The 57671-nt window shown below is 41.3% G+C and carries 52 protein-coding genes and 1 riboswitch (2 of these 53 cut by a window edge); of the genes, 38 read left to right on the forward strand and 14 right to left on the reverse strand.

What is annotated here, in order from left to right; genetic code table 11:
* Window positions 1–705 carry the 3' end of an MDR family MFS transporter gene (locus ACSBOP_RS09870; protein ID WP_442604435.1) on the forward strand. It extends 777 nt beyond the left edge of the window, so only the last 705 of its 1482 coding nucleotides appear in the window; its start codon lies beyond the left edge, outside the window; the stop codon is at window positions 703–705.
* 100 nt (window positions 706–805) lie between these two features.
* On the opposite strand, the gene clpP is transcribed toward ACSBOP_RS09870, so the two are convergent.
* Window positions 806–1390, reverse strand: a complete 585-nt coding sequence (gene clpP, locus ACSBOP_RS09875; RefSeq protein WP_442604237.1) for an ATP-dependent Clp endopeptidase proteolytic subunit ClpP — start codon at window positions 1388–1390, stop codon at window positions 806–808.
* Window positions 1391–1479: 89 nt separating this feature from the next.
* On the reverse strand, window positions 1480–2268 hold the full coding sequence (locus tag ACSBOP_RS09880) for an alpha/beta fold hydrolase (RefSeq protein WP_442604238.1): 789 nt from the start codon (window positions 2266–2268) through the stop codon (window positions 1480–1482).
* A 115-nt stretch (window positions 2269–2383) separates the two neighbouring features.
* Here ACSBOP_RS09880 and ACSBOP_RS09885 point away from each other — a divergent pair, with 115 nt between their 5' ends.
* The 4 genes from ACSBOP_RS09885 (at window position 2384) to ACSBOP_RS09900 (ending at window position 6238) form a co-directional block, all read left to right on the forward strand.
* Complete coding sequence (locus tag ACSBOP_RS09885) at window positions 2384–3328, forward strand: helix-turn-helix transcriptional regulator (protein WP_442604239.1); 945 nt, start codon at window positions 2384–2386, stop codon at window positions 3326–3328.
* A gap of 86 nt (window positions 3329–3414) precedes the next feature.
* Complete coding sequence (locus ACSBOP_RS09890; RefSeq protein WP_442604240.1) at window positions 3415–4137, forward strand: RNA polymerase sigma factor; 723 nt, start codon at window positions 3415–3417, stop codon at window positions 4135–4137.
* 42 nt (window positions 4138–4179) lie between these two features.
* Complete coding sequence (locus ACSBOP_RS09895) at window positions 4180–5451, forward strand: MFS transporter (protein ID WP_442604241.1); 1272 nt, start codon at window positions 4180–4182, stop codon at window positions 5449–5451.
* A 184-nt stretch (window positions 5452–5635) separates the two neighbouring features.
* Complete coding sequence (locus tag ACSBOP_RS09900; RefSeq protein WP_442604242.1) at window positions 5636–6238, forward strand: nitroreductase family protein; 603 nt, start codon at window positions 5636–5638, stop codon at window positions 6236–6238.
* Between the two features lie 95 nt (window positions 6239–6333).
* Here the strand turns inward: ACSBOP_RS09900 and mgtA are convergent, their stop codons facing one another.
* Window positions 6334–8931, reverse strand: a complete 2598-nt coding sequence (gene mgtA, locus ACSBOP_RS09905; protein ID WP_442604243.1) for a magnesium-translocating P-type ATPase — start codon at window positions 8929–8931, stop codon at window positions 6334–6336.
* Between the two features lie 329 nt (window positions 8932–9260).
* A riboswitch (M-box (ykoK) riboswitch) is annotated at window positions 9261–9434 on the reverse strand.
* Between the two features lie 89 nt (window positions 9435–9523).
* Window positions 9524–10612, reverse strand: a complete 1089-nt coding sequence (gene nagZ, locus ACSBOP_RS09910) for a beta-N-acetylhexosaminidase (protein ID WP_442604244.1) — start codon at window positions 10610–10612, stop codon at window positions 9524–9526.
* 302 nt (window positions 10613–10914) lie between these two features.
* On the opposite strand from nagZ, the gene ACSBOP_RS09915 reads away from it, so the two are divergent.
* A complete protein-coding gene (locus tag ACSBOP_RS09915; RefSeq protein WP_442604245.1) occupies window positions 10915–11751 on the forward strand; it encodes a M15 family metallopeptidase in 837 nt (278 codons plus the stop codon).
* Window positions 11752–11776: 25 nt separating this feature from the next.
* Here ACSBOP_RS09915 and ACSBOP_RS09920 read toward each other — a convergent pair whose 3' ends face one another.
* Window positions 11777–12484 carry an ArsR/SmtB family transcription factor gene (locus tag ACSBOP_RS09920; RefSeq protein ID WP_442604246.1) on the reverse strand — a complete coding sequence of 236 codons (708 nt, stop codon included), beginning with the start codon at window positions 12482–12484 and terminating at the stop codon, window positions 11777–11779.
* 94 nt (window positions 12485–12578) lie between these two features.
* Here ACSBOP_RS09920 and ACSBOP_RS09925 point away from each other — a divergent pair, with 94 nt between their 5' ends.
* From ACSBOP_RS09925 to ACSBOP_RS09965, 9 genes are all read left to right on the forward strand, one after another.
* A complete protein-coding gene (locus tag ACSBOP_RS09925) occupies window positions 12579–13199 on the forward strand; it encodes a flavin reductase family protein (protein WP_442604247.1) in 621 nt (206 codons plus the stop codon).
* A 424-nt stretch (window positions 13200–13623) separates the two neighbouring features.
* Window positions 13624–14631 carry a 2-oxoacid:acceptor oxidoreductase family protein gene (locus tag ACSBOP_RS09930; protein WP_442604248.1) on the forward strand — a complete coding sequence of 336 codons (1008 nt, stop codon included), beginning with the start codon at window positions 13624–13626 and terminating at the stop codon, window positions 14629–14631.
* A gap of 36 nt (window positions 14632–14667) precedes the next feature.
* Entirely contained in the window at window positions 14668–16962 is a 2295-nt protein-coding gene (locus tag ACSBOP_RS09935) for a thiamine pyrophosphate-dependent enzyme (protein ID WP_442604436.1), read from the forward strand.
* Window positions 16963–16977: 15 nt separating this feature from the next.
* Entirely contained in the window at window positions 16978–17265 is a 288-nt protein-coding gene (locus ACSBOP_RS09940; RefSeq protein ID WP_442604249.1) for a hypothetical protein, read from the forward strand.
* Between the two features lie 170 nt (window positions 17266–17435).
* A complete protein-coding gene (locus tag ACSBOP_RS09945; protein WP_442604250.1) occupies window positions 17436–18458 on the forward strand; it encodes a homoserine dehydrogenase in 1023 nt (340 codons plus the stop codon).
* A gap of 340 nt (window positions 18459–18798) precedes the next feature.
* Window positions 18799–19725, forward strand: coding sequence for an NAD(P)/FAD-dependent oxidoreductase (locus tag ACSBOP_RS09950; RefSeq protein ID WP_442604251.1), 927 nt, complete (start codon window positions 18799–18801; stop codon window positions 19723–19725).
* 449 nt (window positions 19726–20174) lie between these two features.
* Window positions 20175–20933 (forward strand): energy-coupling factor transporter transmembrane component T family protein, encoded by a 759-nt coding sequence (locus tag ACSBOP_RS09955; protein ID WP_442604252.1) that lies wholly within the window; start codon window positions 20175–20177, stop codon window positions 20931–20933.
* 33 nt (window positions 20934–20966) lie between these two features.
* Window positions 20967–21554 (forward strand): ECF transporter S component, encoded by a 588-nt coding sequence (locus tag ACSBOP_RS09960; RefSeq protein ID WP_442604253.1) that lies wholly within the window; start codon window positions 20967–20969, stop codon window positions 21552–21554.
* Between the two features lie 2 nt (window positions 21555–21556).
* Window positions 21557–23044, forward strand: coding sequence for an ABC transporter ATP-binding protein (locus ACSBOP_RS09965; RefSeq protein WP_442604254.1), 1488 nt, complete (start codon window positions 21557–21559; stop codon window positions 23042–23044).
* Window positions 23045–23158: 114 nt separating this feature from the next.
* Here the strand turns inward: ACSBOP_RS09965 and ACSBOP_RS09970 are convergent, their stop codons facing one another.
* Both ACSBOP_RS09970 and ACSBOP_RS09975 read right to left on the reverse strand, forming a co-directional pair.
* On the reverse strand, window positions 23159–24553 hold the full coding sequence (locus ACSBOP_RS09970; RefSeq protein ID WP_442604255.1) for a sensor histidine kinase: 1395 nt from the start codon (window positions 24551–24553) through the stop codon (window positions 23159–23161).
* Entirely contained in the window at window positions 24550–25248 is a 699-nt protein-coding gene (locus tag ACSBOP_RS09975) for a response regulator transcription factor (RefSeq protein ID WP_442604256.1), read from the reverse strand. The genes ACSBOP_RS09970 and ACSBOP_RS09975 overlap by 4 nt, the downstream gene beginning before the upstream one ends.
* Before the next feature lie 146 nt (window positions 25249–25394).
* On the opposite strand from ACSBOP_RS09975, the gene ACSBOP_RS09980 reads away from it, so the two are divergent.
* The 3 genes from ACSBOP_RS09980 (at window position 25395) to ACSBOP_RS09990 (ending at window position 29587) form a co-directional block, all read left to right on the forward strand.
* A complete protein-coding gene (locus ACSBOP_RS09980; protein WP_442604257.1) occupies window positions 25395–26147 on the forward strand; it encodes an ABC transporter ATP-binding protein in 753 nt (250 codons plus the stop codon).
* Window positions 26144–28708 carry an FtsX-like permease family protein gene (locus ACSBOP_RS09985; RefSeq protein ID WP_442604258.1) on the forward strand — a complete coding sequence of 855 codons (2565 nt, stop codon included), beginning with the start codon at window positions 26144–26146 and terminating at the stop codon, window positions 28706–28708. Before ACSBOP_RS09980 ends, ACSBOP_RS09985 begins: the two co-directional genes overlap by 4 nt.
* A 210-nt stretch (window positions 28709–28918) precedes the next feature.
* Window positions 28919–29587, forward strand: coding sequence for a helix-turn-helix transcriptional regulator (locus ACSBOP_RS09990; RefSeq protein ID WP_442604259.1), 669 nt, complete (start codon window positions 28919–28921; stop codon window positions 29585–29587).
* A 46-nt stretch (window positions 29588–29633) separates the two neighbouring features.
* On the opposite strand, the gene ACSBOP_RS09995 is transcribed toward ACSBOP_RS09990, so the two are convergent.
* Window positions 29634–30488, reverse strand: coding sequence for a GNAT family N-acetyltransferase (locus ACSBOP_RS09995; RefSeq protein WP_442604260.1), 855 nt, complete (start codon window positions 30486–30488; stop codon window positions 29634–29636).
* A 261-nt stretch (window positions 30489–30749) separates the two neighbouring features.
* Here ACSBOP_RS09995 and ACSBOP_RS10000 point away from each other — a divergent pair, with 261 nt between their 5' ends.
* From ACSBOP_RS10000 to ACSBOP_RS10035, 8 genes are all read left to right on the forward strand, one after another.
* Window positions 30750–31682: a tyrosine-type recombinase/integrase gene (locus ACSBOP_RS10000; protein WP_442604261.1), complete on the forward strand. Its 933-nt coding sequence runs from the start codon at window positions 30750–30752 to the stop codon at window positions 31680–31682.
* Between the two features lie 189 nt (window positions 31683–31871).
* A complete protein-coding gene (locus tag ACSBOP_RS10005) occupies window positions 31872–32981 on the forward strand; it encodes an efflux RND transporter periplasmic adaptor subunit (protein WP_442604262.1) in 1110 nt (369 codons plus the stop codon).
* Entirely contained in the window at window positions 32978–33682 is a 705-nt protein-coding gene (locus ACSBOP_RS10010) for an ABC transporter ATP-binding protein (protein ID WP_442604263.1), read from the forward strand. The genes ACSBOP_RS10005 and ACSBOP_RS10010 overlap by 4 nt, the downstream gene beginning before the upstream one ends.
* Window positions 33679–34869, forward strand: a complete 1191-nt coding sequence (locus ACSBOP_RS10015) for an ABC transporter permease (RefSeq protein WP_442604264.1) — start codon at window positions 33679–33681, stop codon at window positions 34867–34869. Before ACSBOP_RS10010 ends, ACSBOP_RS10015 begins: the two co-directional genes overlap by 4 nt.
* 33 nt (window positions 34870–34902) lie before the next feature.
* Window positions 34903–37101, forward strand: coding sequence for a hypothetical protein (locus ACSBOP_RS10020; RefSeq protein ID WP_442604265.1), 2199 nt, complete (start codon window positions 34903–34905; stop codon window positions 37099–37101).
* Between the two features lie 172 nt (window positions 37102–37273).
* Window positions 37274–38461: an MDR family MFS transporter gene (locus tag ACSBOP_RS10025; RefSeq protein ID WP_442604437.1), complete on the forward strand. Its 1188-nt coding sequence runs from the start codon at window positions 37274–37276 to the stop codon at window positions 38459–38461.
* A 336-nt stretch (window positions 38462–38797) separates the two neighbouring features.
* Window positions 38798–38992 carry a hypothetical protein gene (locus ACSBOP_RS10030; protein ID WP_442604266.1) on the forward strand — a complete coding sequence of 65 codons (195 nt, stop codon included), beginning with the start codon at window positions 38798–38800 and terminating at the stop codon, window positions 38990–38992.
* A 142-nt stretch (window positions 38993–39134) separates the two neighbouring features.
* On the forward strand, window positions 39135–40169 hold the full coding sequence (locus ACSBOP_RS10035; protein WP_442604267.1) for an LCP family protein: 1035 nt from the start codon (window positions 39135–39137) through the stop codon (window positions 40167–40169).
* Here ACSBOP_RS10035 and ACSBOP_RS10040 read toward each other — a convergent pair.
* Window positions 40158–40526 carry a helix-turn-helix domain-containing protein gene (locus ACSBOP_RS10040; RefSeq protein WP_442604438.1) on the reverse strand — a complete coding sequence of 123 codons (369 nt, stop codon included), beginning with the start codon at window positions 40524–40526 and terminating at the stop codon, window positions 40158–40160. The genes ACSBOP_RS10035 and ACSBOP_RS10040 overlap by 12 nt on opposite strands.
* Window positions 40527–40682: 156 nt before the next feature.
* On the opposite strand from ACSBOP_RS10040, the gene ACSBOP_RS10045 reads away from it, so the two are divergent.
* Genes ACSBOP_RS10045 through ACSBOP_RS10070 form a run of 6 tightly spaced genes read left to right on the forward strand, consistent with a single transcriptional unit; the run spans window position 40683 to window position 46924 of the window.
* The gene (locus ACSBOP_RS10045) at window positions 40683–42164 is read left to right on the forward strand and encodes a class I adenylate-forming enzyme family protein (protein ID WP_442604268.1); all 1482 of its coding nucleotides are present in this window, start codon (window positions 40683–40685) and stop codon (window positions 42162–42164) included.
* Between the two features lie 15 nt (window positions 42165–42179).
* On the forward strand, window positions 42180–43115 hold the full coding sequence (locus tag ACSBOP_RS10050; protein ID WP_442604269.1) for an amidohydrolase family protein: 936 nt from the start codon (window positions 42180–42182) through the stop codon (window positions 43113–43115).
* Complete coding sequence (locus ACSBOP_RS10055; RefSeq protein ID WP_442604270.1) at window positions 43099–43383, forward strand: acyl carrier protein; 285 nt, start codon at window positions 43099–43101, stop codon at window positions 43381–43383. Before ACSBOP_RS10050 ends, ACSBOP_RS10055 begins: the two co-directional genes overlap by 17 nt.
* The gene (locus ACSBOP_RS10060) at window positions 43380–43814 is read left to right on the forward strand and encodes a GNAT family N-acetyltransferase (protein WP_442604271.1); all 435 of its coding nucleotides are present in this window, start codon (window positions 43380–43382) and stop codon (window positions 43812–43814) included. The genes ACSBOP_RS10055 and ACSBOP_RS10060 overlap by 4 nt, the downstream gene beginning before the upstream one ends.
* Before the next feature lie 18 nt (window positions 43815–43832).
* Window positions 43833–45149, forward strand: coding sequence for an alpha/beta fold hydrolase (locus tag ACSBOP_RS10065; protein WP_442604272.1), 1317 nt, complete (start codon window positions 43833–43835; stop codon window positions 45147–45149).
* Window positions 45146–46924, forward strand: coding sequence for a hypothetical protein (locus ACSBOP_RS10070; RefSeq protein WP_442604273.1), 1779 nt, complete (start codon window positions 45146–45148; stop codon window positions 46922–46924). Before ACSBOP_RS10065 ends, ACSBOP_RS10070 begins: the two co-directional genes overlap by 4 nt.
* A 77-nt stretch (window positions 46925–47001) precedes the next feature.
* Here the strand turns inward: ACSBOP_RS10070 and gcvT are convergent, their stop codons facing one another.
* From gcvT to ACSBOP_RS10095, 5 genes are read right to left on the reverse strand one after another with little or no spacing between them, the layout of a single operon-like run.
* Window positions 47002–48120 (reverse strand): glycine cleavage system aminomethyltransferase GcvT, encoded by a 1119-nt coding sequence (gcvT, locus tag ACSBOP_RS10075; RefSeq protein ID WP_442604274.1) that lies wholly within the window; start codon window positions 48118–48120, stop codon window positions 47002–47004.
* The gene (locus ACSBOP_RS10080; RefSeq protein ID WP_442604275.1) at window positions 48110–48814 is read right to left on the reverse strand and encodes a WbqC family protein; all 705 of its coding nucleotides are present in this window, start codon (window positions 48812–48814) and stop codon (window positions 48110–48112) included. The genes gcvT and ACSBOP_RS10080 overlap by 11 nt, the downstream gene beginning before the upstream one ends.
* Window positions 48811–49971 (reverse strand): glycosyltransferase family 4 protein, encoded by a 1161-nt coding sequence (locus ACSBOP_RS10085; RefSeq protein ID WP_442604276.1) that lies wholly within the window; start codon window positions 49969–49971, stop codon window positions 48811–48813. The genes ACSBOP_RS10080 and ACSBOP_RS10085 overlap by 4 nt, the downstream gene beginning before the upstream one ends.
* Before the next feature lie 16 nt (window positions 49972–49987).
* On the reverse strand, window positions 49988–50923 hold the full coding sequence (locus ACSBOP_RS10090) for an AAC(3) family N-acetyltransferase (RefSeq protein WP_442604277.1): 936 nt from the start codon (window positions 50921–50923) through the stop codon (window positions 49988–49990).
* Window positions 50907–51206, reverse strand: coding sequence for an acyl carrier protein (locus ACSBOP_RS10095; RefSeq protein WP_442604278.1), 300 nt, complete (start codon window positions 51204–51206; stop codon window positions 50907–50909). Before ACSBOP_RS10095 ends, ACSBOP_RS10090 begins: the two co-directional genes overlap by 17 nt.
* A gap of 247 nt (window positions 51207–51453) precedes the next feature.
* Between ACSBOP_RS10095 and ACSBOP_RS10100 the strand changes: the two genes are divergently transcribed.
* The 6 genes in view from ACSBOP_RS10100 to ACSBOP_RS10125 are tightly spaced (at most 30 nt apart) and all read left to right on the forward strand, a layout consistent with a single transcriptional unit that may run on beyond the window.
* A complete protein-coding gene (locus tag ACSBOP_RS10100; RefSeq protein ID WP_442604279.1) occupies window positions 51454–52224 on the forward strand; it encodes a YveK family protein in 771 nt (256 codons plus the stop codon).
* Window positions 52205–52891, forward strand: coding sequence for a CpsD/CapB family tyrosine-protein kinase (locus tag ACSBOP_RS10105; RefSeq protein WP_442604280.1), 687 nt, complete (start codon window positions 52205–52207; stop codon window positions 52889–52891). The genes ACSBOP_RS10100 and ACSBOP_RS10105 overlap by 20 nt, the downstream gene beginning before the upstream one ends.
* A 9-nt stretch (window positions 52892–52900) precedes the next feature.
* Window positions 52901–54739 (forward strand): polysaccharide biosynthesis protein, encoded by a 1839-nt coding sequence (locus tag ACSBOP_RS10110; RefSeq protein WP_442604281.1) that lies wholly within the window; start codon window positions 52901–52903, stop codon window positions 54737–54739.
* A 2-nt stretch (window positions 54740–54741) separates the two neighbouring features.
* Window positions 54742–55764, forward strand: a complete 1023-nt coding sequence (locus ACSBOP_RS10115) for a Gfo/Idh/MocA family protein (protein ID WP_442604282.1) — start codon at window positions 54742–54744, stop codon at window positions 55762–55764.
* Window positions 55765–56907 (forward strand): DegT/DnrJ/EryC1/StrS family aminotransferase, encoded by a 1143-nt coding sequence (locus ACSBOP_RS10120; protein ID WP_442604283.1) that lies wholly within the window; start codon window positions 55765–55767, stop codon window positions 56905–56907. It begins immediately after the preceding gene.
* 30 nt (window positions 56908–56937) lie between these two features.
* On the forward strand, window positions 56938–57671 hold the 5' portion of the coding sequence (locus ACSBOP_RS10125) for a nucleotide sugar dehydrogenase (RefSeq protein ID WP_442604439.1). 586 nt of this gene lie beyond the right edge of the window; the window shows 734 of its 1320 coding nt (coding positions 1–734); it begins with the start codon at window positions 56938–56940; the stop codon falls past the right edge of the window.

The raw sequence follows: 57671 nt of genomic DNA on the forward strand, positions 1-57671 counted from the left end.
GGAGCGGGCTTTATCGTAGCTGCGGTATACATTCCAATCTTCATTCAAGGTGTAACAGGCGGTAGTGCAACGAACTCAGGTCTCATTTTATTGCCAATGATGTTAGGGACGACAGTCTCTGCTCAACTAGGTGGATTCTTATCGACCAAAATGAGTTATCGTAATATTATGATCATCTTTACGTTGATCTTCATTACAGGAATGGTTTTGCTAAGTACGATTACGCAAGATACGTCGCGTACCACGATTACGATGTTTATGATCGTTTTGGGTCTTGGAACAGGAGCATCATTCTCCGTGCTTGGTATGGCGGGTATCCATCATTTTGACGCTGCACAGCGCGGCGCCGCGAACTCGACAATTGCGTTCGTACGTTCCTTCGGGATGACCGTTGGGATTACGATCTATGGAATTATTCAACGGAATGCTTTCACAACGAAGATGACTGATGCATTTGGAGGTGGGAATGGAGCACCTGGTAATCTAGGTGGAGACCCGCGAGAAATGCTGGACCCTGTGAAAAGATCCGAAATTCCATCCTTTGTTCTGGATAAAATAACTAGCGCACTTTCAAGTTCAATCGCGCAGACTTTCATGTGGGCAATCGTTCCTGCGGTCCTAACTTTCGTCTTTGCATTCTGGATGAGTAATGATCGCATGATCATACCTTCTAGGGGTCCAAAGCAGGCGAGTGGAGCGAAGTAATATTTTATATGATTAAATAATAGCGATAGCCGGTATTCCTTCATCTGAAATAGAAGGAAACCGGCTATTGTTCGTATATAGATGGGGGATGAGTGTAAACTTATAAACTTGTGATTACTTTATCGATAATCCCATATTCAACTGCTTCTGCAGCGGACATAAAGTAATCCCGATCCATATCTTGGTTCACTTTCTCAATCGGTTGACCTGTTCGTTCAGCGGTAATGTTGTTAAGACGCTCTCTGATGTTAAGGATGCGTTTGGCACTGATGGCGATATCACTGGCTTGACCTTGTACACCACCATGCGGCTGATGGATCATAATTTCACTGTTCGGTAAAGCCAAACGCTTACCTTTTTCACCTGCAAGTAGAAGGATCGCCGCGAAAGAAGCAGCCATTCCCGTACAAATGGTATGTACTGGTGGTTTAACGAACTGCATTGTATCATAGATGGCAAAGCCCGCAGAGGTTGATCCGCCAGGACTGTTGATATACAGCGAAATTTCTTTCTCCGGATCTTCAGCAGCCAAGAAAAGTAACTGAGCCGTAATGCTATTTGCAACCTGATCGTCAATGGCTGAGCCGAGGAACACGACTCTGTCTTTCAGTAAGCGGGAGTAAATATCATAGGATCGCTCCCCGCGGCTGGATTGTTCAATTACATAAGGCATATAGGTACTCATGGTTATGACCTCCGTTAAAGTGAAATTTGCTTTACACTCGGTAAACGAGTGGCATCTTTCAAAAGATACGGATGTCATTTGGAAAAGGCTCACAGCTCGTCAAGGAATTTTTTGACGACCTGATAATAGCCCTCAGGGTCATCGGAATGAACACCGTGACCACAATTTTCAAATACTGCAAGTTTTGTATTAGGTCTTTTTGACACCATGTGCTCTGCGTGATTTAATTTTAGAACAAAGCTATTTTGACCTTGAATAAGCAGGGCTGGACATGAAGAGGCTAGCCAGTCATCCCACCAATTGCCATTCAGGTTTAATTGTGATACGCGCATTCCCTTGAGATCTGAGCGGAAACCCCAACCAAGTTCATCTTCAAATACACTTTCTGAAAAATAATCAATCGCTCTAATCCCAACTTGTTCAAGTGATTCTCTAAGTTCTTGTAAGGAAGCTGAACGCGCAGGCAGCTTCTCTGCAAAGGATAAGTTATGTTCAATTTCCACACCGATGTCTTCTACAATGACAGCTTGAACATACTCCGGATATTGCGACGCGAATTGATACGCATTTGCTCCGCCTAAAGAATGACCCAAGATCGTTACAGGTTGCCCGCCTAATTCGGTGCGAATCAAGTTGAGCACGTCTGAAAGGTAGCCTTCTCTTGAGTAATCTAATTCAGGTGAATGATTACTCCATCCATGACCACGTTGATCTAATCCAATTACCCGCCAATCCTTGGACAACTTAGATGCTAGCTCGGAAAAGGTTCTGGCATCATTCATATGGCCGTGTAGCAGAAGTAATACATTCTGACATTTTCCTCCAAAATCGAGATAAGAGAGTGTCATATCGCCTGATTTGAAATATTTCCTTTGCATGTTAGTTCCTCCTCTAATTTTTAAAGATTCAATTGCTTTATGTTTCAACAATAGCAGATAATAGTGACAACTATTGTCACTATTAAAAATCATTTTTAAAAGTAGGAGAGAAGCAATGTCCAAATCTAAAAGACTGATGGAACTTATGATGGTCGTGAATCAAAAGCGTAAGTTTACGGTCAAAGAACTTTCGGATGAATTCGGTGTTTCCAAAAGGACGATATTAAGGGATCTACAAGAGCTGGGAGAGCTAGGGGTGCCTTTGTATTCTGAAGTGGGTCCTCATGGCGGTTACGGGTTGTTAAAGGAAAGGATTCTGCCTCCGATTGCTTTCACTGAGGAAGAAGCGGTTGCGATATTTTTTTCCATCCATGCCTTACGGCACTATTCCTCTTTGCCCTTTAAATCGGAATCCATCTCTGCACTGAGGAAGTTTTATCATTATTTGCCTCAAGATATGAGGATTCGAATTGATCAAATGAAGGCCCGTGTTGATTTTGTAACCCCTACTCGAAATGCCCAATCTCCTTACCTTCCAATCTTGCTCGATGCAGCTGTACGTCAAAAGGTGTTACTCATCGATTATGAATCTGGCGTGAAACGATCAAGTCGAGAGATACAACCCATTGGTATCTACACCAGAAGCGGGCTATGGTACTGTCGGGCATACTCTTATCAAGGGGAAGATATTCGTGTGTTCCGCTGTGATCGAATCTCTTCAGTAACGCATTCAGAACGACAACCAATGGATTTGGGGGACAATCACCTTGAAAATAGAGGTTCGAATAGTCAAACGGAGAGTCCGTCTGTCCCTATTTTTGCGGAACTGACTAAGAATGGGGTTGAGGCGTGCGAAGCTGATCCCGGGTCTGTTCCCATGCTTCATATAAGAGAGGATGGTACGGGCTGGCTTAAAGGTCATATTCCGAAACATGACATGTTGTACTTTGCAAAATTTTTAATACACTTAGGAAAAGAAGTAATATTGAAAGATTCAGCAGAGATATTGAATTGTATGAAAAAGCAGCTCACGGATCTTATGGTCCATTATGGGGATTAAGATGTATAATGAATCACGTATCTTTCTAATGCTTTTATTCGTTTACGTATTAAGGATCAATCTGAACGTGTAAAGGAGAATGATGGATGGGAGAGCAATTAAAGAATGGAGATTTGAAGCAGCTGCAGATTGTCGTGAACCGCTATTGTTTATCTTTGACAGGTTCCAAATGGGATGCAGAGGATCTTGCGCAGGAAACATGGCTGAAGGCAGTCGGAACGTTAGAAGGTAACGGGCATATGAATGTCGAGGCACTTCTCATGCGGATTGCTAAGAATACATGGATTGATCAAGTTCGCCGAAAAATAACTTATGAGAAAATCATGAAGCAGGAACATTCGCGTTTAAGCTCTGAAGAATTCGCTCATACAGCTTTGCATGATCATACATGGTATGAGATCGAGCAAGCGCTTGAATCTATAATTAAACATTTATCTCCTTTGCAGCGTGCCGTTTTCTTCTTAAGAGATGTGTTTGGTTACTCCAGTGCGGAGGCAGCTCACATGCTGCACACAACTGAAGGCGCGATTAAAGCCTCCTTGCATCGTGCGCGGCTGGCCCTTGAGAAAGTTCGATACGAGCTTGAGCAGGATGACTCTATTTTACCGGAAAAAGAGCGTACACGGGCATTGCTGCAATCCCTTGCAACGGCGTACCAACAAGGGGATATCGTCCATCTTGTCCAATTGCTGCAAATCGACGGCATGACGCCTGCAGTCGTGATTGGAATCGCTCAGAATCAGATTAGAAGTAAGTCTAGCCGCGAACACAAGCAGCATCGCACATCATCGATCCAGATGGTGGCGTAGTCCAACTATAATATTCTTATTATTCAAAAAAGGAGAAGCTTGATGCAGACAGAGATCGTAGAAAGTAGTAAACCGCAACCGTCTTATTTTCAAAATCTAATCATGCCCATCACTCAGTCTCGTCCATTTCGATTGCTGTGGATCGGTAAGATGCTCAATATGCTGGGGAGTTCGATCACGATGGTCATTCTCCCTATCATGGTGTTATCTCTTACAGGATCGACCATGGCAATGGGGACGACAGTAGCGATCTCGATGTTGATGAAAGTGATTATGCTTCCATTCACAGGAGTTATTGTGGATCGCTTGGATCGCATGAAAATAGTGATGGTTACGGATTTGATCGGATTTATCCTGTTATTTGGAATGATGATCGTATACATATTGGATGTACTGACCATAGAGATGATATACGTATTTGTTGCTTTATTCGGCATCACAGATGCGTTGTCTGGTCCAGCATCCTCAGCGATTCGAGCCAAGATATACACGCCCGAAATTCGCAATGCAGCCATTTCTTTATCACAAGTTAGTGGTCAAGGAATCCGATTATTAGGTCCTACACTTGGCGGAGTGATCCTGACAGTCATGTCAGCGGGAGTGGGGCTAGGCATTGATGGTTTAACGTTCGTCGCGTCATTTATTTGTATCTATCTCTTAAGAAATTTAATGAAGATGAGTAGTGCGGAGCTTCCTAAATCCAAGTCTTATGATTTTAAAAAGGATTGGGTAGAAGGCGTCGCTGTTCTTAAATCGCACACTTGGTTATGGTTTACGATCATTGCATTCGCGTTTATTAATATTTGTTTCGGTGGCGTCCAGCGTGTGTTGATCCCATGGTTATTTAACGTACATCATCACTTAGAACCCGTATATTATGGACTCGCGATGACATTTGCAGGCGTGGGAGGCTTACTCGCCGCATTCGTATTTGGTTCGAAGGCGAAGTGGCGTTATCGCGGGATTATCGCTTATGGGGGTGTCATGCTATCTGGATTGGTGCTATTCGCCATACCGTTCGTGAGTTGGATACCATTGTTGATGGGGTTAATGGTGCTTGAAGGATTTGGTATCATGATCTTCGGTTTAATATGGGAGACAAGTTTGCAAGAACTGGTACCAGAAGAGGCTTTTGGAAGGGTCGTTAGCTTAGACATGTTCGGCTCCTTTGCGCTTCTGCCACTTGGTTATTTGGGTGCGGGTTGGCTTGCTGAAGCAATAGGTGGTCTCGCAACAACTTCAATCCTTGCTGGGGTAGGCGTTGTGATTGTAGCGATTGCATTCATGTTCCCAGGAGTACGTAAGTTTGATTGAATGGTTTGTTTGGAAAAAGGGAAAAATGCCAATGATCTTCTTGTAGAGATCGTTGGCTTTTTATTTTGGTGTTGACAACATAAGAAATGAGATGCATAATAAAAGAAAGGTAAGAACAAAAAGTAAGTCGCTATTCATAGTCGAGTTAATTAAAGAATTTAACTAATATCGGAGGTCATTTATCATGAGCAGCAACACATTCTTATCCGCAGTAAAAGAAAGACGTACGTATTATGCAATTGGTAAGGAAGAGATCGTATCCCAAGAGCAAATCCAAGCAATCGTGAATGATGCAGTGAAACATACACCATCTTCATTTAATTCTCAAAGTGCAAGAGTCGTAGTACTTTTCGGTGAGCAATCCGATAAACTTTGGAACATGACGCGTGAAACATTAAGAAAGATCGTTCCAGCAGAGAACTTTGGTCCTACAAATGATAAAATGGATGGCTTCTCCAGCGGCTATGGCACTGTATTGTTCTTCGAAGATCAAGCAGTAATCGACTATCTGCAAACTAACTTTGCAGCGTATGCAGATAACTTCCCAATCTGGTCTAACCAATCTTCAGGAATGCTGCAATTCGTAATCTGGACAGCTCTTGAAAGTGAAGGCTTAGGTGCTTCTTTACAGCACTACAATCCACTAATTGATGACGAAGTAAAAGCTACTTGGGATCTACCAAGCACTTGGAAGTTGATGGCTCAAATGCCATTTGGTAAACCAACTGCGGAGCCAGGCGAGAAAACATTCAATCCACTTGAAGACCGCGTGAAGTTTTTTAAATAAGTAAGACAAGGCAAGGGCTCTACAAATCCGAAAGGAAAGTAGAGCCCTTTTTTTGGTAAATAGATTTGTTTACATAACATTAATTATGTTTTAACTTATAGCCACTCATTAAATTTGCGAATGTACCATTTTTTAATAAATTGAGTAAGAAAACAGTATCCTAACAGAATGACAACCAACCAAGGGAAGTAGGCTAGAGGCAATGGCTCCAACCCAACGCTTGCTCCGAAAGCACTAAAAGGGATGAAGATTCCTGCTACCATAATAAAGCTGGTTAACACGATTACTGGCATACTAGCTCTGCTTTGGAAAAAGGGAATTTTCTCCGTACGAATCATATGCACGATTAATGTTTGTGACAACAGACCTTCAATAAACCATCCAGATTGAAATAAGGATTGACTTCCAACGGTATTTGCTGCGAAGACAAAATACATCAAGAAGTAGGTTGCATAATCGAAAATGGAGCTGATCGGTCCAATAAACAGCATGAATCTTCCGACAGATTTTGCATCCCATTTGCGTGGCTGCTTTAAAAACTCTTTATCCATTCGATCCCACGGAATTGATAATTGCGAAATATCATAAAATAAATTTTGCATGAGAAGATGGATAGGGAGCATAGGGAGAAACGGTAGGAATAAGCTAGAGCCTAACACACTAAACACATTTCCGAAGTTCGAGCTAGCTGTCATTTTGATATATTTAATAATATTTCCGAATGTTAAGCGACCTTCAATAACACCGGCTTCCAAGACCATTAAATTCTTCTCAAGCAAGATAATATCTGCTGATTCCTTGGCAATATCTACGGCTGTATCCACGGAAATCCCCACATCTGCTGCACGTAGTGAAGCTGCATCATTAATGCCGTCACCCATAAACCCGACTGTATGACCTTTGGATTGCAAGGCTTTCACAATTCTAGATTTTTGCAAAGGATTTAGCTTGGCGAATACAGTCGTTTGTTCAGCTAGATCAGCCAATTGGCTATCATTCAATTGGTCAATCTCGCTACCCAGCACAATGTGGTCTACGGAAAGTCCTACATCCATGCAAACTTTCCGTGTAACCGCGGCGTTATCACCGGTAAGCACTTTTATTGCGATTCCGTTTTCGGTCAGAGCATGTATCGCAGATTTAGCTGTTTCCTTGGGTGGATCAATGAATCCAACAAAGCCAATTAGAGTGAGATTCACTTCATCATGTTTGCTGTATGGCTCATTGTGTGGTGTAAGCTTTTTGACTGCAACTGCGATGACGCGATGTCCATCATTGTTCATATCGTGCACTTTTTGCTGCACCTGTTGTGCGATATGTGGTGTAAGTTCCTTGCGTTCCTTCTTATCCAAGACATGGGAGCAGCAACCAAGAATTTCTTCCATCGCACCTTTGCAAATTAAAACGTGATGGTGGTTGATTTTCTCTAGCACAACAGACATTCTGCGGCGATTAAAGTCAAAAGGGATCTCATCCACTTTGGCATAGTTCTTTTCGACACCGAGAACTTCTGTTAGTTCAACATGCTTCAATACGGCAACATCTAATAAATTTTTGAGACCAGTCTGATGATAGCTATTGAGATAGGCATATTCGAGTACTTTCAAATCTTCATTCCCATTGATGTCCATATATGTTTCTAGAATGATTTTATCTTCCGTCAGCGTGCCTGTTTTATCTGTGCACAATATATTCATGGCTCCAAAATTTTGAATTGCATTAAGTCGTTTAACGACTACTTTTTTACGGGCCATGACAGATGCGCCTTTTGCAAGATTCGTTGTCACGATAACAGGGAGCATTTCAGGCGTTAGACCAACTGCAATCGATAGACCAAACAGCAGGGCATCCCACCAATCACCTTTCGTAAAGCCATTAATGAAGAAAATAATAGGTACCATAATAAGCATGAAGCGGATTAGGACGAAGGTAACGCTGCTAACACCTTTATCAAAGCTCGTTAGCGGACGCGTACCCGTCAATGTTTTGGCCATAGAACCAAAGTAAGTTGAAGCACCAGTGGATACGACAATAGCAGTAGCGGTGCCACTTACGACATTCGTACCCATGTAACACATGTTTCCAAGCTCTAGCGGATTGGTATGATAAGGACGTTGGGTTTTATTGGTCTTGGATTTGAAATTGGAATCCTGTTTTTCAATGGGGAGAGACTCGCCTGTAAGAGAGGATTCACTGATAAACAAATCTTTCGAGCTCAGCAGTCTGACATCAGCAGGAACCAAATCTCCTGCGGAAAGGTGTATGATGTCACCTGGGACAAGGAGTTCCATGTCGATTTCTTGTTTTATTCCATTTCGTGTTACGGTGGCTGTCGTTCCTACCATCGCTTTTAGTTTCTCGACCGTTCGAATCGAACGATATTCTTGGGTAAATGTGATCAGCACACTGACTACAATCATCGTGCTGATAACGATCACCCCTTTGGTATCCTCTGTAAGAATAGAGAATAGGTCTAGGGCAATTAGAATGAGTATGAATGGGTTTTTGAAGCAAAAGAGCAGTTGCACATACCATGCTGGCGGTTTGTCGTGTGCAATTTGATTTTTTCCGTATTGCTCCAGTCTTTCTTCCCATTCGGGTTCCTGTAACCCGTTGTGTGATGAATTTAATTCCTCCAATAAATCTTCAGTCAGACAAAAAGATGCATCAATCAAACGATTTGTAATTGTCATAGTTCATTCCTCCACCTTCGAAATTGGACACAAAAAAACTCTCCCTGAAGGAGAGCCAATGGCTTCGGAACTCGATTTGATTCAATCATCCTAAATTGCCATACTGAATAAGCCTGATTTTTACCTATAATGGACAAATCGGGTTATGCAAGCTGTATAGGTGATCGAGGAAAACGAGTTCCTGCTCTTCACAGGACAAATTCGTGTATTTTGATAAAACAACCTACTCGGACTACTGTCCATGTGAATAATCACCCCTTTCAGCATTAAAAAATCCCTCTAGGTTCTCCTAGAAGGATTGTGAATAAGCGCGTGAAAAAAACACTTAAACGGGTTCCCCCTAGTCGAGTTTTAGCACTACACAACGTAAAGAAATGGAGAATCTCTTAGCCACCTTATGAAAAGCCTTAATCCGGCAATCCCTGTTCTACCCATTGGCATCTTTCGATGTTTCCGGGCAGTGGCCTGTGTTTGTATAGGAGCCTCACCTAACGAGGTCGTTTACTATTTACATTGAAATACTACACCCGTCTGCATCTTCATGTCAATGGGCGTATGAGACTGCTATTGTTTACATAACATTAGTTATGTATTATTTCAAATACTTCGTCAATAAGTCTTGAATGGATTGATTCATTGTCTCAACAGAAACAGATGTGGTGGGGGAGTTCTGCATGTTGTATTTGTCCTTCATTTTCAAGACGCGAGCGACACTGTGATTCAATTGTTCAGTCGTGATCTCACCGTTTTCAACGGCTCTTTTGAGTGAATGAAGAACTCTTGTCTGATTATCATACTCATGGCATACCATGACGAGGTCAGTACCCGCTTGAATCGCCATAACAGCTGCATCTCCAATCTCATGTTGCGAGGTAATTGCAGCCATGGTCAAGTCATCTGAGACGATAACGCCTTGGAAGTTCAAGTCTTTACGAAGTAAGTCAGTGATGACCGGTTTGGATAAAGAAGCGGGATTCTTAGCGTCAATTTTGGAGATGAGAATATGGGAAACCATTACGGCATCCGCGCCATTATTAATGGCATTAATGAAAGGGACGAATTCAAATTTTTTTAATCGCTGGATATCATGATCCACAACGGGCAAACCGACATGTGAATCGATGTATGTATCACCATGCCCAGGAAAGTGTTTTACGACAGATACAACACCTTCGGATTGAATACCTCTCATCGTTTGTAGACCGAGCTGACTTACGAGATTCGGTGTATTACCATATGCACGTACACCGATTATTGGATTTTGTGGATTGCTATTAATATCGAGAACAGGTGCATAGTTCACGTTGAGACCGATAGATTTCACTTTATCTGCCAATCTTTTACCAAATTCATAGGCGAATATTTCGTTATTTACGCGTCCAATTACGCTATTATTCGGAAGTCCAAGATAGGAATCGGGTAGGCGAGTTACTTTGCCCCCTTCTTCATCGATACTCATGATTAATGGGATTTTGTTTGATGAGTTGGCCTGTTTGAGATCATTCACAAGCTTAAGGGCTTGCGACTGGTCTTGAATATTTCTTTTAAATAATACGAATCCACTGACCTTGTACTTTTCAATTAATGTCTGTGTATGATCGTCACCTGTCCAATGATCTGCACCTACAAGCACAAGCTGACCGATTTTCTCGTCAAGAGTAAGCTGAGAGACTTGCTGCATAATGGGATCATCCATTGATTGTGGTGACAGAGTTTTAGGGCCGGAGACTGGAGCAGAAGTGCTTAATATTGCTGTATCAGGTGATGTTATCGGACTTTGCGTTTGATTATTAGTTAGGGAGCAGGCGGTTAGACTGACAAGTAGGGCAATGCACAAGAAGGCAGAGCACGTTCGAAACCTTGTAATCATACGGGATCACAATCCTTTCTTCATACCTGTTATTGTATCTTTTTTGTTACATTTCATACTTTTGGAAGTGATAATATAGGTGAAAAAGAGATAATTTTACTTAGGAGGATAATATGAAAAAGAAAATAGCGCTTACCGCTCTCATTCTTGTTTGTGCTGTATCAATCGTGGGTTGTGGTGATGGTAAACAAGCTGTGAATGAACCCAAGGAGACAAAAGGACCTATAGAAACAAAAGAACCTGTGGAAACAAAAGGGCCTGTAGAGACAAAAGCAGTGGAGAGCGCTAAACAAAGCCCTTCTCCTCAACCTAGTGGTAGTCCAGAGGCAAGTAAACCTCCTGTAAAGGGGGATACGAAAGAGGCGGCTGATCCACAAGCGATCACCGTTCTTGTGAATAAACAATTCGCTTTACCTGACAATTACGAGCCAAAAGATTTGGTCTATCCAAGTGTTCCCTTTACATTTAACGAAAAAATAGAGAAGCGTATGATGCGAAAAGAAGCAGCAGGTGCATTAGAGCAAATGTTTGCAGGAGCGAAGAAAGATGGAATTTCTTTAGCAGGTGTATCTGCTTATCGCTCCCACAAAACGCAAGTTACGTTATTCAATAATTATGTGAAAAAAGACGGAGAAGCGAAAGCAAAGACGTATAGCGCAGTTCCTGGTCATAGTGAACATGAGACTGGACTTGCGATTGATGTGTCAGGTAGTGATGGAAAATGTGCGGCTGAGAATTGCTTCGGGGATACGAAAGAAGCCAAATGGTTGGCTGTTCATGCGCATGAATATGGATTCATTATCCGTTATCCCAAGGGAAAAGAATCAATTACAGGTTACCAATACGAGCCATGGCATCTGCGATATGTAGGTAAGAAATTAGCTGCTGACGTAGCGAAAAATGGTAAAACTTTGGAAGAAGTTCTTCAAGCCGTACCAGTTGCCAAATAAGGGAGAGACGATTGAAACAGTGGGGTTAGTTACTTGCCTCATCATGAAAAACAATGGAAAAAGTGTTCTTAAACCCAATTTTACCTTGTGGCGTGACTTGAATAGCTCTAGTCTTGGGCATCCGCTCAATCCAATTCAGTTCTAGTAACCTTTCAAGAATCGCATTTCCTAACGCTCCCGCGAGGTGATAACGGCGTTCACTCCAATCTAGGCACTGTAAACAGTAGGCGCGGCGCTTTGTTTTGACTTGAGCTAGATCGATGTTCAAGTCTGCAAAGAAGGCTTCGCCTTTTTTTGTTACGTGATAACTTTTTTCTTCTTCTTCTTCAATAATCTTCTGATTGCACAAAGCCTCTGTTAGTTGTACCCCCAGATATCCTGCAAGATGATCATAACACGTTCGAGCCTGGCGTATAGCCTGATCTTCTGCTGCTTGTCGGAATGATTTGATCTGAACGGGTGGTGCTATAGACAGGAGAGACTCCATGACTTGAGCAACTTCTGGATTCTGTATACCGTAATAACGATGTCTACCTTGTTGCTGGACAGATACAGCTTGCGCTTCGACCATTTTGGCTAGATGAAAGCTTGCCGTTTGCGGCTTTATTCGTGCATTTGCAGCAAGTTCACTTGCCGTATGCAGTCTCCCATCCATTAATACAGATAATATGACTGCTCGAGACGGTTCGCTTATTAGTGCAGCAATTAATGCTACATTTGAGTTAACAGCCATGAATTAATCCTCCTTGTAATCCATATTTCGATGAACATGGAAGTGTTTCTATTTTACAATAAATCGGAATTGATGAACAAGAGGAGAAGTGAACATGAATCAGACAAGACAAGCGGATCGCACAGTTGTTATTCAACCTAAAATTTTGTATTACGGTAATCCAGTGATTTTACTCAGTACCCTTAATGAAGATGGAACTACGAATATTTCGCCATTATCGTCCTCGTGGGCTTTAGGGGATAATATCATTCTTGGTTTGGGTCTTGGTGGCAAAGCTTTTGAGAATATCAAACGTCACCCAGAATGTGTAATCAATATACCTAGCCCAGATTTGTGGCAGAATGTAGAGCAAATCTCACCCTATACAGGTACAAATCCCGTACCAGATTATAAGCTTGAGATGGGCTATACCTACTGTAAAGACAAGCTTCAAGGTAGTGGGTTAACATCACTGGATTCGATTACGATAAAACCTACACGCATCTCGGAATGTCCGATTCAGATTGAAGCATTGGTAAAAGAAGTTCGTATTCCGGAGTACGCACCTTTTTTTGCAATCATAGAAACCCAGGTGTTACAAGTTCATGCGCATGCTACAATTTTGCGTGAGAACAATCATATTGATCCTTCCAAATGGAGTCCACTGATCTATAATTTCAGACATTATTATGGTCTTGGAGATGCGCTAGGGAAAAATAGAAGAGCTGAAAATTGAGACTGACTTTTAATTTGTTTACATAACATTTGTTATGTTATACATATGCGAAGCAGCTTTACTCAACACCATTTAAACCATGTCTGAAAGAGGAACTCGGACTTAGAAAAAATGTTAATTTTACCCATGATTGACCGTGAAATATGCTATGATAAGAGGGTAGTACACCTCATGGAATTACGCTCTGCGACATTTTCCACAGCATAGATACCTCCAAGTCTGTAAAATTCATAAGATACCCATTAAGCTGCATACGGGGTAGTAATCCATATTCTGGGTCGAATAAAGTCTGAAATTGTGGGTTTTCCACACTTTATCTTCCAAAATTTATGATAACCAAGAGGACTTTACGAATATACTTAGAATATGTGTAATATCTGCGCTAATTCGCTGATGCAGTTTTTATCTCGAAAGGAGTCAACACATGGTTACTTTACCCAAAATGAATGAGCTTGGATTTTTTGAAATCAGATTGGAATCCATCGGAGGCCTTGGTGCCAATTTGGCTGGTAAAATGCTCGCAGAGGCGGGAGTGGTTGGTGCTGGTCTAAATGGGGTAAGTTTCTCCTCTTATGGTTCAGAGAAAAAAGGGTCTGCAGTCAAAGCTTATATTCGATTCTGCGATGCGTCCACGAACATCCGTGATACATCACCAATTGAACGGCCGCATGTGGTTGGCATATTCCACGAATCGTTATCAAAAACAGTCAATGTCGTTAGCGGAATTTATGAAGATAGCCTTGTCCTGATCAATTCAACTAAAACACCTGAACAACTCAAAGAAAAATTAAAAATGCATGGGGGTACCGTCGCAGTCGTTGATGCCATCGGTATCGCACTCGAAGAGAAGAATAGAGTCAATATGGCGATGCTTGGCGCACTATTCCGGTTGTGTGACTTCCTAGATCCCGATATGATGCGTGGCATTATTCGTAAATCACTAGAGAAAAAGTATCCGCAAGCTGTACAACCAGCGATTCGTACATTCGATCGTGGATACAGCGAAGTGACGTTCCAAACGTTCGAGCTTCTAGAAGGTGAAGAAATGCCTGCTTTTGTGCGCCAGGATACACCGATCCTAGGTTATGCAACGCAACCGATGGGCGGCGTTATCACAAATCCAGGAAATAGCATTTTGAAGGATTTGAGCATTTCTCGTGCGGGAATGATGCCGCATTTTCAAGATAGTGCATGTATTCACTGTGCGCAGTGTGACACGGTTTGTCCAGATTTCTGTTTCGTATGGGAAGAGCAGCCGGATAAGAAAGGTCGTCCACAAATGTTCCTGCAAGGTATTGATTATCAATACTGCAAAGGCTGCTTGAAGTGTGTCCAGGCTTGTCCTACGGATGCGCTCTCGAGTGAAAGAGAAACAGATGGGTATGCAGATGAGAATCGTGTGCCTCACCGTTTTGATTGGGCAGTGAACTAATTTTTCTTGAGAGGTGGAATTGCAGTGGCTATTGATATGAAAAAAGAGCTTCAACCAGGTACAGTTGAGCAAAAGATCGTATATGAATCTGGTAATGAAATGGCAGCTTATGCTGCGCATCAGATTAATTATCATGTGATGGGTTATTTTCCAATATCCCCATCTACTGAGGTTGCTCAATTCTTAGATATGATGAAGGTTAATGGTCAGCATGATATCGTATTGATCCCAGCTGATGGGGAGCACGGTTCTGCAGGTATTTGTTATGGTGCATCTACTGCAGGCGGACGTGTATTTAATGCGACAAGTGCAAATGGCTATTTATATATGCTAGAACAAATGCCTGTGCAGTCAGGTACTCGCTTTCCAATGGTTATGAATCTCGTATGTCGCTCTGTGTCGGGTCCTCTAGATATTCATGGCGATCATTCGGATTTATACTATGCTTTAAATACGGGCTGGCCAATCTTGATGTGTCGTGACCCACAAGCGGTGTACGACATGAATATCATGGCGATTAAGCTAGCTGAAGATGCAGATGTTCGCTTGCCTGTTATCGTAGCATCTGATGGTTACTTTACCTCTCACCAAAAGCGTCGTGTACAAACGATTGCAAGTCGTGAGGATGTGCATCGATTTATCGGCGAGCAGCCGCCAATTGGCTATCCCGATACATTAGATCGTGACAACCCGATTACAGTCGGTCCTTACATGAATGAACCAGATTATATCAATAACTGCTATCAGCAGTCAGTTGCTATGTACAATGCGGGTGAAGTGTTCGATCGTATTCGTAAAGAGTATAAGGCACTTACAGGTCGCGATTATCCTGTTCTTGATTTATATCGTATGGAAGATGCGGATGTTGCCGTATTCCTAATGAACTCTTCATCTGAAATTATTAAAGACGTTGTGGATCAACTACGTGTAAAAGGAATCAAGGCCGGTTCTATAGCTCCGAATATGATTCGTCCATTCCCTGCAAAAGAGATTGCAGAAGCACTTAAGAATGTCAAAGCGATCACAGTTGGGGATCGTGCTGATTCCTATGGGGCACATGGCGGTAATATGGTGAATGAAATTAAGGCTGCTCTTTTCACATATGGAAATTCCTCAACGATGGTCATTAGCCGGATTTATGGTCTAGGCGGAAAAGATTTCTATGCGGAAGACGGGCACCATTTGTTCCAATTTGCAATCGATGCCGTAGAGAAGGGGAAAGTCGAAGTACCATTTGACTATTATGGTCATACGCCTGGAGATCCTGCAAAGAAACCGCAGCGCGTGACTAACCCGATGAAATATGAGGACTTGAATACAGGTCTGATTACAGTAAAACAAGAGGAGGAGTCAGGTAAACTGGCTGTGAAAATTCCACCACTTCGTTCATTGACGAAGAAGCCAAAGCGTATCGCTCCTGGTCATGGCGCATGTCCGGGATGTGGTATTTTCTCAGGATTAGAGCTGTTCTTCAAAGGAATTGAAGGGGACATTGTGGCCTTGTTCCATACCGGCTGCGCGATGGTTGTTACAACTGGATATCCATACTCTGCGCATAAAGCGACCTATATCCATAACTTATTCCAAAACGGCGCTGCTACACTTTCCGGTGTTGTAGAAATGTTCTGGGAGCGTAAGCGCCGTGGAGAACTGGATCACTTGAATCTGAAAGACGACTTCACATTTGTCATGGTGACAGGTGATGGTGGTATGGATATCGGGATGGGTCCTGCGATCGGAGCCGCACTTCGCAACCACAAAATGATCATTCTCGAGTACGATAACGAAGGTTATATGAATACAGGTGCACAACAATCGTATTCCACACCAATCGGTCACCGTACTTCGACTTCGAATGTTGGTTCTAAGAAAGGTGGAAAGCAATTCCACCATAAAGATACCGCTCAGATTATGGCTGCAACTCACATTCCCTATGTGTTCACAGGCTGTGAGGCTTATGCGCAGGATCTCGTGAAGAAAGCTGCGAAAGCGCAGTGGTATGCGCAGAATGAAGGCATGGTATATGGTAAAATTCTCATTGCATGTCCGCTAAACTGGTTATCAGAGGATGAGGACGGTACGAATATCGTCAATGCTGCTGTAGATTCTTGTTTCTTCCCTTTATATGAAGTGGAAAATGGCGTAACTACGATTACGTATAATCCAGAAGACAAGAATAAGAAGATTCCATTGAGCGACTGGCTCAAAACAATGGGTAAAACCAGACATATGACGAAGGAAGCTTATGCGGAGATGTTGAAATCGTTCGAAGAAGAAGTGGAGCGTCGTTGGTCCATTTTGAAAGCGAAGCACGAGAATCCTTATCTGTAAGCTTGGGGGCTAGGCATGACATTCGTATTACAACATCGTGATAGTGAGCAAATCTATACGCGTATACTTGTGAATCATTATGAGCTGGCGTATTATGGCGTTCAGAATTGGAGTTCGGAAGAAGAAGCACAAGCGCATTTATTAGCAGATCCCTCACTTCGTGAACAGGAGAGTAAGGTGCTTTGGGAAGTGCTTGAAGTTTCGGAGCACCAGCTTAAGATGTTTAATGTCAAATTGAAGAATGATCCGAAGTATCTGCTTTATTGGAGTCAAGGTACTGCGATTGTGAAGGAAGTTGACTGAATTGAATAGAGGATTGCAGTTTGAGCCGTACGTTCCTATGAGTTTAGGGATGTGCGGCTTTTTTTGCGGGGCACTGCCAACAAAACGCGATTATCTAAACTCGATAAAATGAGTGACTTTACAGTATTTATAGTATATTTGATAAGGTTGAGGATGTGGGGGGATTGTACATGCGCAAAAAAAATATTGTATTAACCGGTTTTGGCGCCGTTGGCCGAGAATTTATTCATCTTTTAAGAGAGAAATCAGAAATTATTAAAGAGAACTACAATCTTGAATTACGGCTGGTAGCGGTAGGAGGACGGGATGGTTTTATTTGTTCGGATGAAGGATTGAACATCGATATTTTGTCTGAAGCCGAGCCGGGATCCAAATCGTTAGCGGATTATGCTCATGATTTTCGCATGTCGCTTACGAACAGTTACGGCAAAGCGGATGTATTGGTAGAGGCTACCCCTACGGATGTAGAAAGTGGCGAGCCGGGTTTTACCAACATTATTACAGCATTCAGTAATCGGATGGATGTTGTAACCATTTCCAAAGGTGCGCTTGTGGCACGGTATGATACGGTTTTCGAGGTGGCAAAAGCCAATAAGGTGAGATTAAAATATAGTGGTGCAACTGCAGCAGCATTACCAACAAAGGATATTGGTGAAATCAGTTTAGCAGGTAGCGAAATTGTTGGGATCGAAGGGATCCTTAACGGGACGACAAATTATATTTTAACCCGCATGCATGAAGAAGGTCTTTCTTTTGAAGAAGCATTACGAACTGCCCAGCAGAAAGGAATTGCGGAAACCAATTCGGATTTGGATGTAAAAGGGATAGATAGTGCTTGTAAAATTCTCTTATTGTCTAATGATTTACTTGGTACTCGTTATTCGCTGAAGGATCTGTCGATACAGGGGATTGATCGACTAACCAAAGAGCAAATGGCTGAATCTAAACGAAGGGGGACGAAATTCAAGCTCCTTGCCAAAGCATATAAACAGGATGGGAAAGTTCACATCAACATCGCTCCTGCTGAAATCGGTCCCGGTCATATGTTGGCGGCCGTTGACGGCACCAATAAAGGTATCGTTTTCCATACTGATACAATGGGTGCAGTTTGTGCGTTCGGAGGTTCATCAAGTCCTCGAGGGGCGGCAGCAGCTGCATTGAAGGATCTAATAAATTTGTATCGGGATAATTAATTTATGTTGGATCTAATAAGGGGTGACTGTGTCCCCTTTGAGTGGAACATAAAAAGCGTCTGTATTACACCGATCCGCATTTCAGGATGACTCGTTTCAAATTATCGATTCATTCACAAGAGATTTGAGTGATATGATGACCATTTTGGAGTCATGTACCGATGATCCGGCTTGTTGGGGTGAATTTTCGCTTAGCGTACGTTTTCTGCAGTTATCTTAACTTCGATGTGAGAACAATTGAAATATGTTCAATGTATGAAAAGAGGGGGATAAGTCTGAAAATGAGGGAGGGTGGAAGTTATAAGCAATACGGAATGAGGAAGAGGAGCGTGCAGGAAATATGGTGGATACGAAAATATGGGATGTTGTCATTGTTGGCGGGGGGCCAGCTGGTTTAAGCGCAGCCTTAGTGTTAGGTCGTTCGATGAGGGATGTGCTCGTAATCGATGAGGGAAAGCCGCGTAATGCGGTGACGAAGGAAACTCATGGCTTTTTAACAAGAGATGGGATTAAACCCTTAGCATTTAAGAAACTTGCGATGGACGAGCTTAAGAGATACGAGACTGTTCAAATCTTGCAAGATCGTGCGGAGAATGCAGAGCGATCGGAGTCTATTTTTACAGTGAGAACAAGGGGTGGAGAAGTTGTATCTTGTCAGAAGCTGATTATTGCAACAGGAGCGAAGGATCATCTGCCGAAGATAGAAGGGCTGCAAGAAGCGTATGGAACTTCGGTATTCCCTTGTCCTTATTGTGATGGGTATGAGCATCGAGGGGAGCAGGTTGCTATTATTGGTAACGGCAAAGGGCTGGGGCATTATGTACCGCTGATTCATCATTGGAGCAGGGATGTTATTGTGTTTACGAATGGGGCGGCTGAGATAGGTGATGAACTAAGAAGACAAATGGCTGCGCGGCAGATTGGGCTTGTTGAGGAACCGATATACAAGTTGGATGTTGCAAGTGGGCAGCTTCGTGGTGTTGTATTAATGAGTAACGAAGTAATCGCGCGAACGTGCGGTTATCTGATGGATACAGGGGTTGAGCAAGCGACGAACATCCCCGAGCAATTGGGTGTGAAGCCGGAAGAGAATTGTCATTATGACACAGATAACAAAGGGATGACCAAGGTCGAAGGACTATATGTCATTGGTGATGCGAAGAATCTGTTCACAGGGCTCATCTGCTCAGCAGCAGAAGGTTATGAGGCGGGAGAGGATATTAATCAGTCGTTTATTGATGAAGCGTGGGGAAAAGAGGGGGAATAAAAGGATAAATTCTCCTGTAAGATCTTGTATAAATTGATTACACTCAGTACACTAGTATTATAGTATTCTAGAGCTTGTTTCAGCGAATAAAGGTCGTGTGACTCCGATTGAAGTCGCATTGAAAACTGGACTAACCATGCATGATTCGAAGAGATATTTAGAAAATTTTATTAATATGGGTATTGCTAGATCCCTGAAAGCCTATGATGGTTCGGTAGTCTATCATTTTACAGAAGTGTTGACAGACACAGAGAAAGGGATGGCAGAGTCGATATAACCTACATACAACGAAATAAGACCCGTATATCCTACGGGTTTTTTTTGTTGTTTTTCACCTATTAAGATACATGAACGGATATCTATTGTTAACCTAATAAAAACAAAATGGTTGACAATTGGTTCGCTTTGAAACATACTTAAAACCGATAAAGAGCATGGGGATGTTATGAATGATTTTTCAGTTTCAACCAGGGGAATCTTTTTTCCACCGAATGGACCCAATTTCCAAGATCGCATGGGTCATTTGTATGTCTATTCTCATCTTGACTTATGAGCGTGCAGACGTACAGTTAGCGCTTTTTGTAGTTGTTGCAGCAATTGGACTGGTATTAGCTAATCTGCCGATTCAATCGATCTGGCGAAGTCTTCGAATCCCGCTATACATAGGCATTCCGTACTTCATATTGCAGCTTTTAGTTGTCTCGGGTGGGACGGTAATCTGGCAATTCGGTAGGTTTGAAATAACGGCAGAGGCGCTGGATTTTGCAACTGCAATTTCGATTCGGTTTCTAACGCTTATTCTGGTTTCATTCGTATTTGTTGCAACGACGGAACCTCGGTTATTCGTACTAGCATTGTCGCAAAAGCTGAGATTACCGTACCGTTTCACATTTGCGATCTCAATTGCATTACGTTTCGTACCGATTCTACAAAAGGAAGCAGAAATGATTCGATTGGCGCAGCGGCTACGCGGATTAAGTGAACCAAGGGGAATGCGTAATCGTTATATGGCTTGGAAAAGATTCGTTCTTGCTGTTTTCATCCAAGCGGTTCGAAAGGCGCAGCAAACGGCAAATGCAATGGACACGAAGGGCTTTGGGGTGTACCCAGACAGGACTTATTTACGTGAAGTTCCGATTCAAGCATCTGGGGTGTATTTTGCAGGAGGAAGTTGGCTTGGTATGATTGGGCTCTTAATCTTCGTTTAAGCGTATGAAAATGAAACAATAGGGAGAGTTAACATGAAGAAAAAATGGAGTTTAGATCGTTTTACGACGCTGGATATTGTTCTCATGGCGTTGTTAGCTGTGGCAAATGGGGTATTGACGAATTATCTTGCTTTTGTAAACAAATTTTTAACGACGTTGGGTGGTCCGATTGCGACTTCCACGATTGTAGGGGTATATATGGTATATGGCTTACTCGCGATGTATATCATTCGTAAACCAGGAACTGCACTTATTACTTATTTAATTGGCGCAACGCTACAAACCTTGCTAGGGATTAGTTATGGACCAGCAAGTGCTTATACAGCAGCGATTTGTTATGCATTAGTGGCGGAAATTGTTTTTGCTTTGTATCGGTATAAAAATTGGGGCTACTTCAGCATGTCCCTAGCTAGCTTCTTCATGGTTCCACTCTGGTTCGTGTTTGCAGCTAATATGTTTGGTTACTGGAAATGGGATGTATCAACGCTGTCTATTGCATTCGTAGTACGCTGTGTAAGTGGGGTAATCCTATGTGGAATGCTGACAAAATGGCTTGGCGATACGATCAACAAGACTGGATTGTTACGTGGCTTTACAGTAGGTAAAAAAGGAGAAGCTTAATCGTGGCTGTTGTTCCAATCATCGAGTTACGTGATGTGTCGTTTACTTACGAAGCCGAACAAGATGCTGTTCTGAATCATGTTAATCTTGTGTTTCAAGCAGGGGAATGGGTGAATATTGTCGGGTGTAATGGATCAGGCAAAACAACACTCTGTCACTTGATTCATCCAATCTTGCAAAAGCAAATGAACGGAAGTCTTCAGGGGCACATTCAGTTTAGGGGAGAAGAACCCTCTAAGCTGGATAAGGAACTATTATCTTCGTTTGTTGGAATTGTACTGCAAAGTGCAGATGTGACATTTATCCATGAATATGTTGAGGATGAACTCGCATTTGGCCCTGAGAATTTACGTGTGCCACCTTATGAGATTGATGAACGAATAGATGAAGTGTTATGCGAAGTTGGTATGGAAGGTTACCGTAAGCATCGTATCGATGAATTGTCTGGCGGGCAAAAACAACGTATAGCCATTGCGTCGATGCTTATGATGAGACCTAATATTCTCGTATTTGATGATGTTACAGCAAGTTTGGATGATGAAGCAACAGAGCATTTCTTGAAGACACTCCATAACTTGCAGCAAGCAGGTCATACGATTGTTACAACTTCAAGCAGGCTGGACGTAAACCTCATATATCAAGCTGATCAGCTTATCTTATTAGAAGATGGAGAAGTCGTAGCGAATGGCCCGGTGGCAGAAGTTATTTTATGTAAAAGAGAACTTCTGCTGCGCAGCGGTTGCTTGCTTGAGGATGATGGTGTTGGTGAGGATATAAACCTTGGGGTAAGGATCGATGATAATGATAAACCTCTCCTAGAAGTGAAGAACCTAATCTATCAATATCCATCAATATCTAAGGGTATACTGCCCAAACCACCTATATTTAATGACATTAACTTATTGATAAAGCCTGGAGATTTCACTGCTATTATGGGATCAAATGGCTCAGGTAAAACGACTTTAGGCAAGATATTGGGAGGACTCCTTCGCCCTCAACAAGGCATGGTTTTCGCAGGGAATCGTGATTTAGCAGAAATGAACATGAATGAAATTACGAGTATAGTCGGATATATTTTTCAAGATCCCGAGCATCAATTTGTAACAGATCGAGTCATTGAAGAATGCATATTTGGTTTGAAAATGAGGCTCGGCCTACAGCCGTGGGAGACAAGTCCGTCTGAGATTGTCGCACAAGGGGAAGAATGGTTGAAACAAATTGGTCTGTGGGAGCTTAAAGAGAAGAACCCGTTTACCTTAAGTAGTGGGGAAAAGAGGTTGCTCAGCATGGCATCTATAATGATCTCGGAACCTGAGATTCTTGTATTAGATGAGCCAACAGCTGGCCAAGATTACCACCATGCTTGTGAGATTATGCAGCTTTGCGATGCTTATCGTAAGCGTGGCAAGGCTGTTGTGATGATCACACATGATAGCCAAATGGTTCGCAAATGGGCAACGAAAATTGTCCATTTATCGCTCACAGGTTGACATGTCGTTACGTTATTTAACATGGAAAAGGAGCTGGTAAGTCACAGCTCCTTTTTATTTTTTTCCTCATATTTTCGTTGAGATTCCTTGCCTAACTCATGAGATATCTTGCTTCTATAATGAATGTGGAAGATCTACTTCAAACACGGCGCCTTTCTCACGATGGTTATACGCTCTTACTGTACCTTTATGCTCCGTTATTATTTTCTCTACGATGGCTAGTCCTAATCCTAGTCCTGCTGTATTTCTATTTCTCGATTTCTCTGCACGGTACAATGGCTCAAAAATGTAAGGTAAATCTTCCTCAGCAATGCCATCACCACTATCAGTAATACAAACTTTCACCAGATCCATTTCACGAACTACTTGTAGCTCAATTGTACCGCCAATGGGTGTATACCGAATGGCATTGTTTATTATATTTTCAAATGATCGGTGTAATAAAAGGGAATCTCCATGCACGATCACTTGTCCATTGAGCGTATGATTTACTGTAATATGCTTATTCTGTATGTCTAAATGCGTATCTTCTAAAATACTAGTAAATAACTCTGTTAAGTTTATCTCTTCTGTCTTACGAATGGAAATAGACTCTAAAATGTTCGAGTATTGGCTTAAATTCGTCACTAGCTTTTCTAGTAACTCTGATTTATTGAGGCAAATATGCAAATAACGCTGTAACTTTTCTGGAGTATTTGCTACTCCTTTGTTAATGCCCTCTAAATATCCTCGTATCGAAAAAATCGGTGTTCGCAAATCATGCACAATGGATGAGACGAAAAATTGCCGTTCTTTCTCGATATTCATCCGTTGTTTCCTTAGCCGGGACAACTCTTCTGCCATTCCTTTAAAGCTGATTAGAACACTGTTCATTTCTTGAATGGAAGACTGTTCAATCGCAACGCTAAATTCTTCCTGTGCAATTAAAAGTGTTGCTTTATTTAAACTCGATAACGGTTTTAAAATATTTTTTTGAATAAAAAGAGACATAATAATTATTATTATTGAGACAATTATACTAATACATAGCATGGTTCCCCATTCATCAAACCAACTAGTCTTTGGAAATAATGGCTTGTTCATATCCCTTACATATAAGGAACCAATATGCTCATCATTATTAAATATTTCAACATGTCGAACCTCATAATTGGAATATTGATAAGATAACTCTCCATCTATTTGATAAAAAGGATACTCTCCTAATAACTTTATGTTCGAAAAAAGAGTATTTCCTTGGGCTGAACGAAGAGAAATCTGCATATTTTTCTCCTTTGCTGCCTGGAGAACATGTTGCTGCCATGGTTCATCTTCCCACTTGTCATATTCAGCCAAAACGACATCTTTTATCCATGTAATTCCACTTACATCATCTCTATCCTTTTTTTTCTCCATCTGATAAGATTCATAACTCGTTATTATTATTTTCGTAACTCCAATAGGAATAACAAAAATAGTTAGTAAAAAAACACAAATGATATATTTTAATCTCCATTGCTTTTTTTTCATGCCGTTCTACCTTGCTTAAACTTGTAACCTGTGGCCCAAATGGTTTCAATCGTTACACCACAATTATATGCATCTAACTTCTCTCTAATTTTTCCAATATATACTCGGACTGTATGAAAGTCATAACGCCCCATTCCCCATACTTGTTCTAAAATCTGATCATATGTACGTACTTTATTAGCATTTTCAGCTAAATATTTCAAAATTTTATACTCTGTTGTCGTGAAAATAAGTTGCTGATTTCTATACGATATACTCTGTGCTTCCTCGTCAATTTGAAAATCTCCAAATATTAAACTTGTTTGTTTACTAAAAGAATAGGGCTTTATACATCTACGCTCTACGGCTTTTACCCTCGCAACAATTTCACTCGGAGTTGCTGATTTAGTAATATAATCATCCCCACCTAATGTAAATCCTCTTATTTTATCCGTATCGGTCTCTTTTGCACTTAAAAAAAGGATTGGCACATCCGAATGCAGGCGTAATTTTTTACAAAAAGAAAATCCATCCTCCCCTGGCATCATTACATCTAATAATATGCAGTCCACTTTATTACTAATAAACAACTCTGTCGCGCATTTTACATCCGTTGCTTGTAAGACTTGATAACCTTCTAAAGATAAGAAATCTGTCATTAACTCTATAATTTCTTCTTCGTCATCTACAATCATAATGGTTTCAAATCGTTCCATATAACCACCCCTACAAAACTAATTTTTTCAAACAAATCAATTATACCAGCTTTAATTAGTAGAAGATATTTTGATACTTTTTTGATATTTCCTTGAGATGGTATTGATAATTAATAGTTAAAATAGAAATATAGGAGGGGTTAGTAATGGAAATATTAAATATCAAGAATATTACGAAGGTATATGGTCAGGAGCGAAATAAAACCTATGCATTAAACAAGATTAATTTAACAGCCCAGAAAGGGGAATTTATTTCGATAATGGGAACCAGTGGATCTGGTAAGTCAACCTTATTGAATGTTATTTCAGGGCTAGATGTTCCTTCTAGTGGCGAAGTCTATATAAAAGGAAAAAAACTTAGTTCTTTGTCGGATAAAGAACTAACGAATTTTAGAAGACATCATATCGGATTTATTTTTCAATTTTTTAATTTAATTCCTGTTTTATCTGCTCTAGAAAATGTAACATTACCAGCAATTTTAGCAGGGAAACACCCTGAGATAGTAGAAAAAAAAGCCCAAGATTTATTGAAGCTCGTCGGTATCGGTCATTTATCTCATTCAAAACCAAGTGAAATGTCTGGAGGACAACAACAACGTGTATCCATTGCGAGGGCGTTATTGAATGAACCAGAATTTATTTTAGCTGACGAACCAACCGGAAGCCTTGATTCGAAAACATCGAAAGAGATTCTTTGTATCTTGAAAAATTTTTGTGAACATATGAATCATACATTAGTTATGGTTACACATGATGCACATGTCGCTTCTTATGCACATCGTGTACTATTTATGTATGATGGTGAAATAGTAGATGAGTTATATTTAAATACTAGTGAACATGACAGACAAAAAAATATTTTAGATATAATATCGAGAATAGAGAGATTAAGCCAATGAAATTACTATTTAAAATAGCTCTTAACTCATTAACAGTACGTAAAAACCGGACTATCTTTGCAATTATTGGTATCTCTATGGGCATATTTCTGTTAGTTTCTTCTCAAATTTTAATTACTAGCGTCGAGGAATCCCATAGAGATTCTATACGTGAACAGTACGGTGACTATGACTTAGTTGTAGGATATCAAAATTCTAACCAGTTCCTATCTAATCAAGATATTGAACAGATAAAGAACATTGACCCTAACATGGACACATCCCCATTTCTTTATCCCTACTTAGGTAAAGAAGTGGAGATGCAACTATCAGATTATCCAAGTTATGTAGGATTTAAAGATGAAAAGTTAGCTTACGAATATCCTCTCATTAAAATAGCTGAAGGAAACTTTCCAAAAGAAAAAGAAGTGCTAATTCCAGCAGCTTTCGCAAAAAGTAGGCAGTTAGAAGTGGGGTCATATATCGAATGGCCGTTCCCACCAAATGGAACTCAGAAAATTAAGATATCAGGAATTCTAGATAAAGATCAGCGTCTAAATCATGTTGCCATCTTTCAGTATGATTGGCTACAAAGTATTACAAATAACATAAATAATACTACCGCTTTACTAATTAAATTAGACAGTCCCACTAACAAAAATGATGTAGTAAAAGCGATAAAGGAAAAATACCCGGATACTTTTATCGATAAACGCAAAGAACTTGATAAAGAACGTGAAAATATCGGAGGATTAAAACCGATTATACAAGGACTAAATATAGCTGTATTCATTGCAAGTGGACTAATTGTCATTAGCACTCTTCACATGTCTGTTCAAGAGAAACAACACGAACTAGCTACACTACGTTTATTAGCTATTCATCGTAAACAAATTTTTTTACTTATATTAATAGAAGGATGTATGATAGGGTTATTTTCACTTCTATTAGGATTAATAGTGGGAATAATATCCTCTCTATTATTACTTGAATTAGTTGGTCATCTAATGGGATTAACTACTACAGACGTAACACTATCGTTACCTTGGATAAATATTATTTTAGGGAGTACTGCTGCTTTCCTTATTCTAATTATTTCTTCTTGTGTGCCAGCATATCAAGCTACTAAGTTATCACCATTAGTTGCATACAATCAATCTACCTCTGTCCACCAAGCTCCAACAAAGAAACAAGCTATAATTTCATTTATCTTTAGCTTGAGTGCTGTTAGTTTATTCTTTGCCAATTACTTATACTTTGAAGAAAAGATACTGTATGTAGTTATAGCTCTATTATTATTTTGTAGTTTGTTTATCAGCATACCTCTCATTTTTATTATTTCAACCTCTTTCTATAATTGTTTACCTAAACAATTCTATTCATCGGAATGGATGCTTTCTTCTCGTAATATACTGCGTCAAATGAGAAGAAATAGCCAAATTGCTAGTATTTTAATAGTAGGCATACACATATTAATTATTGGAAATATGATCCTAAGTTCATTAAAGGAAGGAGAAGAAACTTTTCTAAAAGAACAATATCCATTTGATTTAAGTGTTATTTCCCTTAATCCAACTGAAGATAAAGGTTTTTCACCAAAACTTTTTTCACAGTTACAACAGATGAAAGAATTAGAGAATATATACTTTACTAATTCAGTGCTAATATCTACACTCAATTTACCTACCCATGCGACAGGAGGTAATCCTGAATTACTTGTTAATGAACAAAAACAAGCTATGCTTGGAATTCAAGGAATTAGTTTTCCATTTGTAAATGAGCAAGGAACAATAACAGTTGTTGATGGAACTATTAATGAAGAAGACTTAGGTCAAAATGGTGTCATTTTAACAGAAAAAACTAGTAAACAATTAGGATATAAAATTGGGGATGAAATAGAGGTAGGGAAATTTGATGATGTAATAAATGGTAAAAAATATGAAGCAAAGAAATTTATTTTAACAGGTATTATCAAAGATGAAACACTTGATTATACACTATTGACAACTGCCAATATTATGTCACAACAATTTGGTATAAACTCCCTATATAAAATCCAAATAAATATAAATAATCTGGAGAAAAGTTCAGAAATTAAAGCTAACATAAATAAACTTCTAAGTGATTCTGCCTATTCTACTGCTATTTTATACGATCAAAAACAAGAATTAGAAAAATTAGAAAAGCAGTCCAAACAACGTATTTTGATTTTATCTGTAACAGTTCTCTTTATTATTCTAATGGCAGGTATAGGATTAATGAATAATACTGCTAGTAGTATTCGAGAAAGAATACTAGAATTGGCAATGCTTCGCGCACTAGGAAGTTCCAAAATCCAATTAATGCGTATCTTATTATTAGAAGGAGTTTTCATTACTAGTCTTGTTGGCATTATTTCTATTCTTATCGCCACGTTTATAGGCTGTATGTTTATATTAGCTCTAGGATCTCCAGTTACTAGTATTCCTATTAAGCTAATTTTGAGTCTAATAGCAGCTAGCCCGCTACTTGGTCTATTATCTGTATTTATTCCTGCTCTATGGATAACCAGACAAAACATTACTCAAATGTTAACAAAGTAATACAGCTCGACTTTATAATCAGTATCTCTAAAGCTAGATTCAGGAGTAATCCCACTTCATCGCAAATCCCTACTCTGTTAATTCAAAGTGAGTCATCCATTTCGCAGCCGTTGTTGCATATTTCTTTTATCAGGAGATAATCATCCTCCTAAAGTGATACGCATATAGTAACGCAAGCGAGTTGACTGAGTAGGGAGGCGCTGGATCATTATGAAGTTAGAGCGCATGTTAGCGATCACTTTATTATTACTTAATCAGGGGAAAATGCACCCAAGAGCGCTTGCTGAGCATTTTCATGTATCGATTCGTACGATTTATCGGGATCTAGATATCATGGAGCAGGCAGGTATCCCACTTGTTTTCAAAAAAGGTGCATCAGGTGGTTATGAATTGCAAGCACAATACCGACGAGCGCATGTATACATGTCCATCGATCAATTGCACACTCTCATTCACGCATTGCGCAGCGTACAACCAGCCATCGATGTGAGATATGTCGGTCGATTTATGGAAAAGGTGAAAGATTTGATCCGTATACCAGTAATCAACAATCTAGAGCCTGAGCCGGCGGAGTCGCTTAATGAACTGAACCCATGGAATAGCACACACCCGGATTTTCGAACAATGAACCTATTACGGCAAGCAACCTTGCAACACCATCTTGTTCAAATGCGTTATACAGATGCACAAGGTGTGGTAACGATTCGCAGAATAGAGCCCATGGCGCTCGTACTAAATGGATATGAATGGTATATGAGGGCATTTTGCAGACTTCGGCAGGGTCATCGGATCTTCGTGATTGCTCGGATTGAGGAAATTTCTATATTGGATGAGAAGTTCTCTCCAAGAACGGATCAACTATTGGAAAATGACGCTTAGTTATCAGTGAACAGAACATATGTTCTTCAAGTCGAAAAATGCCACTTTATTTCAATCGATATACGATCGAATCCTCAACTACCTCATATCCAACTTGCTGATAGATCTTGTTAGACGTAGGATTCGCGAGATCGGTATATAGACAGGAGAATGCATAGCCCTCATCTAAAAAGAGCTGGCTTAATGCAGCGACACAAGCGGAAGCATAGCCATTTCCACGATTACTGTCAGGTGTGTAAACAAGACCGATTACAGCTCCATTTTCGGTCTCACGCACTTTTTTTGCCATAGACACAGGTCCGTTATGATCCCATATGAACATATTGCCATCTTCAATAGACGTAATCGTCATTTTCATCGCTTCTTCAGCAGGCAGTTTATCATGAATATATCTAACAAAGAGTCCGGTCCACTCCGCAACAATTGCTGCATCGTCTATCGTCGCACGTCTTATAAATCCTGCAGATTGGTGGGGGATATTACGAACTTGAGTGAGTTTGTAGATACGTTGATTGAATTTGATCTCAGAGGTTAATTGATGTTTGCGTTCCCAGGCTTGAACGAATAATGTAGCAAGCTCTGGCTCACCAACGACTTCATGAAATGGATGGTCAATTCTAGAGAGCTCTTCGACTAAGATTTCGATTGCTTCTGCAAGATGGGGTCCATTTCCCGCTAAAAGTAGGGTTAGAGGTGAGCGATTCGTCACGATAAGAACATTTGTTCCGTTAGTTGTGATGACTCCCATGATTGGAGGCTTTCCACTTGGATCAGGGTACTGTGCTTTCGCGCGTGCAAGCGATATACCAAGGATAAGATTGTACGCTGCCTCTTTTTGACCTAAAAATGGGCTAATCTCTTCATAGAACTGCTTCGGACAATCATATTGACTCCATTGCATCCAGAATCCCTCCGCATTTATTAATATGTAAAAATGAAATTAATTCCTGTCATTATAGCATAACCCCACAAATAGATATTCCATCCTATTAAATTCTTGGCGAATTTTCTAGAGCGATTGAAGGACTTTTTGGTCGCTTTTTGCTAGGATTCATGCGATAATTAACAGCGTGAAATACATATTTCACGCTGTTTGCTCTCAGAACGACAAAAGTTATAACGCTCGACCAAGATTACACGATAGAGGACGGTAAATTGGCTTATGAATGATGACATTTTGACTGAATATGAACAATTTCTGGAAGCCTTCCAAGTTTGGATGGATGACGCAGGTTATACGACTTCCACACAGAAAGCTTATTTACATACGGTGCAAGATTTTTTGAAACAAGTGAATGAGAAGTCAGTTGAAAAGATCAATAAATTAGACATCATGTCTTACTTAACCAAAGCTAGGAAAAATGGTTGCAGTGATCTGACACGGAACCGTAAGCTATTTGCGATTCGTTCTTTTTACAAAGCACTTAAAGATATGGAAATGGTGGAGACGAATCCTGCAGCAGATGTCAAGTTGTCTAAGACGGAGCGCAATTCGCTTCCGGTATTTTTAGAAGAACAAGATTTGGAATTGTTCCTGAAACAGATTGAGGGGCGATACAGTTCGCGCAATATCACTATATTCCTATTAATGGCTTATGCAGGTCTTCGGGTAGGTGAGGTTCATCGGCTGAATGTGGCAGACTTTCACCAAGAACGCGGCAGCCTGCATGTGATGGGAAAGGGGAGAAAGTGGCGTGCGGTTCCATTGCCAGGGGCACTCATTCAGATCATGGGACAAGTACTTGGTGACCGTCGTGAGCCGAATCGCAGTGTGGAAACTTCATTTTTTATATCGCAAAAAGGGTATAGGCTCTCCATTCGCCAAATTCAGACGATTGCCCAGCAAACGTTTGAAAAATTACAAGAGCAAGAAGGACAAGAAGCGTTGCAAGAGTTGAAGCTATCTTGTCATAAGCTGCGGCATTCTTTTGCAACAATGATGCTGCGTCAGGGAACGGATATTCGGATTGTGAAAGAATTGATGGGGCACGAATCGATTGAGACGACGATGATTTATACGCACGTTAGTGATAGTCAGAGGGAAGAGGCTATGCAATCTATCAAACTGCCAGAACTCCAAATTAGCAGCAATTAATCCACAAAAATTCGACTACCAAAAAACTTGGTTTTCTTTAACCTTTCTTTAAGAAAGTTCTTAAGATTCTCTTAAATTGTATGCTTTGTACGATAAACAAGAAACTTCTATCAAACGCTTTACGTATATAACAGTGTGCGCGGAGTATGTACAAGGATATGGGAGAGAGAAAGCAGGTGGTAGACGTTTATGAGAAACAGGAAAAAGTGGATTATTATGATTAGCGTAGTTGTCGTTATTTTACTTGCAGCCGGAGCGTGGTTTTTCTTCTTAAAAGGAAGCGGAAAACCTGTGGCGATGCCACCAATGATGGGACAAGTAACGAAAGGCAGTATCGTGGTAGGCGTATCGGGATCAGGAGCAATAGCTCCGGCATCGAAGGAGACGGCCAAAGCAGCAGAAAACGGTAAGATTAAAGAGTTCCTAGTCAAAGAAGGGGACATCGTTAAAAAAGGCCAGAAAATGGTCACTTACGAAGGCAAAGATATGGCGGAACAAATCAAGCAGGAAGAGCTCAGCTTGAAGCAGAAGCAAAAAGAGCTCGAAGATATGCAGCGGAAAATGAAAGAACAGTTTCGTGAAGGTAATGTGGATGAATTACAAATGAGCATCAGTAGATTGATTCTGGACATTGAGATGACGCAGTCCAAGATTAGTTCACTTCACAAGGATCAGAAAGCACCAGATGCACTCACTTCCCAGATCGATGGCGAGATTGTTAAATTGCACGTCGTAGCTGGTGATCAAGTATCTGCAGCTTCAAATTTAATTGATATCGTTGATTACCAACATATGCAAGTTGTGATTACAGTGGATGAACTGGAAATTCCAAAGATGAAGCTGAATCTACCTGCCGTTATTACAATTGATGCCCTTCCAGGTCAAACTTTTCAGGGAAAGGTTAGTAAAATCGGGAAAGAAGGAAAGGCACAGAATGGTGTTGCTACTTTTGAAGTAACAGTTGGATTTGATCAGATTGAAGGTGCGTTGGTTGGTATGACAGCGCAAGCCGAGATTGTTGTAGAGGAGAAACATGATATTCTTACTGTGCCAATTGAAGCTGTACAGCAAGGCCCAGGCGGAAGCATGGTACTTGTTCCAGATATGGCGCCAAATCCTTCCAATGATCCAGCTGCAGGGATGGGAGGTCAGCCAAAACCTGTCGAAATTGGTATACATAATGAGAGTTTAATGGAAATTAAAAGCGGATTGAATGAAGGGGATAGTGTTATTTTGCCAATTGTTGTGCCACCAGATCCGTTTGGCGGTAGGCCAGGCATGATGGTAGGTGCAGGATGATCACTGAAGAACGGACTCCATTAATTCAGATTAACGATATTTCAAGATGGTATGAAATGGGTGGCGAAACGATTCATGCCTTGCAAAAAATAACATTTACGATTAAGCATGGAGAATTTGTTGCTATTATCGGTCCTTCCGGTTCAGGTAAGTCGACTCTAATGAATATGCTTGGTTGTTTGGATACTCCCAATGAAGGAACGTATTTCTTGGATGGGCAAGAAGTTGGTAAGTTGTCTGATAACGGACTCGCGAAAATTCGTAATGAGAAGATTGGCTTCATCTTTCAAGGCTTTAACTTGCTGCCGAAGCTATCTGCGCTGGAGAACGTGGAACTTCCTCTTATTTATCGGGGGTTACCGCACAAGGAAAGACGTGAATTGGCACATGCTGCACTTACGAAAGTGGGACTCGAAGAACGACAGTTTCACCGCCCGAGTGAATTGTCAGGTGGCCAGCAGCAGCGTGTAGCGATTGCTAGAGCGCTCGCCGGTTCTCCGCCGATCCTGCTCGCAGATGAACCAACGGGTGCGCTTGATTCAACAACCGGTAAAGATATTTTACAGATGATGCGGGATATGAATGCTCAAGGACAGACGGTCATTCTAATTACCCATGACTTATTCATTGCCGACCAAGCGAAACGGGTAATCCGAATTCAAGACGGGCAGATCGTTGAGGATCGAGGAGGTGCGTCATGAATTTGTTTCAGGGGCTGAAAATGGCCTGGAAGAGCATTTCCACGAATAAAATGCGCTCCATTCTCACAATGCTCGGTATCATTATTGGTGTAGGAGCAATTATCGCGCTTGTATCGATCGGTCAAGGCGCGACTGCTCAGGTAACTAAGGAAATTCAAGGTATGGGCACGAATCTACTTACGGTAAATATCTTTGGATCTGGAAAAGAGAATGATAAAGGATTGTCGCTGGCAGAAGCAGAGGAACTAGGTAAAAAGCCGGGGGCTTTTGCTGCTTCGCCGGTCATCGAAGGTATGGTGACGGCGAAACGTGGTGACAAGAATAGAAACGTATCCATTGAAGGAGTTACACCTTCCTATGAAACCGTGCAGAACCACCATGCACAGCAAGGCAGATTCATTTTACCGATTGATGTACAATTTCGACAAAAAGTAGCGTTGATCGGAACTCAAACCGCTCGCGCGTTGTTTGGCAGCTCTAACCCAATCGGAGAGAAGATTCTTCTCAATGGAATCCGCTATAAAATTGTCGGCATCCTGCAGGAGAAGGGCAGTGGTGGTAGATATGGTTCTAATGATGATAAAATAATGATCCCCATTTCGTCTGCCGAACGGCTTCTGTTGACCAAAGGCGTTAGAACAGTTTTTTTACAAGCGAAGTCACCGGAAGAAGTGGATAGTCTAAAGGCATCTGTAGAGAGTGATTTGCAGAAAAGGTTCCGTACCAAAAAGAATCAATCGAATGAATATGGTGTCTTCAGCCAGAAAGAGATGCTTGACTCTATGAAATCAGTTACTGGCACATTGACACTCGCATTAGGCGGCATCGCTGGAATATCACTGTTGGTCGGAGGCATCGGAATCATGAACATTATGCTTGTTTCCGTTAGTGAACGAACGAGAGAGATTGGTATCCGTAAAGCGATCGGCGCCCGTAGGCGCGACATTGTTCTCCAGTTTTTGATCGAATCTATGGTACTTGGTGGTCTAGGTGGCCTAATGGGAATTGTACTTGGAGGTGGTGGTGCACTTCTCGTCACGAAATTCACTGAACTGGAAGCAACCCCTTCGCTTGGAATTGTTATGCTTGCATTTGGATTTGCGGTTGGAATCGGCGTGTTCTTTGGTTGGTTCCCTGCAAATAAAGCATCTAAACTGAAGCCGATTGTCGCGCTTAAAACGGATTAATTTCTTTTTATTATAATAGACAGAGGTGTATTTATGAAAAAAACGCTTATTACACAAGCTTTTTGTACTGTGCTTGTAGTCACACTTAGTATCGGCACTGTGCTGCCGGTTGCAAACGCCTCAGACGATATTGTACAGATCCAGAAACAGGAGCTCAGTATTCCAGCTCCCGTGTTCCAACCTGTTATCGTCGACAAAGTCGGCACTTTTGAACTGAAAAACATTCAATTCTTGGCGCAACCGGACAACAATAATGTGACATTCACGGTTTCAATCCGCAACGACGGAGACAAGGATCTGATGCTGATTGACTATTTTGCACGGTTGAAAACAAAGTCTGGTCAAGAATGCGTAACACGCCTTATGGTTAAGGACAAAGACAAGAAGCTGGTAAAACCGGGTACGACTCAAGAAATATCGTATTATGCCCAAGTTGATGAATCTGTGCTGCTTCACGATTTGACAGTGGAAATTGCAATGTTCGATTTTAAGCAGCCTAGATTTGAGAAAAGCCTTGGCATGATTGATATTCCCGATACATATTCGCAGGCTGTTCCTGCAGGCGGCAATCAAATCGTCTCAGTAGGTGGAACCCAGATGAAAATTACAGTTCCCCAATACTTGAACGGATCAAGTGAGAAGAATCATTTGATAACCGTCTATGTACAGCTTGAGAATATCGGAAAAAAGGCGGCAAAGTCTCCTGAATATCAATTTGTTATTCGTTCGGCAGATGGAACAACATATCCGCTGGAATCCAAAACGGAAGGTGCTAATTTACGTCCCAAAGAAACGCTAGAATGGCGTCTAACTGGTACCGTTCCGGTATCTGTAAAAGAAGGCGGATGGCAGCTCGATGTTATCGAGCAAGTGAGTGAAGCTAAGGCTGAGAAGAAGCTAAACGTTTCAGCTGCTGTTTTTAAACTTCCCGAATCGAAAGAGAAAGCAGACCAATCAAAGAAACGTTATTCGTTTAGTTCCAAATCGGGCATATATGAAGCGGAACTCAACGGTATATATCGGGCTCCATGGGAAGACAGAGACATTGTGACCGCCGATATGACAATCTTTAATCAAACGGATAAAACGATGGAATTACCTGAATTGAAAGGGTATTTTCTATTGGAGAATAAAGTGAAAGTCCCAGCGGATCTGGTTCAAATGACACAATCCATCAGTATTCGTCCAAATGAAAAAGTATCGTATCAAGCTGTCGGCAAGCTTCCGCTTAGCTCTGATTTTTCCACGATCAAGCTTGTGCTGCAAGAGAGTGAAGCTGCAATGAAGGAAGCTGCAGGAAAAGAGGGAGAAGGAGTAGGAGTAGCGAAGGCAGTTGATCTGTTGGAATTCCCGGGTCAGCTTAAGCTGCAACCGATTAAATTTAACCGGGCAAATGATTTCTATACGGTCCTAGATACAGGTAGAAAAGCCAGATACCAGGTAGTTGGTGCGAATCGTTATTATGGTAATGCGAACGATATTTTTGCGGTCCAGATGGAAGTCGAAAATTTGGATAAACGACCTGTCGATGCGACTAGAATTGTTGCACAAATGGGGTTTGGTGATGGTTCGACTCTGCCGACGCACGTATCAGAAATTAAGAGCAAAATCGCTCCTGATGGCAAGGCGATGTTGGAAATATGGAGCGATATTCCGAAAAATTCAACGACGACCAATCTGGAAATGGTAATTGGCGACGCTGTTTCACAAGGAAAGCTTGTAACAGGCGATGCCAAGCCTGACGCTTATGTGAAGCCAGCTGGATTCTGGCTCCCGAATGAGGAGAAGGAGCGGAAAGGTTTACTCAAGATGGAAATATATCCATACTCGATATCGATCAAGAATATTCAGACGGATAGTAAAGACAGAGATTTCAATCTGAAATTTGACAGTGAAATCGTAAAAACGAAATTTGCGGAAGTCAATACAACGGGTCATAAGCTTGTTCTATCCGTGGTTGATTCACAAGGATTTGCTTTCTATGAAAATGCTTTGGATGTCAATGATTTTACAAGGTCGGGTTCCAATACGCAGGGCGCAGCAAGTACACTGCGTGTGGGCAAGAATCAGTTTATGACGAAACTAACCAATCCGGATGCTGATTTTGGAAAGTCATGGTATAAAGCAGCTAAGCTGATGGTCTACGATGAGTTCCAAGGGTATCGTAAATTGCTCGCAACGGAAAACATTATGTTTACCTCTAAAGTTGAAGAAGATAAACAAGATCGCTAATTATTTTCAAGAGTAGGTAGCTGCTGCTATCTACTCTTTTTATTTTTTTGTTTTTAAATAGAACGAATTGCAGATTTATCCTTTTGAAGGAATAACCTTACATTGACAGAATGGAGCGAGCTATTAGACAATAGAAAGATTGGACTTGGACAGCATAGAGGAGGGGATTGATATCCCTAGGAAAGTATGGATTTTGTTTATTGGGATGTTTATCAACGTTACCGCAATTTCTTTTATATGGCCACTGAATACGATCTACATTCATAATCATCTTGGTAAATCACTTGCACTTGCGGGTCTTGTTTTGACATTAAACTCATTTGCATCTGTATTAGGAAGCATGATTGGTGGTTATTTATTCGACAAGCTTGGTAGTTACCGGACGATTGTAATGGGGGTTAGCATATCTGTTATTGGTGCGATTATACTTGCATTTGATCATCAATGGTTAGTATATGTGACATGCCTTTTGATTACCGGTTTTGGCTCGGGGATGGTCTTCCCGTCAACTTATGCACTTGCAGGAAAAGTGTGGCCAGAAGGGGGAACGAAGACATTCTCTGCCATCTATGTCGCACAAAATGCAGGAATGGCGGTTGGTGCTGCGTTAGGTGGCCTTATTGCTTCTTATTCTTTCGATTATATCTTTATCGGTAATGCCGTTGTCTATGTTGCCTTTACGTTATTCGTAATTATTGCGTTCCGTGGAATGGCGGAAAGTAACGAGGGCAAGAAGACGAAAGAGAAGAAAGAAGGAGACTCTTCTCGTAAGCTAACGCCTTCATTAAAAGCATTAATGTTTCTATGTATCGCGTATATTTGTTGTTGGTTTGGTTATACCCAGTGGCAAGCCACGATTTCTGTACACATGCAAAGCTTAGGAATTGAACTTACCAAGTACAGCTTACTGTGGACGATTAATGGTGTACTTATTGTTTGTTTGCAGCCAGTAGTGACACTCATTTTACCTAAAATGATCAAGTCGATTAAGAACCAGATGATGGTGGGCATGGTCATCTTCATTAGCTCATTCTTGCTACTAATTGTAGCACAGGATTTTCAAATGTTCGTTGTCTCGATGATTATTATTACATTAGGTGAGATGTTCGTATGGCCTGCTATTCCAACGATTGCTAATCACTTGGCTCCATCCGATAAGGTAGGTTTTTACCAAGGGATTGTGAACAGTGCGGCTACAGTTGGTAAAATGATCGGTCCTTTGCTTGGTGGTATTATCGTGGATATGTATCAAATTAATATGTTGTTCATTCTAATTGTTGCTGTTATTGTCGTGGCGATTGTGATCACAAGCGTGTATGACCGGGGATTGTCGAAAGAGGAAGTGCAATTATACAATTAATCTTTGTAAAATACTTAGAAAAAGGCAGTCCATGTGACTGCCTTTTTTGCGAGTTCAGATCCTATTTGCGTTCGTTACCACGCTTAAAGTTACCGGTTACTTTGCTTCTAATATGGAAATTATCAGAATATAATAACATGAGCATTCTATATATGGAATGATTATTCAACAAATTATGCTTAACCAGATTAATTTGATCTTGGATTTCGACAAAAATAGAAGGAATGTTTGTGATCTGACAACGAAATAGTGACACTTTACCCATTGACGATGAGCTATAATCTAATTTATACGAATCGTTGGAACTACAATTATAGAAGTGAGGTTACTTCAGTCATGGTAAATGAGAAAAGCTTAGGATGGATAACAACCCCTGCTCTTACAACACTGCCAGACCACAATGAGTTAACCCCGGATAACAGGATTGTATTGGATGTAAGACAAATCCTCAATCAGCTTGGGCTAGATACGATTCGAAGTTCCAACGAAATATTAATGCGATTAAGCGATGAAGTGAAGGCGATTAGTTAATCGAATAACCCCTTTTGAAGGCAGTCATGAGACTGTCTTTTTAAATATGATTTTTGAAAAATAATCATTTATTTGCAAAATAATGTATGATACAATTCGTATCAGTATGAATGATATAGTTAGAGAACGGGAGTTGGAAATTTTGAAAAAATGGAGTCGAAAATGGAGATGGTTCACGGTCATATCGATTTCCATTATCGTAATTTGTGTTCTTGGTTTGGTATGGGGATATAGGTATCTAGAGCCAACTCGACATTTTTCTAATCAAGATATCCCTGTTCTTGTAACGCCACAAGTGGTAGGTGAGAATAACGTAGTTTCTGATTCTACACCTCAACCCATAGATTCGACAAATGCTTTTCCAAGTAAATCTGGGGATGACAAGATGACCAAAGAGTTTAACGTGCTTATTCTTGGGATTGATGGGAGCGAGGATGAAATATCCAGAACCGATGTCATCATGGTTGCACGCGTCGTGCCTGCTATGCGCAAGATAGACTTGATCTCTATACCGCGGGATACACGAATGCAAGTCGAGGGTGTCGGGTACACGAAAGTCAACCATGCCCATGCAATCGGTGAGCTTAGTGGGGGCAATAAAGGGGGTACATCTTTAACACTGCAAACCATTAGTAACTTTTTAAACATACCAATTCATTATTATATCAAAACGAACTTCGCCGGCTTCCAAGATTTCATCGATACGATTGGCGGGGTGGATATTACGCTTGAGAGGGATTTGGATTTATCCGTAAGCGCACAAACCTATATAGAGAAAGGTACGCGGCATTTTGACGGTAAATTAGCGCTTGATTTAGTTCGTGAGCGATATATGCAGCCCAATGGGGATTTCAGCAGGCAGGAGGAGCAATCCAAGGTTCTTAAATCTGTAGTCATTGGTTTGCTCCAGCCTGAGCATATCCCACGAATAGTAACACTACTACCTAAGGTGAGAAAAGATATTGTGGACTCCAACTTTACGGATGCAGATCTAATTAGTCTAGCTTGGTTATTTAAAGGGATCGATTCTGATAATTTTCAATACACCCAAATTCCAGGACACAGTCAATATGCCATGGATCCTCTTGTGAAGTCGAATCTATATTATTGGATTCCCGATAAGGAGGCAATTTCAAAAATTGTTCAAGAACAGTTGGGGCAAGTGCTACATGAATGAACGTTCAGCTCGAATAAATGCAATAAATCGCTTGGCCTCTTCAGGTGTTAATTCTTTACCATCAATGGTTAAAGCAAACTTCTCGAGAATGGTTTCATCAGACAACTCCAGCTGATCTGCAAATTGCTGGACACCTGCATCAAGTTCGGAATGGGGGTTATTCGTTCTTCCAAGCAAATAATCAACGGATACTTTGAAAAAACTAGCAATTTTATTGGTTGTTTCATAATCAGGTTCTCTACGATTCGTTTCATAATGAGATAGTGAAGCACGTGAAATACCAATTTTACTCGCCAAATCACCTTGCGTTAATGCATGCTTCTCTCTTAATTGTGAGATTCTGTCTCCATATTTCATCGTTGTTGTTCCTTTCATCTGAGATACATTTAGTATCAATACTAGTTTCGCCAAAATACACTTCTAGTATAACAGACTGCTGAATAAATAAAAATATGCTAAATTTCGCATTTGTTGATACAAAACGTATCAAATAATACAGTTAGGAGTAGGACTATGAAGACGATTCTTAATTATGTCAACCATTCAATTCTGAAATATAGTGAACGTCCTCTGTTTATCGAACCCAAAACGGGTGAAACGGTGAGTTATAAACAATTTAAGGAGCGATTATCACAAGTATCCCAACTTCTGCGATTAAAAAATGTTCAGCCGGGGGATGTCGTAACTCTGATTATTGATAATTCGATCGATTTACTCACCTATATATTTGGTTGCATGGTGAATGGCGTTATTGCAAATCCACTCAACCCGAAATTATTAGCACATGAATTCACAATCATTACCGAGCATGCTGCACCTGTGCTGATCGTGAAGGACCATGCGGAACATCATCAAATAAATGCCAATGTCCGTGTTAGGGTGAAAGAATACTTACAATTTGAACCTGAATGTGAAGATATGCAGAAGGATGTAATTGTAAATGAAAAATCACCTGCATTACTTATTTATACATCCGGATCAACAGGGAAACCCAAAGGTGTTGTGCTTCATCATCGCAATATTGTAAGTAACGTATTAACTGCCATTGAACGATTCCCTTATGAATCGCAGCATACGACACTCTGCTTACTACCATTGTTCCACACGTTTGGTTTTATTAGTGATGTGTGCACCATGCTGTTTAGTGGCGGGCGGGCAGTTATTATGGACGTTTTTGAGGCGACACGCATGAAGGAAATCGAACAGACCATCCGTGCATATGAGGTGAATTCGTTTAGTGCGGTTCCACTTATTTACGATATGCTTGTGCGCTTGCATTGTAACCTTGCAGCACCATCAATGAAGTTTTGTGTTTCGGGTGCAGCACCACTGAGTAGCCAGACGGCTCACATGTTTCAAGAACAGTATCAGTTTCCAATCATCCCTGCTTATGGTCTGACGGAAACGGTGTGTTTTACAGCCATCTCACCATTTAACGACATTAATTATAAATCTGTTGGGGTTCCTGCGAATCTTGAGATTCTAGTTATAGGTGATGATGGGACTGCGCTGGATACACATGAGATTGGTGAATTTGTCGTTCGAGGTGATCAAGTATTTGAGGGTGGGTACTTTAAAGATCCTGCTTCCGCTTCAGAGGATGGATGGTTTCATACCGGTGATCTCGGATACTACGATGAACAGGGATATTATTTTATCGTCGGACGTAAGAAAAATATGATTATCCGTGGCGGGGAAAAAGTGTATTTAGAGGATATCGATCAGTGTCTAACGTCATTTAATGGCATTAAGGATCATGCGACTATTCGCGTGAACGAAGGAGATACAGAGAAAATCGCTTGTGTTCTGGTGTTAGAGGCAGGAATTACGATTGAACCTAAACAGGTCAAACAGTTTTTAGTAGAACGTGTGGGTCCGAAGCGAGTTCCTGATTACATTTTAATTCATGATCATATTCCTAGAACACCAACCAATAAGGTTAAAATTGCACAGCTTGCAGAAACCGTCCTGCATGTGATCGAGCGAATGCTCTAGAAAGAAGGAATGTAGATGATCATCGATTGTCATAGCCACATCGCAAGTTTGGAGTTTTTTCCTGAGGCGTTCTTAACAGGATGGTGCGATACCATTAAGAGAAGTTTGCCAGATCAAATGAGTGAGAAGCAGAGAACCCGTCTAACCGAACTATTCATGCAGCTGATGGATGATCCGGATTGTAGCAAAATGATCGCTGAAATGGACGCAGCAGCTATTAGCCAGTCGGTGCTGCTCGTCATTGATTTCGGGGTCGCTTTTAAGAAACATGATGCTGACATTGAGCTGCTGCATTTACAACACAAACAGTTAATTGAGCGTAGCGATCGATTTATTGCGTTCTCCGGTATAGATCCACGCAGAGGTCAAGAGGGGATTGATCTTTTTGAAAAAGCGGTGACGCGATGGGGGTTCAAAGGACTTAAGCTTTATCCACCTTGTGGCTACTCACCAAGTGACGAGAGACTGGATCCTTACTATGAAATTTGTAGTGCGCTTCATCTTCCAGTGCTTATTCACACGGGCCCGACGACATCAGCTCTCCCTTTTACATTCGCTCATCCAATGGAGGTAGATGGAGCGGCATGGCGGTTTCCGCAGGTTAATTTTATTCTGGGTCATGCAGGAGCTGTGTATGCGGAGGAAGCAGCGATGTTGGCACAATACCGACCTAATATTTACTTGGATCTCTCCGGATTCCAAGCCGATGTACCAGATGGAACATATAAGACGACGATGAAACGATTTCTTGCAAAAGGTTTGGGTTCGAGATTGCTGTTCGGTACAGATTGGCCCATTCATCGTTTCTTTGGGAATCAACTCAAGTGGGTAAGGGCTATTCAAGCACTTCATACGGAGGGCTATTGCTCAGAATATGACCTGAATCGGATCTTATATCAAAACTTTAATCGCATGATAACGAAGGAGGTTGCACATGGGACTCATGTCTAATGATCAGACTTTAAAGCTCAAGAAATTGATTGAAACGATCAGTCCTCTTGATGTAGAAGCACGAGATGAAATGGATTTAAGAGAAGACCTAGCTATCGATTCCTTGTCGGTCATTCGCTTGATTCTGGAAGTAGAAGAGATGCTGGGCAGAAGTATTTTTCATGTTGATAACATCAATCAGCTCGTGAAGGTTGAAGATTTACTGCGAATTTGCGCAGAGAAATGCCAAGAAGAATCAGGAATTATCGGAGAGGAAGAGGTTATATGAACGAAGTTATCATTAAACATGTGAGAGAAGAAGATGATATTCGTGCGACATTCCCAGTCATGTCCCAGTTGCGATCCCACCTGGATGAAGATACTTATGTCAAACAAGTCCAGCACATGCAAGAGGCATATGGCTATCAGTTAGTAGGGTTGTATGAAGGGGATGATCTCCAATGCGCTGCAGGTTTTAAACTTGGACACTCACTTGCTTGGCAGTCGTACATGTATGTGGATGATTTGGTTACTTCAGGTAATGCCAGATCGCATGGCTATGGAAAAATGATGTTCGAGTGGTTAGTTGGTGAGGCAAAGCGCCTTGGCTGTGGAGAGTTCCACTTGGATTCAGGCGTGCAGCGTCATGAAGCACACCGATTCTACTTGCGTGAGCGAATGGATATAGTCTTTTACCATTTTGCAATTAAAAATCTGTAGCATGGTGGGGGATTTGGCATGAATCAGTTACTAGAACCGATTGTTCGGGAATGGTTGGACTTTGCAAGTGAGATTCAAGCGCGAGATGCGCAATATTTTCAAAAAAATAGATTGCGTGTCTACATCCCTCATATTACTTCTCAACTGTTCCTCGTGATGGAGCATGCTGCAACTTTACTAAAGATAGAGCTGGAGTGGGTGGTGCAGACACAATCGATGCAAGCGATCGAACGATTATTCCACCAACGGATGATGCACGTAACGGCACAAACGAATCATCTGCTGTCGCACATTCCTGATTCTATGATTGCTCCAATGGTTGATGGCATTTATCAAGAATATCAACAACGGCAACTGCTCCAGAGGCAAGAGGATGATCGTAACTTAGCAAGTGTTGTGAGCAAGTCGATTCCAATGGATGGTGTGGATCTACATTATACAGTTGCAGGAACAGGTAGTGAGACATTCGTGCTTGTTCATGCATTTGGTCTGCCTATTTGCTTGTGGGATCAGATGGTCGCAAAACTAATGAAATATGGCAAAGTGATCGTGTGGCAGCCTAGGGGGTCCGATTTGGATGGTGGTGTAAAAGCATACCAACCGCTGGAGGCGCATGTTGCCGATTTATTAACCCTATTAAGTATAGAAGGTGTTAGTCGACCTCATATCATAAGCTGGTGCACGGGAGCAAAAGTTGCTATCGAGTACGCCCTTCAATCCGAGGAGCAGGAAGGTTCCTTGATCTTCCTTAACGCTTCGCTAAAAGGCATGAAGGGACTTGAAGATTTCCAGACTATTTTTGAAAAAGATCTCTATGCGATCTGCCAAGCGGCTTTGAAAAGTCCAAGAATGGCACCGATCTTCGCTCAGACCCTGAACCAAAAAAATGACCGAATCACACAGTTTATTGACGAAGAACATGAAAGCATTGCGTTGTTAGGTGAAATGAATGAATCGCTACGTCATACGCTAAGAGAGCCTCTAGCAACAGGGGAATCCCTACATTTCTACACGCAGCAGCTGCATGATTATTGGAATCGGGATTATATGCAGCAGCTATCAACCATTGAAATCCCCACCTTGTTCATTACAGCAGAGTATGATCATATTGCTTCTCCACAGATGTCTGCCTTAGTCGCCGAACAGATGAATGACGCTCATTTTGCATCCATTCAAGGTGGTTCTCACTATATGTTTGTGCAGCAAAGCGAGCTTATCCTCGATATGATTATTCATTTTATCCAGTCAAAAGGTACGCATCCTTACAAACATCATCTGGTATCTGACAACAATCATCAAGTAATAAAGCATATAGAAGAAGAGGTGAGGAAATGAATGTATTGTCAGGCACGGTGACGAGCAGAGCCCCAGTAAAAGACTTTAAACAGTTGGTTAAACAGTTAGGAGAAATGGTAGCTAGTCTAACAACTTTTGAGGAGAGGGTACATGCAATCGTTTCTTTTCAATATCGTTCATCGGAACAAGAGGGTCTTAGAAGCTTGACGATCTGGCAGAATGCAGCTTTGCAGGTATTGAGAGATTGCGATGCATGGATTCCATTCGAACAGATGCGCTCAGACGGTCATGATCTTTATCTTTTTGTGGGTATGAAGGTGTATGGAAGAATCATAATGGATACGAAATTAGATCGGGATGAGGATGATGTCATCTTCGGCTATGTCCCTATTATGCTGTCGCAGCTGTCCTCGATTGAGCTTCTATCCTCATCCAGGCTCGTTCAATATGATGAAGAGATCAAACAGATTGATTCTTTTTTATCGACGACTTCCGCAGATGAACATCTAGAGATGATTGAAAAAGTCAGATACATGACCAATTATACCGACCCCGTGCTTATCTATGTAGAAGATCAAACGTATACGCGATTTAGCAAACATAACAATTTAGTTGAGGAAACAAGAGATGAGGAAGTACTCTTATTTGCCCGGTTAAGGACAATACCATGGACGGCGTGGACAGATCATGAGAAAGTGTTTATTTATTGTATGTATCATTTACAGCAAGCCGGTTGCAGAGGTGAGGAATTCAACGGTCGGCAATTAAATGTAGGGGAGCTTACGCAATATTTAGAGGAAAGACGGATGCAGTTGAGTGCGAAGTTCGATTCGAATGCCGAGATTCTTGCTTACACACCTATCACATTACTGGATAAAGCCCGATGGATTGGGCGCTTAAAGGCAGCTGTTCGTGAGGATTATGTGATTTACCGACAAGTGAATGGGTTAAACTTTGGTAAAACGGAGCATTTATTTCCTCGTGAAGAGGGGAGTCTAGATATCCATAGTCTTCCGGATGCACTTGTAAACGATATGGAGCGCATTTGCGGAGCGCCATTAACTTCGTATGATCCGCACGGATTGTATGAGCTTTTTGCAGACTGGTTGAATCAGATATTGCCCGATATGACAACATCCGTATCATCCGACGAATATGGTGCTAAGCTTGATCCAATTGAGAATATGGTTCATACCGTGGTGCAATATGCTGTGGAGACGATTGGCGCTGATATTGGGATGTCACGTGGGTTGCGTGAATGGTTCAATTTGAAAATGATTCATGATGATCAATTATTCGTTGAAGCTTGTGATTGGCCGGTAACCGACTATTATTGCTGCGTTGTTCCTTCATCGAAGATGCAAAGTAAATTAGCAGACCATGGTCCTTTATTGCAAACGATTCTGACCGCCATTTCAAAACGGATGGAATATAATAGTTGGCATTATATGCCGGGTCATTTTCCAATTGAATCGAGACACTTTTACATTCCACCTGCTATGCCAGACATGACCGAATGGTCGAACTTGCATCATTCCGGGCATGTACTTGCGAATGTCTTGTATGCAATCCGCTCACCTGGAGAAATTCGCTATGCCGATCACACGTATAACGGCATGATGGATATCCGACTCATGCGTCAAACAGGTGATCCTTTTACACTGGATGATTTGAAGGCAGCCGTTCAGTTTACTCAAGTGTTAAAAATATTTAACCAAGCATTAATGGACGTCACAGCAGCGCGTCAAGCTCCATATCGAGTCATGGCTTTTACGAAAGATTGGTATAAGTCTGTTTATGGAAAAAGAGATTAATATAAATGGAAAAATCACCTTCTCTCCTGGTAACGTGGAGGAAGGTGATTTGTTATTATCAATTATCATGGATGGATCTACTTTGGTAAATGAAACGGCAGCTTCACAATTGTACCTTGGACTTGATGTTTGCCAGTATGAATGGATACACATGTATGGATCTGAGCGTATCTCGTCTCTATGAAAGCCATACCAATCGCTTGATTCATAAGAGGGGAAAAACTGCTTGAAGTGACCGTACCTGCGAGTTCGTCTCCGACATATATCGGACTACGAGCATGGGGTACAATGGGTGTCTGCATGACGATTCCGACTAATTGATGGAAAGTGCCGCGGCTTTGCTGCTGCACTAATGCGTCTCGACCTACAAAATCCCTTTTTTCAAATCGAATCCATGGGCTCAGATTAGAATCGAGAACAGACCAATCTTTATGAATTTCTCGTCCTGATAACGGTAATCCCGCTTCAATTCGAAGACTCTCCATGGCTAGAAGTCCCACAGGACGTATACGCGCAGGCTTTCCAAATTCCAATAAATAGTCCCATAATCTTACTGCTTCTGTATCTTGGACATAAAGCTCAAAGCCATCTTCACCTGTAAATCCACTCCGTGATACAAGAACGTCTTGAATGAGACCTATTGTTAATCCCTGTACAAATTGCAGTTTTTTGATGGAAGATAGCTGGTATGCCGTTGTTTCCTGTAGGATTTGTTCAGCCCACGGTCCTTGAATTGCGATTGCAGCCAAATCTTGTGTTCGATTGACGATTTGTACTTGTTCCTTTTGAAAATGATTCGGATCACTCAACTGGTAGTCAGTTAGATGACTTATGACCTCATCCGTACGGCTTGAGTTCGTCGTAAGCATGAAATGTTGATCCGAGTACCGAAACACAAGCGTATCATCGATAATGCTTCCATCTACGTCAACGATTAAATTGTATTGAATCTGGCCATCTGCAATTCGTGTCAGATCATTGGTTACGATGTGCTGAAGGAAGGGGAGCGCATTCGATCCTGTCACATGCAGCTTCCCTAGGTGAGAGACGTCTATAAGCCCGCTTCGCTGTCGAACGAATACATGCTCCTCTCGATCATTCGTAAATAGGAATGGTAAGTACCAGCTACCAGAAGGGAGTGATTTGCCTCCATATTTGGGGTAAATATCGAACAATGGCGTTTTACTAAGTTGCATGTAATCGCCTGCTTTTCTCTTGAATGATTTCACTTGCTAGCTTTCCTTCGTTAAAAAGAAGATCTAGTATACTAAGACCCGGTACGAAATCACCCCATAATTGCGTATAAACAGGATGATCGAAATCACTATATATTAACTCAATCCCGCTATCGTTAAATAAGTGCTCCTCCTGGTATTTCATGCCGCCTTTGCCTGAGAGATAAGATGAACCACCAAGCTGTTTGACTAATCGTACAAGACGCTCAGTAGAAGCTTCTTCTACAGGGATATGGGAAGAATAATACAACTTGGTTCGTATGCCTAAATAGTCAAAAGTCCATGCTAATAATCCCATATTGAGATCGACTAAGCGTTCGTAGGACTGCGATAGGATCGGGGTTAATTGCTCGTAGATCTCCGTAAAATAGGTGCTTCGTCGATAACTTGCTTCCAATTGCTTCAGCAATTTATCCATTCGGAGACTTCTCCAATTGATATGCACTTCATTCATAGCGGAGCCCAATTGTCCGCTCGTACTGACGGGAATGGTGAGCCACATTTCTCCGGTGGGAGTCTTAATTTTGCTGCGATTCATATAACTATTCTTCGTATATTGCACATCATCAAGAAGAACAAAAGCGTCTGACTGCATGATTTTATAATAGTAGCCAAGCCAAGGTAAAAAATTGGGTTGATGGATAGAAACAATCATAAATACGCCTGCCCTTGAGTCATATTTTTAGGGAGAGGATTACTTTCGAGTGTCTGATAGGCTTGGAATAAAGTTTTCTCCATGACGTCCCAGTTGTAATGCATTTCATAAGCAATACGTCCATTTTTCCCCATATTGAAAGCGTTAAAAGGTTCGTTATATAGGTTTTCTATACCCCTTGCAATATCTACGGGTGAGAGAGGATCGACAAGTTCTCCAAGTTGATGTGCTTCTACAAGCTTGCGGGTTGCTGGAAAATCGTTCGCGACTACAGGGATAGCAGCAGCCATATATTCGTACATTTTAAGCGCAATGGTGTTCATATTCCTGGAGAGGGGATAGTCCATCAACAAACCAAAATCTGCTTTTTGCAAGTGCTGGAATACTTGCTCAGTTGGCATCTTACCGACAATTTTGACTTGCTGGGACAGATCGTTTTCTACAATTTCTGCTTCGAGCTTAGCAATATAGGTTTGATTTCCCCAACCAATGAATAGAAGGTTAATTATGATTCCTTTTTGCTTGAGGATGGCACAGGCTTTAACGATTTCAAGAAGTCCTCGCTCCTGATTCATGCCCCCGACCCATATCCCTTGTTTAACATCGGATTTATAAGCGCTTGGTGTGTAAGCATGTTTCGAAGGATAATTCGCAATTAGATCAACTCGGCAGCCCCAATTCTTGAACTTATTCACGAGCTCTTCGCAGACGGTAAACACGTAATCGGTTTTTCTGGCTAACATTTTCTCGAAGTTCGTAATACATTTTGTCATCAACTTGCGCATGAAAGCTGGGAATCGTTCTGCAAAAGACTCCGGATGGTATTCATGACAGTCGTATATTAACTTACTGCCAAGTTTCAATTTAATGAGCCATCCAATGAATAGAGAATCAGGTTCGTGACAATGATACACGTCTGCTTGGACGGATAGCCCTTTTCGATAAAGTGCAAAAAGCGGGGAGAATCGACGGAGAAGAGAAGATGTCTGACGCGGAGGTAATCCCAATATATGTAAATCATGCTTCTCATCGATCTCACAAGGATGGGGACCGACAAATGTAATATCCTTGTACAACGTCTGTAAAGATCGAATTTCCTTGTCATAAACACGAGGATCACTAACTTCATGACCGGAAGATAGGATACATATTTTCACTAAATTCACACCCTCTTTACGAATGCTGCTGCGGGGCAGGCTCATCTACATTTACGAATAATTTTTTATATGGCTTTGGTTTTACATACATCGTGATGCCTTGTCTACCCAGTTCAATCGCTCTATTGATCAAATACTCAGCGTCTATACTACACATTTTTAAGTTAGAACAGGTCGTTACTTGTAGCTTGGAAAGGTCCATGTGTTTGATCATTTTCCGGGGATTCACAGAACCTATTCGTTTGAACATCGTATGCTGTCTGCAGATGCCGTCGTAGTCTTTAAACGTGTAGGTAAGGGTGTGCGGGAATAAGGAATGGTAATACTTCAATTCGGTACGTAAGATGCTTTCTACACAATGAAAGGCCGTAGCTACTTCTAGGCGATGACCAAAGCCCATATTGATGATAAGGGCATTCGTTTCTTTTAAACGATAGTACGGCGAGAACTCGTCCCAACTTGTCACTGAAAGATGATGATCCTTGGTTAAATACTCGGCATAAGGTCCGAGGGCACACACGGAATGATTGAGATTGATGCTTCGCCGTACATCATTGGAATATCTTCTAAATATCTCTGTTAGAAATCCTGCACCTGAAGGTGTTCGTCGCACATCAAATATGTATTTGGGGTCACTTGCAATCTGCTGCTGCATTTGATTCGATGGAAAGGCTGGCATGACGAGAGTCCCATTTGGTCCCAACACTTGAAGAATGGCTTGAATGAAGTCGGAAGGTTTACCGGTGTAGTGGGAGAAGCGATCCCATGAGGAATGGATCATCACGGTTTTTCCTTCGGATAGTCCTAATCGCTTCAGGTTTGCAATTAATGTTGGTGTATCATACTTGGGATAAAACCATCTTTCAATAGGTCGTTTAAACATAAGCATGAACTGTCTCTTATCATTAATTGAAAATACCTTGTAAGCTAACTTTTTAAGTTGTTGCTTCATATAAGGGGCTCCCAGATAAATAGTTCTCTTTTAAGATGCGTGCTGTATTTTCGACACTATTGAATCGTTCGATGTCTCGGATATTCAGATCGACATTAAAATGTGTTTCTAATTCGATAATGAAGAATGTGATCGCAAAAGAATCCCATGCGCGTGTATTGTCCATACTGCTGTTTCGGTTTAAGGATTGCGGGCTGATCTCGAGTACCTTAGCTAATAAAAGAATAACTTCCTGTTCTAACTCGCTTAATGTCATTTGATGAAATTCATAAGATCGTGTCATTTTGTTAGAAACCTCCTATCAAATAATGATACAAAATGTATCCTTTATATGAACATAATGGTAATAAGTTATAGGGGGATAGTCAAGGAAAACTTGAAATGTTTTTTAAAGTAAAAGTTATGAAAATACAGAATACGAAACCAATTGACAAGATACGATTTGTATCATAAAATTTGTATGTGATACGAAATGTATATGAAAATTACCACACAAATTGACTGAACAAGGTAGGAGGTTAAGAAAAGTAGTGGAGAGCACAAGAAAAGAAGGTAATGAAATTGATTTGGTAGGGTTACTACGAATTATCATGAATTTTAAATGGTTCCTTATCATAATTGTGGTGATCAGCTGTGTCGGTGCCTCATTATTTACTTACTATACAGAGAAGCTGGAGTATAATGCATCCATTAAACTTGTTATGAGCAGACCAGACACACAAGCGACTTTTAATGTCGAAGCTGTAAACTTATCCATTACGCTTGTGAATACATACAAGGAGTTACTTCGAACTCCAGCCTTTATGGACAAGGTAGTCAGTAGACATCCCGAGTGGAATTTAACAGCAGAGAATATGCTTGATAAAACATCCGTTAGTATAACTGGACAGACTCCAGTATTAAGTATTAATGTGAGCGATGGTTCCAAAGATAGAGCGAACCAAATGGTTAACTCGATATCTACTGCTTTCAGAGAGGAAGCGCGGATAATATTCCAAGTGGACAATATTTACGTATTAACGGGTTCTGATGGCATCGGTCATACCGTAAAAGCCCCTTCACATATGATACGGAATGTAGGTATCGCCTTGATTGCCTCGCTTCTATTATCGATAATATATGTCACGCTTAGGTATGTAATGAATGATACGATATGTATCGAAGAAGATTTGCTCATGTTGGGTATCAAGCCACTTGCATCGATCCCCGAAATGAAGAAGAAAGATATGCAAGTACCGAAAAAAAAGATGGTTATTCGAGATCAGGTAGGTGAACAAGTAAATGTTTCAACTACACAATAAGTATCCATTACTTGGCAAAAGCAAAATGAATGCTGACGTATCACGTGCATATCGACTACTTAGAACGAAGATGAATCGTGTGTGTCAAGTTAACCAGAAGAGCTTTTTAATTACATCTGTACTTAAAGGCGAAGGGAAAACGATGACAGCCGTAAACTTAGGTGTGGCGTATGCACTTGAAGGCAAGCGAGTTGTTCTTGTTGATGCGAATCTTACACAACCTGCTCTGCATGAAGTGTTCTCTAAATCGAATCGGATTGGTCTTTCGCAGATCCTAGAACAGGATCATGTCCTGCAAAGTGCAATTGTTGAAACAGATATTGAGCATTTAATGTTACTGCCTGCAGGAAAGCCCATGCAGCATCCTTCAGAACTTCTAGCCTCGAAAATGATGCTGGATGTGATTGCGCAGTTGAAATCCAGCTTTGATATGATTCTAATTGATTCCTCTTCCGCAATGAAATCGACAGAACCTTTTATTCTTGCTGGAATAACTGACGGTGTTTTGCTTGTTGTCGGAACGGGCAAAGTTAAGCGTCATTTGCTTCAGCAATTTAAACAGCATATTGAGGATGTAAACGGCACTATTGTTGGCAGTGTACTTAACAGAGCCACCAAGTCAAGTTGGGAAAGATCTATTATGGATCATTCACAGGTTATTGGATAGGAGACGAATATGGAAAGAAATATGAAGGTTAGCATTCAATTAATGTTAGATATGTTATTCGTAGTGGGGAGCATCCTATTAGCCTACTATTTTCGATTTAATATGGATGTACCAGAAGGTTACTTTGAGCAAGGTACGTTATATGCTGTAATCTCCGTCTGTGTATGTCTCGGTACGATGTACATGTTTCGTCTCTACAAACGTTTATGGCGTTATGCAAGTGTAGGGGAAATGATTACGATATGGAAGGCTGTAACACTTGGTTGTGCAGTCTCGTTTATCCTTACTGATTTTGTAATTGGGAGCAGAGTGCCCTTATCCGTTGCGATTACATCCTATGAAACGATGTTTATAGGTATGGGGGGAGTGCGATTCGGTTGGCGAATGATTCGCAGGAGTTACAAAGGCCACCAATTGGGTCAAAATCGTGCCCTCATTATTGGTGCAGGTGATTGTGGATTACTTGTTGCAAGTAAGCTGCTTGAGAATGCGAATGCGAAGCTGTTTCCGGTAGCTTTTATTGATGATGATGTTGTTAAGCACGGTCAGACGATTAAAGGATTACCAGTTGTTGGCGGGCGTCACGATATGGAAAGGATCGTACAAGAATTGCGTATTGACGAAATCATTGTAGCACTCCCTTCTGTATCACGTAAGGAGATTGCACAGATTATATCCATATGCAAAGGACTAAAGAAGAAGCTCAATATCATACCACGAATAGATGATTTAATTCATGGTGAGATGAGTATTCCGATCATGCGGAATGTAGAAGTCGAAGATTTACTTGGTAGGGAACCTGTATTGACAGATTTAAAGGAAATAGCCTCATATCTGAATAATAAGACGGTTCTTGTGACAGGTGCAGGTGGCTCAATTGGTTCGGAAATTTGTCGGCAAGTTAGCAAATACAATCCCAAATGTTTGATTTTACTTGGACATGGGGAGAACAGTATATTTCAAATTGAGCGTGAGCTAGTAAAGGGAGGACCTACGTTTCCCATTACATCGATTATTGCAGATACCCAAGATGCTGGACGTATGGAACAAGTATTTCATGAATATAAGCCGGAGGTTGTGTTTCATGCCGCTGCTCATAAGCATGTCCCGTTAATGGAGAAAAATCCCTCTGAAGCCATTAAAAACAATGTGTTTGGTACACGAAATGTTGCGAATTGTGCGCATCAGTTCGGAAGTGAGCGATTTGTACTTATTTCAACAGATAAAGCAGTTAATCCGACTAGTGTGATGGGTGTTACCAAACGAATCGCTGAGATGTATATTCAATGTTTGAACCAACGCAGTAAGACCTTATTTACAGCTGTTAGGTTCGGTAATGTGCTAGGTTCAAGAGGTAGTGTCATTCCTAGCTTTCGAGAACAAATTGCAGCAGGTGGGCCAGTAACTGTAACTCACCCGGAAATGATCCGTTATTTTATGACGATACCAGAAGCGACCTCTCTTGTTATTCAAGCCGGCACTTATGCACATGGTGGTGAAACATTCATTCTGGATATGGGCAGTCCTGTGAAAATTGTTGATTTAGCGAAGGATTTGATTCGTTTATCTGGATTTGAACCCTATAAAGAGATTGATATTCAATATACGGGTATTCGACCTGGTGAGAAATTATACGAAGAACTGCTTACTAACGAAGAAGGTTTAAGTGCAACGAAGCATAATCGGATCTTTATCGGAAGAGCTATACAACTTAATGAAGCAGAGATGGAATTTGCCATCAAAAAATTAGAAAAAGCGGTTGAAGAGAAGCCTGAAGCGATTCGCAGGCTCTTGCAGCATATCGTACCGACATATCAATATCGTTCTAAAGAAGGGGTTGGGCTTTAAAGATGATTCGATTTGGAATTGTTGGATGCGGTCATATCGCACAAAAACATGTAGAAGCCATTGAGGCGATTGATGAGGCTTCTTTATATGCCTTGTGTGATACGAATTGTATCAATATCGAAAAATTAGCTGCGAATCGTAGCGTAAAACAATATGTTTCTTTTGCTAATATGCTAGCAGATGATGAAATCGATGTGGTGATTATTTGTACACCGAGTGGACTTCATGCGCCGATGACGATACAAGCTGCACAAGCCGGAAAGCATGTGGTTGTTGAGAAGCCGATGGCATTAACAATGGAAGATGCGGACGCGATGATTCGTGCTTGTGAAGACAATGATGTGCTGCTATCTGTTGTGCATCCGAACAGATTCCGTCCTGCCATGCTAGAACTGAAAAAGATGGTGGAAGAGGGAAGGTTCGGTACGATAAGTCATGTGAATGCGACTGTACGTTGGAATCGCGGACAATCGTATTATGATCAAGCAGATTGGAGAGGCACGAAGCAGATGGATGGCGGTGTTTTGATGAATCAGGGCATCCATAGTCTTGACCTACTCCAGTGGCTGATTGGGCCTATAGAAGAAGTGAAGGCTTTAACCGGCACGCGTTTACGACATATTGAAGTGGAAGATGTGGCGGTTGCTGCCGTACGATTTGCAAATGGTGTGTTAGGGGTTGTGGAGACAGCAACGACGATTTATCGACGTAATTATGAAGAGACGATTGCCATTTTTGGCGAGCAAGGTTCCGTGATAGTTGGAGGTCCAACGGCAAATTGGGTTCAGCTCTGGGAATTTGAATCCATGTCTGAAGAGGAATGTGAAGCGATTAAAGAGCGGATTAATAACAATCCATTCGGCATTGCAGGACATCAGCAAATCATTAGCGATATGGTAGGTGCGATTACACAGGGGCAAGTGCCAGCCATAAGTGGTGTGGACGGCAGAGATGCACTCGCTTTTGTTTTAGGGATCTATGAGGCAGCGCATGCAAGTCGAAATGAAGTTAAGGAGGGCGTATAAATGTCAATGCTCAATACGAATCAAATGCCGATACGATCGGTTCCATTACTAGATACAGTGGCAGAATACAACAGCTTAAAAGTGGAATTGGATGCAGCTGTAAGCAAAGTATTAGCAAGTGGCCACTACATTCTCGGTCCAGAAGTGAAGGCGCTCGAGCGGGAAGTAGCTGATTTTTGTGGGACGCAGTTTGGAATTGGTGTCGCTAATGGGACAGATGCGCTCTTACTCTTACTTGATGCGCTCGGCATTGGTCCAGGAGATGAGGTCATAACAACTCCATTCACCTTTTTCGCATCATCGGAGGTAATCTCACAGATTGGCGCAACACCTGTATTTGTAGATATTGATCCGATTAGTTATAACCTGTGCGCTGAGAAATTAGAGGCGGTAATCACACCTCGTACGAAGGCGATCATACCTGTACATATTTTCGGTCAACCTGCGGATATGGATCTTATTCTTGAAGTGGCAGATCGGCATGGAATAGCTGTTATTGAAGATGCTTGTCAAGCGATTGGTTCTTCTTTTAAAGATAGACGAAGCGGGTCGATGGGGCTAGCAGGATGCTTTTCTTTCTTTCCTACGAAAAATCTGGGTGGATATGGCGATGGCGGTATGATTGTGACGAATGATGAAGAACTTGCGAAAAAGCTGCAAATTTTGCGCGCACATGGATCAAAGAAAAAGTATTACCATTCGATGGTTGGGTATAACAGCAGACTAGATGAGATACAGGCAGCCTTATTACGTGTGAAACTACCTCATTTGCCTGTTTGGAATGAAGCAAGAAGGGTGAAGGCAGATCGATATAAGGAGCGCCTTGCCCATTTACCGATTCAGTTACCGCATGAACTACCGGATCGATACAGTATTTATCATCTATTTATCATACAAACCGATGAGCGGGATTCATTACTTCAATATTTACAGCAAAATGGAATTGGTGCTGGTGCTTATTATCCAGTAGCCTTGCATCTTCAAGAAGTTTATCAAGATTTGGGCTACCAATTAGGAAGCTTACCAGAAGCGGAGTATGCGTCACAACGTACACTTGCACTCCCGCTTCATCCTCATATGGCGAGTGAAGATCAAGATTGGGTCATCGAAGTTGTAGAACGATTTTTCAGCGAGAGGGGTTAAGGAACAATGAGTATGTTAGCACGGAATGTGATCTCGCTGGAGGAGCAATTGCTTCATAAACTGCATACAAAAACGGCCGTTATCGGCGTAGTGGGTCTTGGATATGTAGGGTTACCGCTTGCGGTAGAGAAAGCGAAGGCTGGCTATCAAGTTATCGGATTTGATGTTCAAATGTCAAAAGTGGATATGGTCAACCAAGGCATTAATTATATTGGTGATGTAATCGATAACGATCTGCGTGACATCGTCCAATCGAAGATGCTGCGTGCAACGAATGATTTCTCTTTTATTACAGATGTAGACGCTGTAGCGATTTGTGTGCCAACACCACTAGATATTTATCATCAGCCAGATACGAGTTATGTAGAACGCTCAACGGAAGAAATCGCACGTTATTTGCATCCAGGGATGCTTGTTGTATTGGAAAGTACGACTTATCCAGGTACAACAGAAGAACTCTTAAAGCCAATTCTTGAACAGACGGGGTTAGTATGCGGCAAAGACTTCTTTCTCGCTTATTCACCTGAGCGTGTAGACCCGGGTAATAAATATTTTAATACGAAAAACACGCCTAAGGTCGTCGGTGGGATGACACCTGCATGTACCCGAATTGCTGCAACACTTTACGGTTCTGTCTTGGAAGGCGAGGTTGTTGAAGTTAGCTCACCCGCTGTTGCTGAGATGGAAAAAATATTCGAGAATACGTTCCGCAATATTAATATTGCTTTGGCCAATGAAATGGCAATGCTGTGTAATCGTATGGG

The organism is Paenibacillus sp. KN14-4R, assembly GCF_052180255.1.
Lineage (GTDB): Bacteria > Bacillota > Bacilli > Paenibacillales > NBRC-103111 > Paenibacillus_AM.

Coding starts and splice junctions, on each gene's coding strand:
- ACSBOP_RS09955 (WP_442604252.1), top strand. CDS start 20,175: ATGATTTTTCAGTTTCAACCAGGGGAATCTTTTTTCCACCGAATGGAC.
- ACSBOP_RS10020 (WP_442604265.1), top strand. CDS start 34,903: ATGAAAAAAACGCTTATTACACAAGCTTTTTGTACTGTGCTTGTAGTC.
- ACSBOP_RS10005 (WP_442604262.1), top strand. CDS start 31,872: ATGAGAAACAGGAAAAAGTGGATTATTATGATTAGCGTAGTTGTCGTT.
- ACSBOP_RS10080 (WP_442604275.1), bottom strand. CDS start 48,814: ATGATTGTTTCTATCCATCAACCCAATTTTTTACCTTGGCTTGGCTAC.
- ACSBOP_RS10090 (WP_442604277.1), bottom strand. CDS start 50,923: ATGAAGCAACAACTTAAAAAGTTAGCTTACAAGGTATTTTCAATTAAT.
- ACSBOP_RS09950 (WP_442604251.1), top strand. CDS start 18,799: ATGGTGGATACGAAAATATGGGATGTTGTCATTGTTGGCGGGGGGCCA.
- ACSBOP_RS10095 (WP_442604278.1), bottom strand. CDS start 51,206: ATGACACGATCTTATGAATTTCATCAAATGACATTAAGCGAGTTAGAA.
- ACSBOP_RS09900 (WP_442604242.1), top strand. CDS start 5,636: ATGAGCAGCAACACATTCTTATCCGCAGTAAAAGAAAGACGTACGTAT.
- ACSBOP_RS09985 (WP_442604258.1), top strand. CDS start 26,144: ATGAAATTACTATTTAAAATAGCTCTTAACTCATTAACAGTACGTAAA.
- ACSBOP_RS09885 (WP_442604239.1), top strand. CDS start 2,384: ATGTCCAAATCTAAAAGACTGATGGAACTTATGATGGTCGTGAATCAA.
- ACSBOP_RS09890 (WP_442604240.1), top strand. CDS start 3,415: ATGGGAGAGCAATTAAAGAATGGAGATTTGAAGCAGCTGCAGATTGTC.
- ACSBOP_RS10030 (WP_442604266.1), top strand. CDS start 38,798: ATGGTAAATGAGAAAAGCTTAGGATGGATAACAACCCCTGCTCTTACA.
- ACSBOP_RS10105 (WP_442604280.1), top strand. CDS start 52,205: ATGTTTCAACTACACAATAAGTATCCATTACTTGGCAAAAGCAAAATG.
- ACSBOP_RS09970 (WP_442604255.1), bottom strand. CDS start 24,553: ATGAAAAAAAAGCAATGGAGATTAAAATATATCATTTGTGTTTTTTTA.
- ACSBOP_RS09990 (WP_442604259.1), top strand. CDS start 28,919: ATGAAGTTAGAGCGCATGTTAGCGATCACTTTATTATTACTTAATCAG.
- nagZ (WP_442604244.1), bottom strand. CDS start 10,612: ATGCAGCAAGTCTCTCAGCTTACTCTTGACGAGAAAATCGGTCAGCTT.
- ACSBOP_RS09915 (WP_442604245.1), top strand. CDS start 10,915: ATGAAAAAGAAAATAGCGCTTACCGCTCTCATTCTTGTTTGTGCTGTA.
- ACSBOP_RS10055 (WP_442604270.1), top strand. CDS start 43,099: ATGGGACTCATGTCTAATGATCAGACTTTAAAGCTCAAGAAATTGATT.
- ACSBOP_RS10120 (WP_442604283.1), top strand. CDS start 55,765: ATGTCAATGCTCAATACGAATCAAATGCCGATACGATCGGTTCCATTA.
- ACSBOP_RS10040 (WP_442604438.1), bottom strand. CDS start 40,526: ATGAAATATGGAGACAGAATCTCACAATTAAGAGAGAAGCATGCATTA.
- ACSBOP_RS09980 (WP_442604257.1), top strand. CDS start 25,395: ATGGAAATATTAAATATCAAGAATATTACGAAGGTATATGGTCAGGAG.
- ACSBOP_RS09975 (WP_442604256.1), bottom strand. CDS start 25,248: ATGGAACGATTTGAAACCATTATGATTGTAGATGACGAAGAAGAAATT.
- ACSBOP_RS09880 (WP_442604238.1), bottom strand. CDS start 2,268: ATGCAAAGGAAATATTTCAAATCAGGCGATATGACACTCTCTTATCTC.
- ACSBOP_RS09930 (WP_442604248.1), top strand. CDS start 13,624: ATGGTTACTTTACCCAAAATGAATGAGCTTGGATTTTTTGAAATCAGA.
- ACSBOP_RS10015 (WP_442604264.1), top strand. CDS start 33,679: ATGAATTTGTTTCAGGGGCTGAAAATGGCCTGGAAGAGCATTTCCACG.
- ACSBOP_RS09945 (WP_442604250.1), top strand. CDS start 17,436: ATGCGCAAAAAAAATATTGTATTAACCGGTTTTGGCGCCGTTGGCCGA.
- clpP (WP_442604237.1), bottom strand. CDS start 1,390: ATGAGTACCTATATGCCTTATGTAATTGAACAATCCAGCCGCGGGGAG.
- ACSBOP_RS10115 (WP_442604282.1), top strand. CDS start 54,742: ATGATTCGATTTGGAATTGTTGGATGCGGTCATATCGCACAAAAACAT.
- gcvT (WP_442604274.1), bottom strand. CDS start 48,120: ATGCAACTTAGTAAAACGCCATTGTTCGATATTTACCCCAAATATGGA.
- mgtA (WP_442604243.1), bottom strand. CDS start 8,931: ATGACAATTACAAATCGTTTGATTGATGCATCTTTTTGTCTGACTGAA.
- ACSBOP_RS09895 (WP_442604241.1), top strand. CDS start 4,180: ATGCAGACAGAGATCGTAGAAAGTAGTAAACCGCAACCGTCTTATTTT.
- ACSBOP_RS09925 (WP_442604247.1), top strand. CDS start 12,579: ATGAATCAGACAAGACAAGCGGATCGCACAGTTGTTATTCAACCTAAA.
- ACSBOP_RS10050 (WP_442604269.1), top strand. CDS start 42,180: ATGATCATCGATTGTCATAGCCACATCGCAAGTTTGGAGTTTTTTCCT.
- ACSBOP_RS10010 (WP_442604263.1), top strand. CDS start 32,978: ATGATCACTGAAGAACGGACTCCATTAATTCAGATTAACGATATTTCA.
- ACSBOP_RS10045 (WP_442604268.1), top strand. CDS start 40,683: ATGAAGACGATTCTTAATTATGTCAACCATTCAATTCTGAAATATAGT.
- ACSBOP_RS09935 (WP_442604436.1), top strand. CDS start 14,668: ATGAAAAAAGAGCTTCAACCAGGTACAGTTGAGCAAAAGATCGTATAT.
- ACSBOP_RS09920 (WP_442604246.1), bottom strand. CDS start 12,484: ATGGCTGTTAACTCAAATGTAGCATTAATTGCTGCACTAATAAGCGAA.
- ACSBOP_RS10110 (WP_442604281.1), top strand. CDS start 52,901: ATGGAAAGAAATATGAAGGTTAGCATTCAATTAATGTTAGATATGTTA.
- ACSBOP_RS09940 (WP_442604249.1), top strand. CDS start 16,978: ATGACATTCGTATTACAACATCGTGATAGTGAGCAAATCTATACGCGT.
- ACSBOP_RS09995 (WP_442604260.1), bottom strand. CDS start 30,488: ATGCAATGGAGTCAATATGATTGTCCGAAGCAGTTCTATGAAGAGATT.
- ACSBOP_RS10065 (WP_442604272.1), top strand. CDS start 43,833: ATGAATCAGTTACTAGAACCGATTGTTCGGGAATGGTTGGACTTTGCA.
- ACSBOP_RS09960 (WP_442604253.1), top strand. CDS start 20,967: ATGAAGAAAAAATGGAGTTTAGATCGTTTTACGACGCTGGATATTGTT.
- ACSBOP_RS10060 (WP_442604271.1), top strand. CDS start 43,380: ATGAACGAAGTTATCATTAAACATGTGAGAGAAGAAGATGATATTCGT.
- ACSBOP_RS10000 (WP_442604261.1), top strand. CDS start 30,750: ATGAATGATGACATTTTGACTGAATATGAACAATTTCTGGAAGCCTTC.
- ACSBOP_RS10070 (WP_442604273.1), top strand. CDS start 45,146: ATGAATGTATTGTCAGGCACGGTGACGAGCAGAGCCCCAGTAAAAGAC.